At 70.9% G+C, this 57,671-nt stretch carries 51 protein-coding genes and 1 pseudogene (1 of these 52 running past the window's edge); 36 read left to right on the top strand and 16 right to left on the bottom strand.

Annotation, left to right across the window (positions count from 1 at the left end):
- Together allB and alc are read left to right on the top strand one after the other, a co-directional pair.
- Positions 1 to 423: the 3' end of an allantoinase AllB gene (gene allB, locus AB0J58_RS12305; protein ID WP_364213917.1), read on the top strand. The gene continues 891 nt to the left of window position 1, outside the view; only the last 423 of its 1,314 coding nucleotides appear in the window; the start codon falls outside the window, past its left edge; it ends in the stop codon at positions 421 to 423.
- A gap of 46 nt (positions 424 to 469) precedes the next feature.
- On the top strand, positions 470 to 1,423 hold the full coding sequence (alc, locus tag AB0J58_RS12300; protein ID WP_364213914.1) for an allantoicase: 954 nt from the start codon (positions 470 to 472) through the stop codon (positions 1,421 to 1,423).
- A gap of 46 nt (positions 1,424 to 1,469) precedes the next feature.
- On the opposite strand, the gene pknB is transcribed toward alc, so the two are convergent.
- The 4 genes from pknB to thiO all read right to left on the bottom strand — a co-directional run bounded on the left by pknB (position 1,470) and on the right by thiO (position 5,580).
- Positions 1,470 to 3,407 (bottom strand): Stk1 family PASTA domain-containing Ser/Thr kinase, encoded by a 1,938-nt coding sequence (pknB, locus tag AB0J58_RS12295; protein ID WP_364213911.1) that lies wholly within the window; start codon positions 3,405 to 3,407, stop codon positions 1,470 to 1,472.
- A gap of 75 nt (positions 3,408 to 3,482) precedes the next feature.
- Positions 3,483 to 4,241: a thiazole synthase gene (locus AB0J58_RS12290; RefSeq protein WP_343979663.1), complete on the bottom strand. Its 759-nt coding sequence runs from the start codon at positions 4,239 to 4,241 to the stop codon at positions 3,483 to 3,485.
- 5 nt (positions 4,242 to 4,246) lie between these two features.
- Complete coding sequence (gene thiS / locus AB0J58_RS12285; protein ID WP_030910039.1) at positions 4,247 to 4,447, bottom strand: sulfur carrier protein ThiS; 201 nt, start codon at positions 4,445 to 4,447, stop codon at positions 4,247 to 4,249.
- Positions 4,444 to 5,580, bottom strand: a complete 1,137-nt coding sequence (gene thiO / locus AB0J58_RS12280) for a glycine oxidase ThiO (RefSeq protein ID WP_364213908.1) — start codon at positions 5,578 to 5,580, stop codon at positions 4,444 to 4,446. The genes thiS and thiO overlap by 4 nt, the downstream gene beginning before the upstream one ends.
- A gap of 271 nt (positions 5,581 to 5,851) precedes the next feature.
- Between thiO and AB0J58_RS12275 the strand changes: the two genes are divergently transcribed.
- Genes AB0J58_RS12275 through thiE form a run of 3 tightly spaced genes read left to right on the top strand, consistent with a single transcriptional unit; the run spans position 5,852 to position 8,074 of the window.
- Positions 5,852 to 7,030: an FAD-dependent oxidoreductase gene (locus tag AB0J58_RS12275; RefSeq protein ID WP_343979655.1), complete on the top strand. Its 1,179-nt coding sequence runs from the start codon at positions 5,852 to 5,854 to the stop codon at positions 7,028 to 7,030.
- A gap of 50 nt (positions 7,031 to 7,080) precedes the next feature.
- Positions 7,081 to 7,455: an Rv2175c family DNA-binding protein gene (locus AB0J58_RS12270; RefSeq protein ID WP_343979651.1), complete on the top strand. Its 375-nt coding sequence runs from the start codon at positions 7,081 to 7,083 to the stop codon at positions 7,453 to 7,455.
- Entirely contained in the window at positions 7,433 to 8,074 is a 642-nt protein-coding gene (gene thiE / locus AB0J58_RS12265; RefSeq protein WP_364213905.1) for a thiamine phosphate synthase, read from the top strand. The genes AB0J58_RS12270 and thiE overlap by 23 nt, the downstream gene beginning before the upstream one ends.
- Before the next feature lie 113 nt (positions 8,075 to 8,187).
- Here the strand turns inward: thiE and AB0J58_RS12260 are convergent, their stop codons facing one another.
- Complete coding sequence (locus AB0J58_RS12260) at positions 8,188 to 9,255, bottom strand: polyprenyl synthetase family protein (RefSeq protein ID WP_364213902.1); 1,068 nt, start codon at positions 9,253 to 9,255, stop codon at positions 8,188 to 8,190.
- Positions 9,256 to 9,656: 401 nt separating this feature from the next.
- Here AB0J58_RS12260 and metF point away from each other — a divergent pair, with 401 nt between their 5' ends.
- The gene (gene metF / locus AB0J58_RS12255; RefSeq protein WP_343979644.1) at positions 9,657 to 10,589 is read left to right on the top strand and encodes a methylenetetrahydrofolate reductase [NAD(P)H]; all 933 of its coding nucleotides are present in this window, start codon (positions 9,657 to 9,659) and stop codon (positions 10,587 to 10,589) included.
- Positions 10,590 to 10,613: 24 nt separating this feature from the next.
- Here metF and AB0J58_RS12250 read toward each other — a convergent pair whose 3' ends face one another.
- Both AB0J58_RS12250 and AB0J58_RS12245 read right to left on the bottom strand, forming a co-directional pair.
- The gene (locus AB0J58_RS12250) at positions 10,614 to 11,162 is read right to left on the bottom strand and encodes a GNAT family N-acetyltransferase (RefSeq protein WP_364213899.1); all 549 of its coding nucleotides are present in this window, start codon (positions 11,160 to 11,162) and stop codon (positions 10,614 to 10,616) included.
- Positions 11,163 to 11,213: 51 nt separating this feature from the next.
- Positions 11,214 to 11,648, bottom strand: a complete 435-nt coding sequence (locus tag AB0J58_RS12245; protein ID WP_364214114.1) for a YbaK/EbsC family protein — start codon at positions 11,646 to 11,648, stop codon at positions 11,214 to 11,216.
- A 161-nt stretch (positions 11,649 to 11,809) separates the two neighbouring features.
- On the opposite strand from AB0J58_RS12245, the gene AB0J58_RS12240 reads away from it, so the two are divergent.
- Positions 11,810 to 12,613, top strand: a complete 804-nt coding sequence (locus tag AB0J58_RS12240; protein ID WP_364213896.1) for a L,D-transpeptidase family protein — start codon at positions 11,810 to 11,812, stop codon at positions 12,611 to 12,613.
- Between the two features lie 369 nt (positions 12,614 to 12,982).
- Positions 12,983 to 13,429 (top strand): SAV_6107 family HEPN domain-containing protein, encoded by a 447-nt coding sequence (locus AB0J58_RS12235; protein ID WP_364213893.1) that lies wholly within the window; start codon positions 12,983 to 12,985, stop codon positions 13,427 to 13,429.
- A gap of 106 nt (positions 13,430 to 13,535) precedes the next feature.
- Here AB0J58_RS12235 and AB0J58_RS12230 read toward each other — a convergent pair whose 3' ends face one another.
- The 3 genes from AB0J58_RS12230 to AB0J58_RS12220 form a co-directional block, all read right to left on the bottom strand.
- Complete coding sequence (locus tag AB0J58_RS12230) at positions 13,536 to 14,669, bottom strand: PP2C family protein-serine/threonine phosphatase (protein ID WP_343979633.1); 1,134 nt, start codon at positions 14,667 to 14,669, stop codon at positions 13,536 to 13,538.
- 217 nt (positions 14,670 to 14,886) lie between these two features.
- Positions 14,887 to 15,381, bottom strand: coding sequence for a transcriptional regulator (locus tag AB0J58_RS12225; protein ID WP_030910010.1), 495 nt, complete (start codon positions 15,379 to 15,381; stop codon positions 14,887 to 14,889).
- 600 nt (positions 15,382 to 15,981) lie between these two features.
- On the bottom strand, positions 15,982 to 17,226 hold the full coding sequence (locus AB0J58_RS12220) for an arginine deiminase (protein ID WP_364213890.1): 1,245 nt from the start codon (positions 17,224 to 17,226) through the stop codon (positions 15,982 to 15,984).
- 331 nt (positions 17,227 to 17,557) lie between these two features.
- Here AB0J58_RS12220 and pyrR point away from each other — a divergent pair, with 331 nt between their 5' ends.
- The 17 genes from pyrR (at position 17,558) to AB0J58_RS12135 (ending at position 35,053) form a co-directional block, all read left to right on the top strand.
- Positions 17,558 to 18,127 carry a bifunctional pyr operon transcriptional regulator/uracil phosphoribosyltransferase PyrR gene (gene pyrR, locus AB0J58_RS12215; protein ID WP_281178467.1) on the top strand — a complete coding sequence of 190 codons (570 nt, stop codon included), beginning with the start codon at positions 17,558 to 17,560 and terminating at the stop codon, positions 18,125 to 18,127.
- Complete coding sequence (locus tag AB0J58_RS12210) at positions 18,124 to 19,053, top strand: aspartate carbamoyltransferase catalytic subunit (protein WP_343979617.1); 930 nt, start codon at positions 18,124 to 18,126, stop codon at positions 19,051 to 19,053. Before pyrR ends, AB0J58_RS12210 begins: the two co-directional genes overlap by 4 nt.
- Complete coding sequence (locus AB0J58_RS12205) at positions 19,053 to 20,381, top strand: dihydroorotase (protein WP_364213887.1); 1,329 nt, start codon at positions 19,053 to 19,055, stop codon at positions 20,379 to 20,381. Before AB0J58_RS12210 ends, AB0J58_RS12205 begins: the two co-directional genes overlap by 1 nt.
- 121 nt (positions 20,382 to 20,502) lie before the next feature.
- The gene (carA, locus tag AB0J58_RS12200; RefSeq protein ID WP_364213884.1) at positions 20,503 to 21,786 is read left to right on the top strand and encodes a glutamine-hydrolyzing carbamoyl-phosphate synthase small subunit; all 1,284 of its coding nucleotides are present in this window, start codon (positions 20,503 to 20,505) and stop codon (positions 21,784 to 21,786) included.
- Positions 21,779 to 25,075, top strand: coding sequence for a carbamoyl-phosphate synthase large subunit (gene carB, locus AB0J58_RS12195; RefSeq protein ID WP_364213881.1), 3,297 nt, complete (start codon positions 21,779 to 21,781; stop codon positions 25,073 to 25,075). The genes carA and carB overlap by 8 nt, the downstream gene beginning before the upstream one ends.
- 50 nt (positions 25,076 to 25,125) lie before the next feature.
- Positions 25,126 to 25,977 carry a dihydroorotate dehydrogenase electron transfer subunit gene (locus AB0J58_RS12190; RefSeq protein WP_364214111.1) on the top strand — a complete coding sequence of 284 codons (852 nt, stop codon included), beginning with the start codon at positions 25,126 to 25,128 and terminating at the stop codon, positions 25,975 to 25,977.
- A complete protein-coding gene (locus AB0J58_RS12185) occupies positions 25,967 to 26,941 on the top strand; it encodes a dihydroorotate dehydrogenase (protein WP_364213878.1) in 975 nt (324 codons plus the stop codon). The genes AB0J58_RS12190 and AB0J58_RS12185 overlap by 11 nt, the downstream gene beginning before the upstream one ends.
- Positions 26,938 to 27,651, top strand: a complete 714-nt coding sequence (pyrF, locus tag AB0J58_RS12180; RefSeq protein WP_343979603.1) for an orotidine-5'-phosphate decarboxylase — start codon at positions 26,938 to 26,940, stop codon at positions 27,649 to 27,651. Before AB0J58_RS12185 ends, pyrF begins: the two co-directional genes overlap by 4 nt.
- A 185-nt stretch (positions 27,652 to 27,836) precedes the next feature.
- Positions 27,837 to 28,160: an integration host factor, actinobacterial type gene (gene mihF, locus AB0J58_RS12175; protein ID WP_030909986.1), complete on the top strand. Its 324-nt coding sequence runs from the start codon at positions 27,837 to 27,839 to the stop codon at positions 28,158 to 28,160.
- Positions 28,161 to 28,353: 193 nt separating this feature from the next.
- Complete coding sequence (gene gmk / locus AB0J58_RS12170) at positions 28,354 to 28,926, top strand: guanylate kinase (RefSeq protein ID WP_051752025.1); 573 nt, start codon at positions 28,354 to 28,356, stop codon at positions 28,924 to 28,926.
- A 12-nt stretch (positions 28,927 to 28,938) separates the two neighbouring features.
- Entirely contained in the window at positions 28,939 to 29,202 is a 264-nt protein-coding gene (gene rpoZ, locus AB0J58_RS12165; protein WP_030909981.1) for a DNA-directed RNA polymerase subunit omega, read from the top strand.
- 9 nt (positions 29,203 to 29,211) lie between these two features.
- Positions 29,212 to 30,435: a bifunctional phosphopantothenoylcysteine decarboxylase/phosphopantothenate--cysteine ligase CoaBC gene (coaBC, locus tag AB0J58_RS12160; protein WP_364213875.1), complete on the top strand. Its 1,224-nt coding sequence runs from the start codon at positions 29,212 to 29,214 to the stop codon at positions 30,433 to 30,435.
- Between the two features lie 78 nt (positions 30,436 to 30,513).
- Positions 30,514 to 30,882, top strand: coding sequence for a hypothetical protein (locus tag AB0J58_RS12155; RefSeq protein ID WP_030909976.1), 369 nt, complete (start codon positions 30,514 to 30,516; stop codon positions 30,880 to 30,882).
- Positions 30,883 to 31,203: 321 nt separating this feature from the next.
- Positions 31,204 to 32,391 carry a methionine adenosyltransferase gene (metK, locus tag AB0J58_RS12150; RefSeq protein ID WP_343979587.1) on the top strand — a complete coding sequence of 396 codons (1,188 nt, stop codon included), beginning with the start codon at positions 31,204 to 31,206 and terminating at the stop codon, positions 32,389 to 32,391.
- A gap of 279 nt (positions 32,392 to 32,670) precedes the next feature.
- Positions 32,671 to 33,117, top strand: a complete 447-nt coding sequence (locus tag AB0J58_RS12145; RefSeq protein WP_364213872.1) for a type II toxin-antitoxin system VapC family toxin — start codon at positions 32,671 to 32,673, stop codon at positions 33,115 to 33,117.
- A gap of 601 nt (positions 33,118 to 33,718) precedes the next feature.
- A complete protein-coding gene (locus AB0J58_RS12140) occupies positions 33,719 to 34,636 on the top strand; it encodes a TIGR03619 family F420-dependent LLM class oxidoreductase (RefSeq protein WP_364213869.1) in 918 nt (305 codons plus the stop codon).
- A 93-nt stretch (positions 34,637 to 34,729) separates the two neighbouring features.
- The gene (locus AB0J58_RS12135; protein WP_364213866.1) at positions 34,730 to 35,053 is read left to right on the top strand and encodes a hypothetical protein; all 324 of its coding nucleotides are present in this window, start codon (positions 34,730 to 34,732) and stop codon (positions 35,051 to 35,053) included.
- An 11-nt stretch (positions 35,054 to 35,064) separates the two neighbouring features.
- Here the strand turns inward: AB0J58_RS12135 and AB0J58_RS12130 are convergent, their stop codons facing one another.
- Positions 35,065 to 35,541: an ATP-binding protein gene (locus tag AB0J58_RS12130; protein ID WP_364213863.1), complete on the bottom strand. Its 477-nt coding sequence runs from the start codon at positions 35,539 to 35,541 to the stop codon at positions 35,065 to 35,067.
- 237 nt (positions 35,542 to 35,778) lie between these two features.
- Between AB0J58_RS12130 and AB0J58_RS12125 the strand changes: the two genes are divergently transcribed.
- A complete protein-coding gene (locus tag AB0J58_RS12125) occupies positions 35,779 to 37,377 on the top strand; it encodes a hypothetical protein (RefSeq protein ID WP_364213860.1) in 1,599 nt (532 codons plus the stop codon).
- Between the two features lie 89 nt (positions 37,378 to 37,466).
- A complete protein-coding gene (locus AB0J58_RS12120; protein ID WP_364213858.1) occupies positions 37,467 to 37,883 on the top strand; it encodes a hypothetical protein in 417 nt (138 codons plus the stop codon).
- Here AB0J58_RS12120 and AB0J58_RS12115 read toward each other — a convergent pair.
- Positions 37,866 to 39,374, bottom strand: a complete 1,509-nt coding sequence (locus tag AB0J58_RS12115) for a hypothetical protein (RefSeq protein ID WP_364213855.1) — start codon at positions 39,372 to 39,374, stop codon at positions 37,866 to 37,868. The genes AB0J58_RS12120 and AB0J58_RS12115 overlap by 18 nt on opposite strands.
- A 162-nt stretch (positions 39,375 to 39,536) precedes the next feature.
- Positions 39,537 to 40,886 carry a M14 family zinc carboxypeptidase gene (locus tag AB0J58_RS12110; protein ID WP_364213852.1) on the bottom strand — a complete coding sequence of 450 codons (1,350 nt, stop codon included), beginning with the start codon at positions 40,884 to 40,886 and terminating at the stop codon, positions 39,537 to 39,539.
- 110 nt (positions 40,887 to 40,996) lie between these two features.
- On the opposite strand from AB0J58_RS12110, the gene AB0J58_RS12105 reads away from it, so the two are divergent.
- The 8 genes from AB0J58_RS12105 to asnB all read left to right on the top strand — a co-directional run bounded on the left by AB0J58_RS12105 (position 40,997) and on the right by asnB (position 53,225).
- On the top strand, positions 40,997 to 42,454 hold the full coding sequence (locus AB0J58_RS12105) for an amidohydrolase family protein (RefSeq protein WP_364213850.1): 1,458 nt from the start codon (positions 40,997 to 40,999) through the stop codon (positions 42,452 to 42,454).
- Positions 42,455 to 42,730: 276 nt separating this feature from the next.
- The gene (locus AB0J58_RS12100; RefSeq protein ID WP_364213848.1) at positions 42,731 to 45,064 is read left to right on the top strand and encodes a primosomal protein N'; all 2,334 of its coding nucleotides are present in this window, start codon (positions 42,731 to 42,733) and stop codon (positions 45,062 to 45,064) included.
- Between the two features lie 49 nt (positions 45,065 to 45,113).
- Positions 45,114 to 46,772 carry a hypothetical protein gene (locus AB0J58_RS12095; RefSeq protein WP_364213845.1) on the top strand — a complete coding sequence of 553 codons (1,659 nt, stop codon included), beginning with the start codon at positions 45,114 to 45,116 and terminating at the stop codon, positions 46,770 to 46,772.
- Positions 46,773 to 46,812: 40 nt separating this feature from the next.
- Positions 46,813 to 48,189, top strand: coding sequence for a hypothetical protein (locus AB0J58_RS12090; RefSeq protein ID WP_364213842.1), 1,377 nt, complete (start codon positions 46,813 to 46,815; stop codon positions 48,187 to 48,189).
- Between the two features lie 76 nt (positions 48,190 to 48,265).
- Positions 48,266 to 48,814: a peptide deformylase gene (gene def / locus AB0J58_RS12085; protein ID WP_343979553.1), complete on the top strand. Its 549-nt coding sequence runs from the start codon at positions 48,266 to 48,268 to the stop codon at positions 48,812 to 48,814.
- Between the two features lie 5 nt (positions 48,815 to 48,819).
- Complete coding sequence (gene fmt / locus AB0J58_RS12080) at positions 48,820 to 49,749, top strand: methionyl-tRNA formyltransferase (protein WP_343979550.1); 930 nt, start codon at positions 48,820 to 48,822, stop codon at positions 49,747 to 49,749.
- Between the two features lie 5 nt (positions 49,750 to 49,754).
- Positions 49,755 to 51,272 (top strand): transcription antitermination factor NusB, encoded by a 1,518-nt coding sequence (locus AB0J58_RS12075; protein ID WP_364213839.1) that lies wholly within the window; start codon positions 49,755 to 49,757, stop codon positions 51,270 to 51,272.
- A gap of 99 nt (positions 51,273 to 51,371) precedes the next feature.
- Positions 51,372 to 53,225, top strand: a complete 1,854-nt coding sequence (asnB, locus tag AB0J58_RS12070) for an asparagine synthase (glutamine-hydrolyzing) (protein ID WP_364213836.1) — start codon at positions 51,372 to 51,374, stop codon at positions 53,223 to 53,225.
- Between the two features lie 8 nt (positions 53,226 to 53,233).
- Here asnB and AB0J58_RS12065 read toward each other — a convergent pair whose 3' ends face one another.
- From AB0J58_RS12065 to AB0J58_RS12055, 3 genes are read right to left on the bottom strand one after another with little or no spacing between them, the layout of a single operon-like run.
- On the bottom strand, positions 53,234 to 54,829 hold the full coding sequence (locus tag AB0J58_RS12065; protein WP_364213833.1) for a PQQ-binding-like beta-propeller repeat protein: 1,596 nt from the start codon (positions 54,827 to 54,829) through the stop codon (positions 53,234 to 53,236).
- Positions 54,823 to 55,629, bottom strand: coding sequence for a hypothetical protein (locus tag AB0J58_RS12060; RefSeq protein WP_364213830.1), 807 nt, complete (start codon positions 55,627 to 55,629; stop codon positions 54,823 to 54,825). Before AB0J58_RS12060 ends, AB0J58_RS12065 begins: the two co-directional genes overlap by 7 nt.
- Positions 55,626 to 57,179, bottom strand: coding sequence for a PQQ-binding-like beta-propeller repeat protein (locus tag AB0J58_RS12055; protein WP_364213827.1), 1,554 nt, complete (start codon positions 57,177 to 57,179; stop codon positions 55,626 to 55,628). Before AB0J58_RS12055 ends, AB0J58_RS12060 begins: the two co-directional genes overlap by 4 nt.
- Before the next feature lie 379 nt (positions 57,180 to 57,558).
- Here AB0J58_RS12055 and AB0J58_RS12050 point away from each other — a divergent pair.
- Positions 57,559 to 57,671 (top strand): annotated as a pseudogene (locus AB0J58_RS12050) (ribulose-phosphate 3-epimerase); the annotation flags it as partial.

Genomic DNA, 57,671 nt, shown 5'->3' with positions numbered 1-57,671 from the left:
TGGCGCGGGCTCGCCGACGGGGTGCTCGGCTGTGTCGTCTCCGACCACTCGCCCTCCACCCCCGACCTGAAGGTGCCCGACTTCGCCGCCGCCTGGGGCGGTATCTCCTCCCTGCAGCTCGGCCTGACCGCGGTCTGGACCGAGGCGGCGCGGCGCGGGCACGGTCTGGGCGACGTCGTGCGCTGGATGGCCACCCGCCCGGCCGAACTGGCCGGGCTGCGCGGCAAGGGCGCCATCGTCGAGGGCGCCGACGCGGACCTGGTCGCCTTCGACGCCGACGCCGTGCACACCGTGGACGTCGCCAGGCTGCACCACAGGAACCCGGTCACGCCCTATCACGGCAGGACGCTCACGGGCGTGGTCCGCACGACCTGGCTGCGCGGCCGGGCCGTGGGGAAGGACTTCGGCGGCGTCCTGCTTTAGCGCTCCCACGGCCGGGACTCCGCCCCTCGCGAGAAAGGTTCTCTTCTTGATCGAGTTCACCGCACTGCCCGACCTCGCCCTGCGTGCCCTCGGTGGCTCGGTGATCGCGGCCAACGACGAGTCCTTCGCGGAGAAGGAGAGCCTCATCAGGCCGGGGCGCCCCGGCTTCCGCCCGCACACCTTCGGCGCCAAGGGCCAGGTCTACGACGGCTGGGAGACCCGCAGGCGGCGCGAGCCCGGCCACGACTGGGCCCTGGTCAGACTCGGCATGCCCGGGGTGATTCGGGGTGTCGTGATCGACACCGCCTGGTTCAAGGGAAACTACCCGCCGCACGCCTCCGTCGAGGCGTGCGAGGCCGAGGGCCATCCGACGGTCGCCGAGCTGGAGGCGGCAGACTGGGTGGAGATCGTTCCCATGAGCGACCTCAAGGGGGACGCCGAGCACTTCTTCGAGGTGTCCGGAGAGCGCCGCCACACCCACGTGCGGCTGAACATGTTCCCCGACGGGGGCATCGCCAGGCTGCGGGTGCACGGCGAGGTCAGGCCCGACCTGTCGGTGTACGAGGGACTCGGCCTGGACCTGGCCGCACTGGAGAACGGCGCGCTCGTCACCGCCTGCTCCGACGAGTTCTACTCCTCGCCCAACAACGCCATCTCCCCGGGCCTCGCCCGCCACCAGGCCGAGGGTTGGGAGACCGCCCGCCGCCGCGACGGCGGCAACGACTGGCTGGTCATCCGCCTGGCGGGGCCCGGGATCGTCAGGCTCGCCGAGATCGACACCACCAACCTGGTGTTCAACGCTCCCGCCGAGGTCTCCGTCGCCGGCAGCGCGGACGGCGTCACCTGGTTCCCGCTGCTGCCCAGGACCCGCCTGCTGCCCGACACCCGGCACCGCTTCCGCGTCACCGACGCGCCCGAGGCCGCGTACGCCAGGGTGGACATCCACCCCGACGGCGGTCTCGCCAGGATCCGCCTGCACGGTTTCCTGACCGAAGGCTGAGCGCGCGGAGGTCCGCCCCGGCGCGGGTACCGGACCCGCCCGGCCGTCAGTACCAGATGGTGACCTCGGTGCCGACCGGGACGGTCTGGCCGCCCGGCGGGATCTGGGCCAGCACCCTGCCCTTGCCCAGGGTCCGCCTCAGCTTCACCGTGACCCCCGCGGCGCGCAGTTCGTCGCGCGCCGCCCTGAAGTCCTTGAACATGATGTTCGGGATCTGCACGACGTTGCCGCCGTCGCCGGGAGGCTGCTCGCCGTTGTTCTCCCAGGGCCAGTGCCACTCGCTGGCGCACTGCGAAAGGGTCAGCCGGACCACGGCGCCCTTGTCGGTCTCGGCCTTGGGCCGGGGATCCTGGGCGATGACCGTGCACGGCTGGGCGGCGTCGGTCTGCTCGACGAACTCGGGAACGAATCCCGCCCCGCGCAGCACCCCGTCCGCCTGGTCGCGGGGCATGCCCAGGACGTCCGGCATGAGCAGGCCCGCGCTGATGACCAGGTCGACCTTGCTGCCCTCCTTGACCGGGTTTCCCACGGCCGGCACGGTCCGCATCACCTGGCCGCGCGGCACGGTGTCGCTGGCCTGCTTCCTGACCTTGCCGGCGACGAGCGAGTCCTCCGCCAGTCTGCTCCTGGCCTGGGGCTCGGTCATGCCCACCACGTTGGGCACCGCGACCCGCTTGGGGCCGGCCGAGGCGATCAGGATCAGCTTGCTCCCCGGCTCGGCCTCGGTGCCCGCCACGGGGTCGGTGCGGAGCACGCTGCCCTTGGGCACCTTCTCGTCGTGCTCGGCCTCGCCCTCCTCGACGGTGAAGCCGCGCTGCCTGGCCTCGCTGGTGGCGACCGTGATGTTCTTGCCCACCAGGGTGGAGGGCACCACGATGGTGGTGCTCTGCGAGAACAGCCAGCCGGTCACCCCTACCGCGATCACCATGACCACGGCCAGCGCGAGCAGGAACCAGCGGGCGCCGGACATCCTGCGCGCCGTGGGCGCGGGCGCCGGCTGGTCGCCCACCGGGCCGGTGGGCAACTCGACGCGGGGCTGGATCAGCGTGTGGTTGGCCGGCGCGGGCGGTGCGGACACGACGGTCTCGTGGGCGTGCGGCGGCCCGACGGGGACGGACGGCACCGGACCGCTCTCCCTGGGCAGCATCCGGTGCGCGTCGACGGCGGCGACCAGCAGCGCGGTGGCGTCCGCGGGACGGTTCGCGGGATCGCGGGCCGTCGCCCTGGCCACCAGGGTGTCGAGCAGCGGGGGAGAGCCGGGGAGCAGCGCGGAGGGCACGGGCACCGTGTCGTGTACGTGCCGGTAGGCCACCGACATCGGGGTGTCGCCCTCGTACGGCTGGCGGCCGGTCAGGAGCTCGAACAGCATGATGCCGGCCGCGTAGACGTCGCTGCGGGCGTCGGCGGCCCCCGAGGTGACCTGCTCGGGGGACATGTAGCCGATGGTGCCGATCATGACACCGGTGCGCGTCTGGTTGGTCGCCTCGATCGCGCGGGCCAGGCCGAAGTCCACCACCTTGACCCGGCCGTCGTCGGCGAGCAGCACGTTCTCCGGCTTGACGTCCCGGTGGACCAGGCCCGACTGGTGGGCGGAGCCCAGCGCGGCGAGCACCGGGATCATGACTTCCAGTGCCTCGCGGGCGGGCAGCCTGCCACGGTCGCGGAGCACGTCGCGCAGGGTCCGGCCCGGCACGTACTCCATCGAGAGGTAGACGTTGTCGCCATCCGTGCCCTGGTCGAAGACGTGCACCACGTTGGGGTGCGACAGGCTCGCCACCGACTTGGCCTCGCCGATGAACCGCCGTACGAAGGCGGGGTCCTCGGCGAGCGAGCGGTGCATCACCTTCACGGCGACAGTGCGGTCGAGCCGGATGTCCAGGGCCAGATAGACGGTCGCCATTCCGCCCCGGGCGATCCGGGACTCGACGCGGTAACGCCCGTCGAGGAGTTTCCCGACCAGGGGGTCCGTAAGCGTCGTGTCCACGTGGCCGAGTTTACGGGCGATTTGACGCCGACAGGGTCCCTGAATCCCAAACCGATGCCGAGACGTGGTCGTTTTCTATCGATGAAGAGGGGAGGAGGCTTCCGCGTAGCGACGCCGGGGTATCCGTCCGGCCAGGCGGGCCGCCCGGCCCGCCGCGACGGCCGAGCGCATGGCCTGCGCCATCAGCTCCGGACGCTGTGCACGGGTGACCGCGGTGGCCAGCAGAACCGCGTCACAGCCCAGCTCCATGGCCAGTGCCGCGTCGCTGGCCGTGCCGATCCCCGCGTCCAGGATCACCGGCACGCTCGCGAACTCCACGATCAGCTCGATGTTGTGCGGGTTGCGGATGCCGAGGCCGGAACCGATGGGCGCCCCCAGCGGCATCACCGCCGCGCAGCCCGCCTGTTCCAGCCTGCGTGCCAGCACCGGGTCGTCGCCGATGTAGGGCAGCACCACGAACCCGTCGGCGACCAGCCGCTCGGCGGCGTCGAAGGTCTCGATGGGGTCGGGCAGCAGGGTGCGCTCGTCGGCGATGACCTCCAGCTTCACCCAGTTCGTCTCCAGCGCCTCCCTGGCCAGCCTGGCGGTCAGCACGGCCTCCCCGGCGGTGAAGCAACCCGCGGTGTTCGGCAGCACCCTGATGTCGCGCCGGCGCAGCACGTCGAGCACCGAGCCCCGCGCGGCCGGGTCGAGCCGCCGCATCGCGACGGTGGTCAGCTCGGTCCCCGAGGCGGCGAGCGCCGCATCGAGGATCTCCAGGGACGGGGCGCCCCCGGTGCCCATGATGAGACGGGAGGAGAACTTCTCGCCGCCGATGATCAGATCGTCCACCATGCCGCTCATCCTCCCTGAACCGCGGTGAGCACCTCGACCCTGTCGGCCTCCGCGAGCGCGGTGGCCTCCCAGGCGCCGCGCGAGACGACCTCGTCGTTCACCGCGACGGCCACCCCGCTCCGCATGCCGGTCAGCCGCTGCACGGCCTGCGCGACGGTCGCCCCGGCGGGCAGCTCGTGCGCGGCGCCGTTGATGGTCACGTTCATGACAGCTCCTGCGGTGGGTGCTCCTGGAAGCGGAGGGGTGAGCAGATCGAGGAGAGCTCCGGGTCGCTCTCGCCCGAGCAGAGGTCGGCGGTGAGCGGGGCGAGCAGTACCCCGCCCCGGTGGTGCCCGGTGGCCATGTGCAGACCGGGCACGATCGTGGGACCGACCAGCGGCAGGTTGTCCGGGGTGCCGGGGCGCAGTCCCGCGACGACCTCGGCCACCTCCAGCTCGGTCACGCCGGGGACGAGCTCCCGCGCGTCGCGCAGCAGCTCCCACAGCCCGCCGGCGGTGACGCGGGTGTCGAAGCCCATCTCCTCCTGCGTGGCGCCGAGGACGACCTCGCCGTCGCCGCGCGGCACCAGGTAGACGTTCGAGCCGTGCACGACCCCGCGCACGCATCGCCGCAGGATCGGCGCGGGGGAGCGCAGCCGCATGATCTGGCCCTTGACCGGCCGCACCGGGGGCAGCGCCTCGGGCGGCATCCCCGGCAGGGAACCCGACCAGGCGCCGGCGGCGAGGACCACCCGCTCGGCCCCGACGCTCTCGCCGGTCGCCAGCCGCACCCCGGTGACCGCTCCGGCGGCCGTGAGCAGCCCGGCCACCCGGGCGCGCACCAGGGTGCCGCCCGCCCGCTCCAGGGCGGTGAGGAGCGCGCCGGTGACCTTCCTGGGGTCCACCCAGGCGTCGCCGCCCGCCAGCATGCCGCCGCGGACCGCGGGGGCCAGCATGGGTTCCAGGCGGCGGCACTCGCGGCCGGTGAGCCGCTCGGCGGACAACCCCAGCTTGGCGACGAAGGCGGCGAGATCGTCCAGCGCGGCCAGATCGTCCGAGCCGAAGGCGACGTCGAGGGTGCCGTCGGCGCGGTGGTCGAGGTCGTGCCCGCTCGCGTCCGCCAGTTCGGCGGCGAAGGCGGGCCAGCGTTCCAGGGAGGCCAGGCCCAGTCGCAGCAGCGGCTCCTCGGTGTAGGTGACCTCGCTGACCGGGGCCAGCATGCCCGCCGCCGCGTGCGAGGCGCCGGAGGCGGGCGCGGGGTCGGCCACCGCCACCTTCAGTCCCCGGCCGGCGGCACGCCAGGCCACCGACAGTCCGATCACCCCCCCGCCGACGACGAGGAGGTGGAAATGGTCCGCCATGTGTACTCCGCTCCCTTCGCCGGCATGACCCGGATCAGGTTCGTGGCGGTCGAGGGCCCGCTCGCGGTCGTCTCCGGACCTGGCTCGCGCCGGGTCCTTCGTCGCTCCGCGGCCCTCCTCTCAGCCCGGTGCGTTCCGGGCTCCCGCGCGTCTTCCCCCCACCCTAAGGGGTCCGGCAACACGCTTAGAGCGTCAGATGTGAGGTAAATACCGTTTTCGTTATCAACGACCGTTGGTAGGAGTACGGTGCTGACGCTTATGGTCGGGAAGTGTGAATCATGTCGTGGTGGTAGGCGCCGGTCTGGCCGGCGTACGCAGCGTCGAGGCGTTACGGGCCCGCGGGTTCGGCGGCAGGATCACGCTGATCGGGGAGGAGCGGCACAGACCGTACGACCGTCCACCCCTGTCCAAGGGGGTGCTGCTCGGCGAGACCGACTCCACCGTCGTCGACTCCGACCTCGACGCGCTCGAGGTCGACTTCCGCGCGGGCGTCTCCGCCAAGGGGCTCCACCCCGGCGTGGTCGAGACCACCGAGGGCGAGCTGGCCTACGAGGGCCTGGTCATCGCCACCGGCGCGCGTCCGATCCGGCTGCGCGGGGACGGCCCGCAGCACGTGGTGCGCACCATCGACGACGCGCTCCGGCTGCGTTCCCTGCTCGGCAGGGGGACGAGGGTCGCCGTGATCGGCGCGGGCTGGATCGGCGCCGAGGTGGCCACCGCCGCCCGCAGGGCGGGATGCGCCGTGACCGTGATCGAGGCGGCCGACGTCCCGCTGTCCGCCGCGCTCGGCCAGGTCGGCGCGTACACCGCCGCCTGGTACGCGGAGGCCGGCGTCGACCTCCGTCTGGGCACCATGGTCGCCTCGGTCGACCAGGGGGGACTCACCCTGGCCGACGGCTCCGCGGTCGAGGCCGACGTGGTCGTCACGGGCGTCGGCGTGCGGCCCGCGACCGAGTGGCTGGCCGGCTCCGGCGTCCGGCTCGACAACGGCGTGGTCACCGACGAGCACCTGCGCACCTCGCTGCCCGGAGTGGTCGCCGTGGGCGACTGCGCGGCCTGGTGGTCGCGCCGCTACGGGGTGCGCCTCCGCGTCGAGCACTGGGACACCGCCCTGGGCGCCCCGGACGTGGCCGCGGCCACGCTCGTCGGCGACGTCGCCGTCTACGACCCGGTCCCCTACTTCTGGTCCGAGCAGTTCGGCCACATGGTCCAGTACGCCGGGTACCACGACGGCGCCCGCCTGATCCGGCGCGGCGACCCGGAGGCCGAGGGAAACACCAGGTGGGCGGTGTGCTGGGTGACCGAGGACGACCGGCTCGCCGCGGTCCTCTCGGTCAACCGCCCCCGCGACCTCGTCCAGGGGCGCCGCCTCATCGAGGGCGGACGGCGCCTCGACGTCAATCGCCTCGCCGACCCTGCGATAGCGTTGCGCGACTGTACGGTGGCGTAACCTCGCCGCCAGGTGTTTGGCGAAGGGCTCGATGTGGTAGTGGTGGATTCGTGACGCTTTCTGTTGCGCAGATCGACCGGGAGACCGACCAGTTGGTGGGCGAGTGGCTCACCCTGACCGAGGTTGCCAGAAGGCTCAACCTGAGCGCCGGTCGCGCCAAGCAACTTCTCAAGGACCGCAAGCTCATCGGAGTGCGCAGGGGCGGTGGCGAGCCACAGGTCCCCGCGGCCTTCCTCGCCGGCGGGGACGTCGTCAAGGGGCTGCCGGGCACTCTCACGGTGCTCCTCGACGCCGGATACGACGACGTCGAGTCGCTCCGCTGGCTTTTCACCCCCGACGACACGCTGCCGGGCTCGCCGGTCGACGCGATCGTGGCGGGCCGCCACACGGAAGTGAAGAGACGTGCCCAGGCCCTCGGTTTCTGACGCCCGTCTGTATCTGTGCACCGACGGACGGCGCGACCGGGGAGATCTCGCGGACTTCCTCGACGCCGCCCTGGCGGGCGGGGTCGACATCGTGCAGCTACGCGAGAAGGGTCTTGAGGCGCGCGAGGAGCTCGACCTCCTCGCCGTCTTCCGCGAGGCCTGCGACCGGCACGGCAAGCTCCTGGCCGTGAACGACAGGGCCGACATCGCCTACGCGATCCGCCCCGACGTGCTCCACCTCGGCCAGGGTGATCTGCCGGTGCCGATCGTGCGCGACATGCTCGGCGACGACATCCTCATCGGGCGTTCCACTCACGCCCCCGAGGAGGCGTCCGCCGCGGCGGTCGAGCCCGGCGTCGACTACTTCTGCTGTGGCCCGATCTGGCCGACGCCCACCAAGCCCGGCAGGCACGCTCCGGGCCCCGGCCTGCTCAGGCATGCCGCGGCCCTGGAGACCGAGCGGCCCTGGTTCGGCATCGGCGGCATCGACCTCACCAACCTGGACGAGGTCGTCTCCCACGGGGTGCGCCGGGTCGTGGTGGTGCGGGCGATCACCGAGGCCGACGATCCCAAGGCGGCGGCGGAGGAGTTCAGGCGGAGGCTGGCGGCCTCCGCCTGAGGTCCTTCCGCCCGGCGGGAGCGTGCCTCCGGCTGGGCGGACGGGACGCCGAGGGCACCGGCCCGGTGCACGGATCAGGCGCGCGGTTCGGGTGCGTGGCCCGGACGCGCGGTTCAGGTGCTCCGGGAGGTGGCGGCCACCGCGAGGTCGGCCAGGGCCTCCCGGGCGTCGGGCCGGATCGGGGCGCCCTCCAGCGAACCGAGGGCGTTCTCCAGGTACCCCTTGATCAGGTCCTCGCACGCCACGAGAGCCCCCGTCTCCTCGATGATCCGGCGCAGCCGGTCCACTCCGGCCTCGTCCAGGTCCGGGTCGCCGAGCGTGGCGCGTACCACCTGTGCCTGGGAGGCCGAGGCGGCGGCGAGCGTGCGGGCGATGAGCATCGTCCGCTTGCCCTCGCGGAGATCGTCGCCCGCCGGTTTGCCGGTCTCGCCCGGGTCGCCGAACACGCCGAGGATGTCGTCGCGAAGCTGGAAGGCGATGCCCACGGACCGTCCGTACTCCTCGCAGAGCCGGTCGATCCAGGGTTCCCTGCCCTGGGCGGCCAGTACCAGCCCGAGCCGGAGCGGCTGCTCCACGGAGTACTTGCCGCTCTTGAAGAGGGCGACCCGCAGCGCGCTGTCGAAGGTGCCCTCGCCGTGCGCCTGCTCCAGCAGGTCGAGATACTGGCCGCACATCAGCTCGGTGCGCATGTCGTCGTGCACCTTCTGCGCCGCCGCCAGCGAGGCGGCCGGCAGGCCGCTGTTGCGCCACATCTCACCGGACCAGATGAGCATCAGGTTGCCCAGCAGAATGGCCGCACCCTCGCCGAACTGCTCGGCGGAGCCGTGCCAGCCCGCCTTTCTGTGCAGTTCCTCGAACCTGCGGTGCGCCGAGGGCATGCCCCGGCGCAGGTCGCTGGCGTCCATCACGTCATCGTGCACCAGGGCGCTCGCCTGGAGCAGCTCAAGGGAGGCGGCCGCGGCGAAGAGCGCGGGGTCGTCGCCCCCGCCCGCACCGTGCCAGCCCCAGTAGCAGAAGGCGGGGCGCAGCCGCTTGCCGCCCGAGAGGAAGTCTTCGGCCGCGGAGACAAGAGGGGCCAGCTCTGGAGCGCTGACCTGCGGACGCTGCTGTTCGACGAACCGCCGGAGAGCATGGTCGACCTCGGACCGGATCATGTCCAGCGCGGTTGCAGAAGTGATCATCGAATACCTCCGGTATGGAAACCCTGGGCTTCAGCTCTGGGGAGGAAACGCGGTACGGTGCCGCACGCCCCGGCACCGTGTCCGGCGGTGATGACCCCCCGACCACCGTACGCATGGCCGGCACGAGCCTGCCCGCCGGGGCGGTGGAGAGGCGGAACGGTTGCGGGGCCGGTGCGAGACACGACACCTCCGGGTTTCGCGCGACTGGTCATGAGGCAGGAAACCCAATCTATGAAAGTTGGGATCCTCCGGCTTCGGCGCCGGGATGAGGTCAAGTAATGAGATTAACGGTCTAAGGGGATATTTCGATCTAGGAGAACGGTTGTTCCGCGTGAAGGTCACTCCGTGGGCGGCCGCGATCTGATCGGGCATCCGAGCGGCCGGGTCGGTATCCTTGCCCCATGGCTCTGGGTCGCCCGTCCGTTCTTCCAGATCGTGTCGCCACCGTCCGCGAACTCCTCGCCGCCGGTGCCCACTCGTTCTCCTTCGAGTTCTCCCCCCCGAAGACCGATGAGGGAGCGCGCCAGCTCTGGCGTGCCGTCCGCGAGCTGGAGGCGCTGCAACCCACCTTCGTCTCCGTCACCTACGGTGCCGGAGGCAGCACCCGCGACCGCACCGTCGACATCGTCGAGCGGATCGCCCACGAGACCACACTGACCCCGGTCGCCCACTTCACGGCCGTCAACCACTCCATCCGCGAGCTGCGCCACCTGGTCGGCCGGTTCGCCGGGGCGGGCGTTCGCAACATCCTCGCCGTGCGGGGCGACCCGCCGGGCGACGTGACGGGCGAGTGGGTGCGCCACCCCGAGGGCGTCCTGTACGCCGAGGAGCTGGTCAGGCTCATCCGCCAGTCCGGCGACTTCTGCGTGGGCGTGGCCGCCTTCCCCTACAAGCACCCCAGGTCGCGCTCGATCGAGTCCGACACCGAGTACTTCGTACGCAAGTGCCGGGCGGGCGCCGACTACGCGATCACCCAGATGTTCTTCCGCGCGGACGACTACCTGCGGCTCCGTGACCGGGTGGCGGCCAGCGGCTGTGACACACCGATCATCCCGGGCATCATGCCCGTCACGCAGATGAGCACCATAGCCAGGTCGGAGCAGCTCTCCGGCGCGCCGTTCCCGCCCGAGGTGGCCGAGAGGTTCGCGGCCGTCGCCGACGACCCGGCCGCCGTGCGCAGCCTGGGCATCGAGCTCGCCGCCGAGCTCTGCCAGACCCTGCTCGACGAGGGCGCGCCCGGCATCCACTTCATCACCTTCAACCGCTCCAGCGCGACCCGCGAGGTCTTCCAGGCGCTTGACCACACGCCGAAGGCCCCTTCGCTGGGGGGCTGAGCGGGAAGTCTCCCGCTGGGCGGCTCAGCCGTCCAGCGGGAGGACCGCCCCGAGGATCGCGTAGCGCTCGTGCCCGCCGGGGAAGACGAACTGCGTGAGCAGGTCCGCGAAGCCGAGGCTCCGGTAGAGGTGCCGGGCCGCGGTGGGCCGGTCACGGGTGGACAGCACGGCGGTGCGCTCCAGGCGGCCCGCGCATATTCCCATGATCATTGACCGTCCGATGCCCTTGCCCTGGTAGTCGGGGCGGACGTGGATCTCGGCGAGCTCCAGCGCGTCGCCCAGCCAGCCGCGGGCGCTGCCCTCGCCGTGCTTCTCTGCGAGGGCCCGCCGGACCACGTCGTGCCACCACTGGCCGGAGACTCCGTGGAAACCGTAGGCGATGCCTACCGGGGTGCCGTCGGAGAGCTCGGCGAACAGGCAGGTGAAGGCGGGGTTGGTGGCGTGGTTCCCCATGATCGCCTTGCGGCCGGCGATCTGGTCGGCGGGCGGGTTCATCGCCTCGGTGTAGACGTCAAGGACCGCGTCCAACCGGAGCGTGAACTCGTCGGGGCCGATCCGTCGCAGTCCGATCACGCGTCGCACCCTAGCAGGGAGGACATGACGCGGGTCATCGCCGGATCGCGGTCACTCGACCTCGACGGGGACTCCGCCGGTGATGCGGACGAGCTCGTCGAAGGAGGTCGGGAAGACGGTGTGCGGGTGGCCGGCGGCGGCCCAGACGACGTCGTACTTGCCCAGCCAGGTGTCGACCAGCGTCCTGACCGGGGCGGGGTGGCCGACCGGGGCGACGCCGCCGATGACCTGACCGGTGGCCGCCCGCACGAAGGCGGGGTCGGCGCGCTTCACCTTCGCCACACCGGCCGTCCTGGCGATCAGGTCGGTGTCGACCCGGTGGGCTCCGCTGGTCAGAACCAGGAGCGGCTCGCCGTCGGCGTCGAATATCAGGCTGTTGGCGATGGCGCCGACCTCGCAGCCGAGCTGCGCGGCGGCGCTGGCGGCGGTCGGGGTGGCCTCGGCGAAGGTGACGATCTCGCCGGGGACGGCGTGCTCACGGAGCACGGCGGCGACTTTCTCAACGTTCGGATGCAACTTTTCTGGCACCTGGCCACTCTAAACGGGTTGACCGTTGATTTCCGCTTCATAACCGGTCACTTGCACGGGGAACCCGTGCGCTATGGTCCCTTGACCTGATCCATAGTGATATGAGGAGTTGATGGAAAGTGGGGGTTGGACAGCGGCTGGGAGCGGCCGCGCTGATGACGGCGGGGGCCGTGCTCCTCTCTTCCGTGGGCGTCACCCTTTCCGCGGGCGTCGCCGAGGCCCAGGCCGCGGTCTCGGCCGCGCCGACCGTCGCGACGAGGACCGAGGCGTCCCGGTTCGTCGCACCGGGCAAGACGCTCAGGCTCGGCGCGAAGGGCGCCCCGGTGAAGGCGCTCCAGGAAAGGCTGGCCGAGCTCGGCTACGCCCCGGGCAGGATCGACGGCCGCTACGGCGGTGCGACCCTGACCGCGATCTGGGCCTTCCAGAAGGTCAACGGCATCTCGCCGACCAGCACGGTGGCGCGCAGGACCTGGCAGGCCCTGGAGAGTCCGTTGGCGCCGAAGGTGCTCGTCCCCGGGGGTAAGCCGACCCGGGTGGAGGTGAACCTCGCCACCCAGGTGATGGTCCTCTACGTCAACGGTGCGGTGCGGCTGATCAGCCACACCTCCTCGGGCAGTGGGATCGCCTACTGCGAGACGGCCACCTGGGAAGGGAAGACCCAGCGGTTCTGCGGCGACGCCCGCACGCCGACGGGCGACTACAAGACCACCTGGCGCAGGGACGGCTGGCACAAGTCCTACCTGGGCCAGCTCTACAACCCGATCTTCTTCAACGGCGGTATCGCCTTCCACGGCGCGCTGTCGGTGCCGCTGGCACCCGCCTCCCACGGCTGTGTCCGGTTGCCGATGCACGTGGCGGAGGTCCTTCCCGGTCTGCTCGGCACCGGGGTTCCGGTGCACGTCCGGGGCAGGTTCGCCCGGTAGCGCGGCGGATCGGGCGAACCGGCGGGCGGATCGGCGCTCGGCGAGCGGAGGCCCCGGGAGACGGAGATCTCCCGGGGCCTCCGTCATGTCTGTCATATCGGAAGATCGAACTTTTGTTCGCTGTTTTACTTGACAGTATTAGTGGTCGAATTTATGTTCGATGTAATGACGCGGGTCTCGTAACCCGTGTCCAGGGTGGTCGGCCGGATCCACGTCGTCGGAGGAGACGATCGGGCCCAGGCCGGGGCGGACGGGGAGAGGGGAAGCTCCTCGTCCGGCCACCCGGTGGATTTGTCGGTGGGGTCTGCGAATGTTGACACCGCCGGTGAAAACGCCGGGAGCCGCTTGCGACCAAGGAGGCTGACGCACATGACCCCTCGGCTCGGCGATTCCGGTGGGCCCCGACTCTCCCCCACGGTGCGGGCGCACCTCACAGACGCGCGCGACTGTCTCGAAGAGGCCGCCGCCGCCCGGACCTCCGCCGCTCGTTATGTCGCGGCCCACCTCGCGGCGCTCAGGGCGGCCGCCGCGGTCCTGGCCGCGCGCCCCCGTCCCATGCAGGGCCGCAGGCGCAGGCTGCGCAGCGCCTGGGAGCTGCTCCCCGAGGCCGAGCCCCGGCTGGCCGAGTGGGCGCCCTACTTCGAGACGAGCGCGGCCAAGCGGGCCGCCGCCGAGGCGGGGCTGACCCGCACGGTGTCGTCGCGAGACGCCGAGGAGCTCATCTCCGAGGCGGAGCGCTTCGTCGCCGAGGTCGAGAACCTGCTCGGGGTGCCGGCGCAACCCGTGCTCCCCGGCCACGTCCCCCTGGCGGGCTAGGGTCCCTCTCCGTCCTGGCGAGGGTCGGCCGGACGGTGTCGCGGTGACCGTCGACGACGCGGGGGGCGCCGTCCGGCGGGCCTCGGCGGGCAGGGCCCGCGGCGGTCTACGCCGCCGAGGAGTTCTCCTGGACGGCGCGGTGGCGCAGCAGGAGCATGGCGGCGTCGTCGCCCAGCGGTCTGCCCACGTGCTGGAGCAGGTCCGCGCGGAGCGCGTCCAGCGACCCCTGAGGGTCGTCCTCGCCGTCCAGCAGGTGCGCCCGCTCCGGCAGCGGGTAGAACTCGCCGAACCCGTTGCGCGCCTCGATGACCCCATCGGTGTAGAAGAGGACCTGGTCTCCCGGCTCGAAGGGGATGTGGTGCGGCTGCGGCTTGCTGGCCTGTAGTGCGCTCATGCCCAGCGGCAGGGCCTCATCCGGCGGGTCGGCGAACCAGATCGTGCCCTCGGCGTCCAGCACCATGGGCGGGGGGTGGCCGCAGTTGATGACGGCGATGGTGGAACCGCCACGGATCTCGGCCAGCACGGCGGTCACGAACTGCTCGCCGGACAACTCGCGGGTCAGTGCCTTCTCCAGCCGTGCCACGACGCCCTGTAGCTTCTTCTCGTCGTGGGCCGCCTCCCGGAAGGCGCCGAGCACCACGGCCGCGGTCTCCACCGCCTCCAGGCCCTTGCCCTGCACGTCTCCCACGATGATCCGGACCCCGTGCGGGGTGGTGACGACCTCGTACAGGTCACCGCCGATCCTGGCCTCGGCCGTGGCGGAGGTGTACGAGACGGCCACGCCTATGCCGGGACCGGCGCGGCGGGGCACAGGGCGCAGCAGCACCCGCTGGGCGGCCTCGGCCACCGAGCGCACGTCGGCGAGCTGGCGTTCGTGGCGCAGCCGCCCGGCGCTGGCCAGCACGCTGGCCACGGTGACGCCGAGGATGGCGAACATGGTGATGTTGGTACGCGGTGTCCAGAGGATGTCGTTGTAGAGGCCGAGCGCGACGCACAGCACCAGGGCGACGACGCCGATCACGGTGGTGCGGGCCAGGCCGCAGGCCACACTGGCGAAGGCCGGGCCCAGGGCGAGCAGCGGGAGGAGGCCGGACGTGGGACCCGAGCCGAAGTCGATCACGGCCACCACGGCCATGACGACGAACGGCAGCAGCTTCAGGGTGTCCTGGGTCCCGGTGGTGCCGATCGACGCCAGCAACCGCAGGAAGGTGCGCGTCTTGGTCGATCCCAGCGACACCATGACCGAGTCGAGACGGCTTTTTGAGCGCGGTCGAGAGTGATCGAGCCGATCATCTCCCGAAGTCATGTCCACCGTATCTCGCCAATCGAATGTTTGCCTTTTCCTACCACAGTGGCCGTGGGCCGGGGCGGAATGCAGCTAACGTTCTGCTGAGAGCAAGATTTTTCGGGGCGGGGTGGGCACGCCGGTTCCGGCGCACCCACGACCGGTCAGACGGTCAGAAGGACTCGACGGCGCGACGTGCCTCGGGGTCCAGGACTCCCCAGCCGATGAGCTCCTCGGTGAGCTCGCTGGGGGACTTGTCATAGATCACGGCAAGGGAGCGGAGGTCCTCCTGGCGGATGGACAGCACTTTGCCGTTGTAGTCGCCGCGCTGGCTCTGGATGGTGGCCGCGTAGCGGGCAAGCGCACCGGCCTTCTCCTTGGGGAGCTGGGCAAGGCGCTCAAGATCGATCACAAGTTTCGGTGTCGGGCCCAGCGGGCTGGGAGCAGCCCCTCCGGGCAGCAACTCCGAGACCGGCACCCCGTAGAAATCGGCCAGCTCGGCAAGCTTCTGCACGGTGACGGCACGGTCGCCACGCTCGTAGGAGCCCACGACGACCGCCTTCCAGCGTCCGCGGGACTTCTCTTCGACTCCATGCAGGGACAGGCCCTGCTGGGTGCGAATGGCGCGGAGTCGTGCACCCAGCGACTTGGCGTACTCAGACGGCATGGTGTGGCCCCCCGGCTCTGTATGTACTGCTCTCAACTTGATTGTGCTACCTCGCAACTTATGCCCCGGTCACCGGGTTGACGCCCGGGGAGGCGTCTTCGATGACCGGTGCGTCAGGGTTCACCCGATAACGCCACGAGGTGTGGTTACGGACAGTGACGGTAAAGCTGTGGGCGCCTAAGGTCAAGCTGATTGGAAAAAAGATGTCGAATCCGGTCCGATGTGGTCCGCCTCAAACGCGGTAGTTGTCCTACCGTGCATCGCGAAACCTCTAGTTTTTACGGGATTTTCGCTGGATTCTGGCTTCTTCTGGAGGATTCGGGCAACATCATCTTCGGGTGCGGCGACAAGAGTATGATCTTCGACGACGCGGCCGGGAGGAATACCCGGTGCGACGATCCCGTCCATCCGGACGGTGCGGATCGGCGGTGTGCCCGCATGCCGGTCGAGGCTCGCCGGGGCCGTCTCCGCGGCGCCCCGCCGACGGGAGCACCGCGGGCGCCTGCCTCGCCCGACGCCCCGATCGGGAGGCGGGCGAGCCGGGTTCCTCACCTCGGCGGTGCCTTTCGTGGTGGCGATCCGCCCGGTCGCCGGGAGGGCTCAGATGCCGTCGCGCTCCAGCGGGCAGCTCATGCAGCGCGGGCCGCCCCGGCCCCTGCCGAGCTCGCTGCCCCGGATCGTGATGACCTCTATCCCGTTGCGGCGCAGGTGGTTGTTGGTGGTGGTGTTGCGCTCGTAGGCCACGACCACGCCGGGTCGCAGGGCCAGCACGTTGCAGCCGTCGTCCCACTGCTCCCGCTCGGAGGCGTACACGTCCTGTGTCGCGCTGAGGACCTTGATGTCGTCCAGGCCGACGGCCCGCGCGATGGCTCTGTGCATGTCCTCGGGGGGATGGTCGGTGATCTTGAGCTCCTTCTCGTTGTCGCCGGGCTCGACGGTGTAGGAGGGCAGCATGCCCAGCCCCGCGAACTTGGTGAACACCCCGACGTCCACGTTGGTCATCACCGTGTCCAGGTGCATGAAGGCCCGCGCCTTCGGCATGTCCAGCGCGACGATCCTGGTCGCGGCGCCCTTCGCGAACAGGCTCCGCGCGAGCATCTCGACGGCCTGCGGCTGGGTGCGCTCGCTGATCCCCACCAGCACCGCGCCCCGGCCGATGACGAGCACGTCGCCGCCCTCGATGGTGGCCGGAGCCGCGGGGATGCCGGGCATCCAGACGTGGTAGCCGCCCTCCTCGGGCCGGTCGTAGCCGGAGGCGAAGGCGGGGTGGTAGCGGTAGATCGCCTCCATGTTGACCGTCTCGCGGCGGCGGGCCTTCTTCCTCATCGCGTTGATCGAGACGCCGTCGTAGATCCAGCAGGAGGTGTCGCGGGTGAACAGGTGGTTGGGCAGCGGGGGCAGGACGAAGTCGTCCGGCCTGAGCGTGTGGAAGGCGAGGCTTTTGGGATCGGTGCCCATGTCCACCAGTTCGCGCTTGGTGATGCCGCCGGTGAGATAGCGCTGGAGCATCGTGGAGTCCATCGAGTCCAGCGCGTTGCGGATGGCGTCGACGGCCATCGGGCCGAAGTAGCGTTCGTCGGCGATGCCGTCCAGGATGTGCTTGCGCGCCTGGGGGATCTCGACGGTCTCGTGGAGCAGGTCGGAGAGCATGTGGACGGTGACCCCCTGGTCGACCAGGAGCCTCTGCCACTCCTCGTGCTCCTCCACCGCGCGCTGCACCCACAGCACGTCGTCGAAGAGGAAGTCGTCCTTGTTCGAGGGCGTGAGCCGTTTCAGGGCGAGTTCGGGCCGATGAAGCAGGACCTGGTGGAGCCGGCCGACCTCGGAGTCGACGTGAAAGGCCATTTCTCTTCCTTCGCGGCTGGTGACGAGAGAGTCGGGAGGGCGGCGCCCCGGACGCCGTGGGTCTCTGTGGGTCTCTGTGGGCCGCTGTGGGCCTCCGTGGGCGCGCTCGCCATACCTCGCGTTGGTACGGATCTAAAGCGCATACCCGCCAGAACCATGGGAAGTCAGTGAAGATCAAGATATTTATTCACTTTTGGGAAGATCCCTGGGGCGGCGTCCGGCATCCGCCGAGGTGGGGCCGGTCAGGGCGAGCCTTCGAACGGCTGGTAACGTAAGAGCGCTGACTTCCTTTAAGACCCGTCCTGTGAGGCGGGAAAGGTGGTGTTACTCCTTGACCGATGCCATTTCGCATGCGCTGAGCGGTGCGCGCGCCGTTCTCGAGCAGCCCGATATCAACCGGGCCCTGGTCCGCATCTCCCACGAGATCCTTGAACGGACCAAGGGCGGCGAGAACGTCGTCCTGCTGGGCATCCCCACGCGCGGGGTCCACCTGGCCCGCCGCCTGGCCGCCCACATCAAGCAGTTCGAGGGCCGTTCCGTGCCCGTCGGCTCCCTCGACGTCACGATGTACCGGGACGACCTGCGCCTGCGTCCCGCCCGCGCGCTGGGCCGCACCGAACTGCCCGCCGACGGCATCGACGGCAGGACCGTCGTCCTCGTCGACGACGTCCTCTACTCGGGCCGCACGGTCCGTGCCGCGCTCGACGCGCTCAACGACCTGGGCCGCCCGCAGGCCGTGCAACTCGCCACCCTGGTCGACCGCGGCCACCGCGAGCTGCCCATCCGCCCCGACTACGTGGGCAAGAACCTGCCGACCTCCAAGTCCGAGAGCGTCAAGGTCTACCTGGAGGAGAACGACGGCCGCGACGCGGTCCTGCTGCTGAAGGAGGAGGGCCGGTGAAGCGGCACCTGATCTCGGCGGCCGATCTGACCCGTGACGACGCCCTGCTCATCCTGGACACCGCGGACGAGCTGGCGAAGATCTCGGAACGTTCCATCAAGAAGCTCCCCACCCTGCGGGGCCGCACCGTGGTGAACCTCTTCTTCGAGGACTCCACCCGGACCAGGATCTCCTTCGAGGCCGCGGCCAAGCGCCTGTCGGCGGACGTCATCAACTTCTCCGCCAAGGGCTCCAGCGTCTCCAAGGGCGAGTCGCTCAAGGACACCGCGCTCACCCTGGAGGCGATGGGCGCCGACGCCGTCGTCATCCGGCACGGCGCCTCGGGCGCCCCGTACCGGCTGGCCGGCTGGGTGCGCGGCAGTGTCGTCAACGCCGGTGACGGCACCCACGAGCACCCCACCCAGGCCCTGCTCGACGCCTTCACCATGCGCCGCCGCCTGGGCTCGCTGGACGGCAGGAAAGTGACCATCGTCGGCGACGTGCTGCACAGCAGGGTGGCCCGCTCCAACGTGCTGCTGCTGGCCACCCTCGGTGCCGAGGTGACCCTGGTCGCCCCGCCGACCCTGTTCCCGGTCAACGTCGACTCCTGGCCGTGCGAGGTCTCCTACGACCTCGACGCGATGCTGCCCAAGTCCGACGTGGTGATGATGCTGCGCGTGCAGCGCGAGCGGATGAACGCGGCGTTCTTCCCCACCGAGCGGGAGTACAGCCGCCGCTACGGGCTCGACCGCGAGCGCGTCGCCAGAATGCCCGACCACGCCATCGTGATGCACCCCGGCCCGATGAACCGGGGGATGGAGATCGCGGCCGAGGTGGCCGACTCGCCGCGCTCGACGATCGTCGAGCAGGTCGCCAACGGTGTGACCGCACGCATGGCCGTTCTGTACCTGCTGCTTGGCGGCGCCGACCTCGGGGGAGAGATCTGATGAACGACCGCATCGGGACCACGCGTGACGGCATCGTCATCAGGGGCGCCAGGATCCTCGGCGGGGAGCCCGCCGACATCCTGATCCGCGACGGTCTCCTGGTGGAGATCGGCCAGGGGCTGAGCGCCGGCGAGAGCGACGAGACCGTCGAGGCCGAGGGATTGATCGCCCTGCCCGGTCTGGTGGACCTGCACACCCACCTGCGCGAGCCGGGGCGTGAGGACGCGGAGACCGTCACCACGGGCACCCGCGCCGCCGCCCTCGGCGGCTACACCGCCGTGCACGCCATGGCCAACACCGACCCGGTCGCCGACACCGCCGGCGTCGTCGAGCAGGTCTGGCGCCTGGGCCAGGAGGCGGGCTACTGCGACGTGCAGCCCGTCGGAGCCGTCACGGTCGGCCTGGGCGGCGAGCACCTGGCCGAACTCGGCGCGATGGCCGACTCGGCGGCCCGGGTGCGGGTCTTCTCCGACGACGGCAGGTGCGTCTCCGACGCGGTGCTCATGCGCCGCGCGCTGGAGTACGTCAAGGCGTTCGACGGCGTCGTGGCCCAGCACGCCCAGGAGCCGCGGCTGACCGAGGGCGCGCAGATGAACGAGGGCGCGGTCTCCGGCAGGCTGGGCCTGACCGGATGGCCCGCGGTCGCCGAGGAGGCGATCATCTCCCGCGACTGCCTGCTGGCCGCGCATGTCGGCTCGCGCCTGCACATCTGCCACGTCTCCACGGCGGGCTCGGTGGAGCTCATCCGCTGGGCCAAGTCCAAGGGCTGGGACGTCACCGCCGAGGTGACCCCGCACCACCTGCTGCTGACCGACGACCTCGTCGAGGACTCCCCGGTCGGCTCCTACAACCCGATCTACAAGGTGAACCCGCCGCTGCGCACCCGCGCCGACGTCGAGGCGCTGCGCGCGGCCCTGGCCGACGGCACGATCGACTGCGTGGCCACCGACCACGCCCCGCACCCGGTCGAGGACAAGGAGGCCGAGTGGGCCGCCGCCGCCATGGGCATGATCGGCCTGGAGACGGCGCTCGCGGTGGTCCAGGAGGCGATGGTGGAGACGGGGCTGCTCGACTGGGCCGGTGTCGCCGAGCGGATGTCCTGCGCCCCGGCCAGGATCGGCAGGCTTCGGGGACACGGGCAGCCGATCGAGGTCGGCGCGCCGGCCAACCTCACCCTCTACGACCCGGCGGTGCGCGCCGCGGTCGACCCGGCGGGCTACGCTTCCAAGAGCCGCAACACCCCCTACCAGGGCCTTACCCTGCCCGGCCGGGTCGTGGCGACCTTCCTGCGCGGCAGGCCGACGGTCCTGGACGGGAAGCTCACGTGAGGACCTCCCGCCTTCCCGCACCGGGACGTGGGGGCGTTCCGCCCGGTGCGGCGACGGCGAACCGATGTGCCAGATATTTCATACTTTGCGGAGCTGTAGCCGAGATGATCGGGGTGTGTGAGTGACCGCAGTGCTAGTGCTGGAAGATGGACGTGTCTTCCACGGGACCCCCTACGGCGCCGAGGGCGAGACCTTCGGCGAGATGGTCTTCAACACGGGGATGACCGGCTACCAGGAGACGCTGACCGATCCGTCGTACCACCGCCAGATCGTCGCGATGACCGCGCCGCACATCGGGAACACCGGGATCAACGACGAGGATCCGGAGTCCTCGCGGGTGTGGGTGGCCGGTTACGTGGTCCGCGAGCCGGCCCGGGTGGCCTCCAACTGGCGCTCCAACCGTTCCCTGGACGACTACCTCAGGGAGCAGGGCGTCGTCGGCATCGCCATTCCCGGTACCCGCGCCCTGACCCGTCATCTGCGGGAGCGGGGGGCGATGCGGGCCGGGGTCTTCTCCGGCAAGGCCCTGGCGCCGGTCGAGGAACTGCTGGAGCGGGTGCTGGGCAGCCCCGTGATGGAGGGCGCCGACCTGGCGGGGGAGGTCTCCACCGCCGAACCGTACGTGGTGCCCGCGATCGGCGCGCGGCGGTTCACCGTGGCCGCGGTCGACCTCGGGATCAAGGCGATGACGCCGCACCGGATGGCCGAGCGCGGCTGCGAGGTGCACGTGCTGCCGGCCTCGGCCACCGCGGAGGAGATCCTCGCGCTCGGTCCGGACGGGGTGTTCTTCTCCAACGGCCCCGGTGACCCCGCCACCGCCGACGGACCGGTCAAGGCGCTTCGCGGGGTCCTCGACGCGGGTGTCCCGTTCTTCGGCATCTGCTTCGGAAACCAGCTCTTCGGGCGCGCCCTGGGGCTGGGCACCTACAAGTTGCGTTACGGCCACCGAGGTGTCAACCAGCCGGTACAGCACCGGGGCACCGGCAAGGTGGAGATCTCCGCGCACAACCACGGTTTCGCGGTGCGGGCCCCGCTGGAGGGCGTGTTCGACACGCCGTACGGCCCGGCGGAGGTCAGCCACGTCAACCTCAACGACGACTGCGTCGAGGGGCTGCGGCTGCTGGACCGTCCGGCCTTCAGCGTCCAGTACCACCCGGAGGCCGCGGCCGGCCCGCACGACTCCGCAAGCCTGTTCGACGACTTCTGCGCGTTGATGGAGCGAGCGGGCGGAGTGGCAGACGAGGGACGAGTCTTCCGCGGAGCCGGCGAGGAGCCGGGCGCGACCATGAGTACGGAGCGGTCCGGGGAGCGAGCGGGCGGAGTGGCAGACGAGGGACGAGTCTTCCGCGGAGCCGGCGAGGAGCCGGGCGCGACCATGAGTACGGGGGGAAGCAAGGGTGCCTAAGCGCACGGACATCCAGTCGATCATGGTGATCGGCTCAGGACCGATCGTGATCGGCCAGGCATGCGAGTTCGACTACTCGGGTACCCAGGCCTGCCGCGTGCTGCGTGCCGAGGGTTTCCGCGTGATCCTCGTCAACAGCAACCCGGCGACCATCATGACCGACCCCGAGTTCGCCGACGCCACCTACGTCGAGCCCATCACCCCGGAGATCGTCGAGAAGATCATCGCCAAGGAGCGGCCCGACGCGCTGCTGCCCACCCTGGGCGGGCAGACCGCGCTGAACACCGCGATCTCCCTGTACGAGGCCGGCGTTCTGGAGCGCTACGAGGTCGAGCTGATCGGCGCCGACGTCGACGCCATCCAGGCGGGCGAGAACCGCGAGCTGTTCAAGGGCATCGTGGCCAAGGTCGCCGAGGAGTACGGCCTCAACGCCGAGTCGGCCCGTTCGTTCGTCTGCCACACCATGGACGAGTGCCTGGCCGCCGCAGCAGAGCTGGGCTACCCGCTGGTGGTGCGGCCCTCCTTCACCATGGGCGGGGTCGGCTCCGGTTTCGCGCACGACGAGGAGGGGCTGCGCCGCATCGCCGGGGCGGGCCTCGACGCCTCGCCGACCACCGAGGTACTCCTCGAGGAGTCCATCCTCGGCTGGAAGGAGTACGAGCTGGAGGTCATGCGCGACCGGGCGGACAACGTGGTGATCGTCTGCTCGATCGAGAACATCGACCCGATGGGCGTGCACACCGGCGACAGCGTCACCGTGGCCCCCGCGCTGACCCTGACCGACCGCGAGTACCAGAACATGCGCGACGTGGCCATCGCGGTCATCCGCGAGGTCGGCGTCGACACCGGCGGCTGCAACATCCAGTTCGCCGTCGAGCCGCGCACCGGCCGCATGGTCGTCATCGAGATGAACCCGCGCGTCTCGCGCTCCTCGGCGCTCGCCTCCAAGGCCACCGGCTTCCCGATCGCGAAGATCGCCGCGAAGCTCGCCATCGGCTACACGCTGGACGAGATCCCCAACGACATCACGAAGGAGACCCCGGCGTCGTTCGAGCCCTCGCTGGACTACATCGTGGTCAAGGTGCCCCGGTTCGCGTTCGAGAAGTTCTCCGGGGCCGACGCGACCCTGACCACCCACATGAAGTCGGTCGGCGAGGCCATGGCGATCGGCCGGTCCTTCCCCGAGGCCCTGCAGAAGGCGCTGCGCTCGCTGGAGAAGAAGGGCGCCTCCTTCACCTGGGCGGGCGATCCGGGTGACAGGGACGAGCTCCTGGCCGCCTGCCGTATCCCGCACGACGGGCGGCTGTTCACCATGCAGCAGGCCATCCGCGCCGGGGCGGGCGCCGAGGAGCTGTTCGAGGCCACCCGTGTCGATCCGTGGTTCGTCGACCAGCTGATCGCGATCGACGAGATGGCCACCGAGCTGCGTGAGGTACCGCAGCTGACCGCGGAGGTGCTGACCAGGGTCAAGCGGTACGGCTTCAGCGACTCGCAGATCGCCGAGCTGCGCGACATGACCGAGTCGCGGGTGCGCGACCTGCGCCATGCGCTCGGCGTCCGCCCGGTCTACAACACCGTCGACACCTGCGCTGCCGAGTTCGCCGCCCAGACCCCCTACCTGTACTCCACCTACGACGAGGAGACCGAGGTCCCCTACGGGGAGCGCCCCAAGGTCCTCATCCTCGGTTCGGGGCCCAACAGGATCGGCCAGGGCATCGAGTTCGACTACGCGTGCGTGCACGCCTCCTTCGAGCTGTCGGCGGCCGGCTACGAGACCGTCATGGTCAACTGCAACCCCGAGACGGTCTCCACCGACTACGACACCTCCGACCGCCTCTACTTCGAGCCGCTCACCCTGGAGGACGTCCTGGAGGTCGTCCACGCCGAGCAGCAGACCGGCCCCGTCGCGGGCGTCATCGTCCAGCTCGGCGGCCAGACCCCGCTCGGCCTGGCCCAGGCGCTCAAGGACGCCGGTGTCCCGATCGTCGGCACCTCGCCCGAGTCGATCCACCTCGCCGAGGAGCGCGGCGCGTTCGGCCGGGTCCTCGCCGAGGCGGGCCTGCCCGCCCCCAAGCACGGCGTGGCGGTGACCTCCGACGAGGCGCTGGCCATCGCCGAGGAGATCGGCTACCCGGTGCTGGTGCGCCCCTCCTACGTGCTGGGCGGCGCGGGCATGGCCATCGTCTACGACGACGAGACCCTGATCGCCTACATGGCCAAGGCGGGCGCGGCCAGCGACCACCCGGTGCTGGTGGACAAGTTCCTCGACGAGGCCGTGGAGATCGACGTCGACGCGCTCTTCGACGGCGAGGAACTCTACCTCGGCGGCGTGATGGAGCACATCGAGGAGGCCGGCATCCACTCCGGCGACTCGGCGTGCTCGCTGCCGCCGATGACGCTGGGAAGCTACGACATCAAGCGCATCCGCTCCGCCACCGAGGCCATCGCCAGGGGCGTGGGCGTGCGCGGCCTGCTCAACGTGCAGTACGCCATGTCGGCCAACATCCTGTACGTGCTGGAGGCCAACCCCCGCGCCAGCCGTACCGTGCCGTTCGTCTCCAAGGCCACGGCGGTGCCGCTGGCCAAGGCGGCGGCCCGGGTGATGATGGGCGCCACGGTGGCCGAACTGCGCGCCGAGGGCCTGCTGCCGGAGAGCGGCGACGGCGGCACCATGCCGCTGGACGCGCCCATCGCGGTCAAGGAGGCCGTGCTGCCCTTCAACCGGTTCCGCGGCGTGGACATCGTGCTCAGCCCCGAGATGCGCTCCACCGGCGAGGTCATGGGCATCGACGAGTTCTTCGGCACCGCCTACGCCAAGTCGCAGGCCGCCGCGTACGGCTCGCTGCCCACCAAGGGGCGGGCGTTCGTCTCGGTCGCCAACCGCGACAAACGCGCCATGATCTTCCCGGTCAAGGCCCTCGCCGACCTCGGCTTCGAGATCCTCGCCACCGAGGGCACCGCCGAAGTCCTGCGCCGCAACGGTGTCCGTGCCAAGATCGTGCGCAAGCACAGCGAGGGAGCCGGTCCCGCGGGCGAGCAGACCATCGTCCGGCGCATCCTGGACGGGGAGGTGGATCTCATCGTCAACACCCCCTTCGGCAGCCCCGGCCAGTCGGGACCCCGCCTGGACGGCTACGAGATCCGCACCGCCGCGGTGCTGCGCGCCATCCCCTGCATCACCACGGTCCAGGGCCTGGCCGCGGCGGTACAGGGCATCCAGGCGATCGTCCGCGGCGACATCGGCGTACGGTCCCTCCAGGAGCACGCGAAGCGGTTGCGGAGCGGTTGAGGAGTGAGGCCGGCGCCCCAGCGGAGGTGAGGAAGACGCCTGTTACTCCGGTGCAGGTGACGGGCACGGTGCTGACGACGCGCCGCGTCGACGCCTACCATGCGCTCACCGTGGTGGCGCCCGGCATCGCCGAGCGCTTCCGGCCCGGCCACTTCGTCGGGGTGGCCGTGGGCGGGGCGCAGACGTCGATGCTGACGCGCCGTGCCTTCTTCGTCCACGACGTCAAGCCCGACTACGGCGGCACCGTCGAGTTCGTCTTCTCGGTGAGCGGGCCGGGCACGGCCTGGCTGGCCGACCGGCGCGCCCGTGACACCCTCGATCTGGTGGGCCCGCTCGGCCGCCCGTTCCCGCTGCCCAGGGACCCGGTGACCTGCGTCCTGGTCGGTGCCGAGCACGGCTCGGCGACGCTGTTCACCGTGGCCGACGCCCTCCAGCGGCGTGGCTGCCGCGTCGACTTCGTGCTCGGCGCGGCCTCGGCCGACCGGGTGTTCGGCGCCCTGCGGGCCAGGAGGATGGGGGAGACGACCACGCTGACCACCGAGGACGGCTCCCTGGGCATGCGCGGCCGGGTGACCGACGTGCTGCCCGGCGTGATCGCCGACGTACGGGCCGACGCGGTCTACGCCTGCGGTCCGATGCCGATGCTGCACGGCGTCACCGCGGTGGCCGTCGAGTTCGACATCCCCGTCCAGGTGGCGGTCGAGGAGCGGATGGCGTGCGGGATCGGCGTGTGCATGACGTGCGTGCTGCCGGTCATCGGGGACGACGGGGTGACCCGGATGGTGCGCTCGTGCGTCGAAGGACCGGTCTTCAGGGGCGAGCGCGTCCGCTTCGACGACGTGGGGACGATCCCGTTCGACGCGCTGGGAGCACCCGGTGGAGGAACACGGAATGCCGGTTGACATGCGGACGTACCTGGGGCACGTGGAGCTGGTCAACCCCGTCACCACGGCCGCCGGGTGCGCGGCGTCCGGCTCCGAGCTCGCCCAGTTCTTCGACCTCGCCCGGATCGGCGCGCTGACCACCCGGTCGATCACGATGGCCCCCAGGGCGGGCCGCCCGACCCCCAGGATGGCCGAGACGCCCTCGGGCATGCTCAACGCCGTCGGGCTCCAGGGGCCGGGCGTGGACGCCTTCCTGGAGCGTGAGCTGCCCTGGCTGGCCCAGCGGGGCGTGCGGACCGTGGTGTCCATCGGCGGCGGCACCGTGGCCGAGTACACCGCGCTGGCCCGCAGGCTCACCGACGCGCCCGGGGTCACCGCCGTGGAGGTCAACCTGTCGTGCCCCAACATCGAGGACCGGGGCCGGGTCTTCGCCCGCGACGGCGCGGCCTCCGCCGAGGTGATCGCCTCGGTGCGGTCGGTGATGCGCTACGACGTGCCCGTGGTGGCCAAGCTCTCCCCGGACGTCATGGACATCGTGAGCGTGGCCCGCGCGTGCGTGGACGGCGGCGCCGACGCCCTGTCGATGATCAACAATCCGCTCGGCATGAGCATCGACACCGAGGCCATGCGGCCCGTGCTCGCCGCGGTCACCGGCGGCCTGTCGGGCCCCGCGGTCAGGCCACTGGCCGTACGCTGCGTGTGGCAGGTCCACGCGGCCCTGCCCAGCGTGCCCATCATCGGCATGGGCGGCGTGCTGACCGGCAGGGACGCCTTCGAGTTCATCCTCGCCGGGGCCTGCGTCGTCGCGGTGGGGACCGCACTGTTCCACGACCCCTACGCCTGCCTGCGCATCCTCCGCGAGCTTGAGGAGATCCTGGCGGCCCGGGGGTTCCACCGGCTGGCCGACGCGGTCGGGCTGGCACACCGCCCGCCGGGGGCGTCCGCCCGGCACCGGATAGACCTTGAGGAGAGTTCCCTGTGACGCCCGCACCCATCGCCGTCGCCCTGGACGCGCCAGACCTCGAGACCGCGGCTCACTGGGCCAGCCTGGTCACCCCACACGTCACCACGGTCAAGGTCGGGCTGGAACTCTACCTCCGCTACGGCCCCGACGTGATCGCCTCGGTCCGGGGGGCGAGCGGGGTGCGGGTCTTCCTCGACCTCAAACTCCACGACATCCCCAACACCGTCGCCGGTGCCGCCAGGGCCGTGGCCAGGCTCAAGCCCGCCATCCTGACGGTCCATGCCACCGGCGGCCCCGCGATGATCCGGGCGGCGGTGGAGGCCGTGCCCAACACCCAGATCGCGGCGGTGACGTTGCTCACGTCGCTCTCGGAGGCCGATCTGGAGCAGATGGGCGTCAGGGGCCCCACCGAGGACGCCGTGCGCCGCCTGTCGGCCATGGCCGTCGCCGCGGGCGCCCAGGCCCTCGTCTGCTCGCCGCGCGAGGTGGCCGCGGTGCGTGCCGAGGTCGGGCCCGACATCACGCTCATCACCCCCGGCGTCCGCCCCGCCGGCGCCGAGAGTCAGGATCAGGCAAGAGTAGCGACTCCCGAGCGGGCTTTCGCCGACGGGGCGGATCTTCTCGTGATCGGCCGCCCGATCACCGGCTCCGCCGACCCCGGCGCGACGGCCGCGGGCATCGCCGCGGCCCTCCGGCGCACCTCTGCGGCCACCGGACACGGCGCATGACGCAGGCCCGGAAAACTCGGCGTTGAGCGTAGTTTTGTCCACACAGCGCGACGCCATGGGCACGGAAAGTCACGAAGTAGATTTTCTAGAGGGATAAAGTGGTCTTGACGTTGCTTGAAGCGCCATGACCAGCTAGTTTCCCTTCCCGTCCGAGTACATCGACAGGAAATTCGAGGTGACCCGGCGTGGCTCTTCCTCCCCTAACCCCTGAGCAGCGCGCCGCAGCCCTAGAGAAGGCTGCCAAGGCCCGCCGAGAGCGTGCCGAGGTGAAGAACCGCCTGAAGCACGGTGCGGTCTCTCTGGCTGAGGTGCTCAAAGACGGGCAGGCCGACGACGTCATCGGCAAGATGAAGGTTTCGGCCCTTCTTGAGTCGCTCCCCGGCGTGGGCAAGGTTCGCGCCAAGCAGCTCATGGAGCGGCTTGGCATCGCCGAGTCCCGCCGCGTGCGGGGCCTGGGTACGAACCAGCGGGCTTCGCTCGAGCGTGAGTTCGGCGGGGCCGAGAGCTAATCTCGGTTCATACGACCACGTTCACCCCATATGGGGACAGCATCACGGGGGGTTTGGAGTGACCGGAACGTCGCGGTCCGGCGAGAGCCGGGCTCCGGAGGCAACCGCCGAGGGCGGAGCCGGTCGCTCCACATCCTCGGCCGGAGGTCCGAAGGGGGCGCGAGCCCTCGCCGGACTCCCGGCCGGTAGGCGTCTGACGGTCCTGTCCGGGCCGTCGGGCGTCGGCAAGTCCACGGTCGTCGCCGAGCTTCGGCGGGCACACCCGGAGGTGTGGCTGTCGGTCTCGGTGACCACCAGGAAACCCCGTCCAGGGGAGACCCACGGGGTCGAGTACTTCTTCGCCGACGACGAGGAGTTCGACCGCCTCGCCGCCTCCGGCGAGCTGCTCGAGTGGGCCGAGTTCGCCGGGAACCGGTACGGAACACCGCGCGGCCCGGTGCTCGAGAAACTCGCCGCCGGGGTGCCCACGCTGCTGGAGATCGACCTCCAGGGCGCCAGGCAGGTCCGGGCGACCATGCCCGAGGCCCTGCTGGTCTTCCTGGCCCCCCCGACCTGGGAGGAGCTGGAGAAGCGGCTGCGCGGCAGGGGCACCGAGCCCGAGGACGTCATCGCCCGCCGCCTGGCGGCCGGCCGGATCGAGATGGCGGCCGAGCGGGAGTTCGACCTGACGCTCGTCAACACGTCAGTCCAGGATGTATGTCATCGGCTGATAGCCTTGTTGGCTGATGCTCCCGAGGGTTCACGCCTCGGACGTTCACCTAGCTAGGGGAAATCACACGTGGCAACCAGCGCCGCCTACTCCGAAGGCATCACCAACCCGTCGATCGACGCCCTGCTCGACATCGTCGACAGCAAGTACAGTCTCGTGATCTTCGGCTCCAAGCGGGCGCGTCAGATCAACGCCTACTACTCCCAGCTCGGCGAGGGCCTGCTCGAGTACGTCGGCCCGCTCGTCGAGACCCACGCGCAGGAGAAGCCGCTCTCCATCGCGCTGCGCGAGGTCAGCGAGGGCCTGCTCACCTCCGAGCCGATCGAGGGCTGACCCGCCTCGATGCCGACCTCCGTGGTTCCCCGCAGGCCGAGGGTCGTCCTCGGTGTGAGCGCGGGCATCGCCGCCTACAAGGCGTGCGAGCTGCTGCGCCTGTTCACCGAGTCCGGCCACGAGGTGCGCGTGGTCCCGACCAGGGAGGCGCTCCGCTTCGTCGGTGAGCCGACCTGGGCCGCGCTGTCCGGCAATCCGGTCACGACCGACGTCTGGGAGTCGGTGCACGAGGTGCCGCACGTCCGCATCGGGCAGGACGCCGACCTGGTGGTCGTCGCGCCGGCCACCGCCGACGTGCTCGCCAAGGCCGCCCACGGGCTGGCCGGCGACCTGCTGACCAACACCCTGCTCACCGCGCGCTGCCCGGTGGTGTTCGCCCCCGCGATGCACACCGAGATGTGGGAGCACCCCGCGACCCGTGCGAACGTGGCCACGCTCCGCGAGCGCGGTTCGATCGTCGTCGATCCCGCGGTGGGCCGCCTGACCGGGGCCGACACCGGTCCCGGCCGTCTGCCGGACCCGAAGGAGATCTTCGAGGTCTGCCGCGGCGTCCTCTCCGGGCGCCCCGCGGACCTGGCGGGCCGTCGCCTGGTGATCTCCGCGGGCGGCACCCGCGAGGCCATCGACCCGGTCCGTTTCATCGGCAACCGTTCCTCGGGGCTGCAGGGCTACGCCCTGGCCCGCACGGCCGTCGCCCGGGGGGCCGAGGTCACCCTGGTGGCCGCCAACGTCGCCCTGCCCGACCCCGCGGGGGTCAAGGTGCTCCGGGTCACCTCGGCCCTGGAGCTGCGCGACGCCGTACTGGAGGCGGTGCAGGACGCCGACGCCGTGGTCATGGCCGCCGCCGTCGCCGACTTCCGGCCCTCGGCGCGGAGCGGGTCGAAGATCAAGAAGACCGCCGATGAGCCTGACGCCATTCATCTGGTGAAAAATCCCGACATCCTTGCGGAGTTGGGGGAACGGCGCCGTGCGGGGCTCAAGCCGTACCCTCGGGTGATCGCGGGATTCGCGGCCGAGACCGACGACGTCCTCGCCAACGGGCGGGCCAAACTCACCCGCAAGGGCTGTGATCTGCTCGTCGTCAACCAGGTCGGCGACGATCTCGCCTTCGGCACCCCCGACAACGCGGCGGTGGTCCTCCTCGCCGAGGGGGAGCAGGTCGACATCCCGCGCGGCCCCAAGGAGGCCCTGGCCGACGTGGTCTGGGACCTCGTCGCCGCGCGCCTGGCCTGACCACTTGCCGTAGCCCGGATCCCGGCGGATACTGCCTCCCAGAGCCCTGCCACACCGCAGCCGGGAGGGGTTTGGATCATGCCTGTCGCCGCCGCGGTCAGGGCACGATGCCGAGCGCTGCTTCCTCCGGGGGAGGAGATCCACTACGTCCTGCCGGCCCTGTCGGTGGGCACCCCGGGCATGGCGACCTTCCTCATCGTGATCACTGACCGCACCATCTACCTGCTCTCCACCAAGTTCTTCGACCGCGACGCGCCGACCTCGGTGTACGCCACCCACACCCGGCGCACCCGGCTCGGTCCGCTGGAGTTCTCCGCGGGCGCGGCCATCGAGCTCGGTGGCATGGTGTTCGAGATCGAGGAGGAGTACGCCGCGGTGATCTCCGCCGCCGACGCGGAGGTCTTCGCCCCGGAGACGCTGCCGCCCGACCCGCTGCCCGATCTGTGAGTCCCTGGAGGTCCGGGGGCCGCGCATCCCGCCCGCGAGATGCGGATGAGCCCGGGAGCCGGGGATCTCGTGGGCTCGGGCCCCTTTGGGGGGCTTCCGGAACGCGTCCCGCCGCGTGTCGCGGCAGGTGGGTTTCCCCGCGACGGATTCCGGTGAACCCGCAGCTCTTCCACTACCTGATCTGAACATTTAGGGTGACACGATCTGAGATGGTTTCGCGGCCCCGCATCAGGTGGGGCTAGAATTCGCCGGAGCGCTACTGGTGTCCTGCCGATGCCAGAGCCCCAGACGCCAGCAGCCGCTGCATGAGGAGCCACTGACTTGTCCCGTCGCCTGTTCACCTCCGAGTCGGTCACAGAGGGCCACCCGGACAAGATCGCCGACCAGATCAGTGACGCGATTCTCGACGCCATGCTCAAGGGTGACCCCAAGAGCCGCGTCGCGGTCGAGACGCTGATCACCACCGGTCAGGTCCACGTCGCCGGAGAGGTGACGACGGAGACCTACGTCGACATTCCCGGTCTCATCCGGGAGAAGATCCTCGAGATCGGTTACGACGCCTCGCACAAGGGCTTCGACGGCGCCTCCTGTGGCGTGTCGGTGTCCATCGGCGCGCAGTCGCCCGACATCGCCCAGGGCGTCGACGACGCCTACGAGAACCGCGAGGGCGAGGCGGGCGACGAGCTCGACCGCCAGGGCGCCGGTGACCAGGGCCTGATGTTCGGTTACGCCTGCCGCGAGACCCCCGAGCTGATGCCGCTGCCGATCCAGCTGGCGCACCGCCTGGCCGAGCGCCTGTCGCAGGTCCGCAAGGACGGCACGGTGCCCTACCTGCGCCCCGACGGCAAGACCCAGGTCACCGTCGAGTACGACGGCGACAAGCCGGTCCGGCTCGACACCGTGGTCGTCTCCACCCAGCACGCGGCCGAGATCGACCTCAAGGAGATGCTCGCTCCCGACATCAAGGAGCACGTGATCGACCCGGTCCTGGCCGGCCTGGAGATCGAGACCGAGGGCTACCGCCTGCTGGTCAACCCGACCGGCCGCTTCGAGATCGGCGGCCCGATGGGCGACGCCGGCCTGACCGGTCGCAAGATCATCGTTGACACCTACGGCGGCATGTCCCGCCACGGTGGCGGCGCCTTCTCCGGCAAGGACCCGTCCAAGGTCGACCGCTCGGCCGCCTACGCGATGCGCTGGGTCGCGAAGAACATCGTGGCCGCGGGCCTGGCCGACCGCGCCGAGGTCCAGGTCGCCTACGCCATCGGCAAGGCGCACCCGGTCGGCGTGTTCGTCGAGACCTTCGGCACCGAGAAGATCGAGATCAGCAAGATCCAGGAAGCCGTGGTCAAGGTCTTCGACCTGCGCCCGGCCGCGATCATCCGCGACCTCGACCTGCTCCGCCCGATCTACTCGGGCACCTCCGCCTACGGTCACTTCGGTCGCGAGGGCTTCTCCTGGGAGTCCACCGACCGCGCCGACTCCCTGCGCGCCGCCGCCGGTCTCTGACGACCCGCACGTTTCAAGACGGCCCCCGTGAATTCTCATTCACGGGGGCCGTCGCATACCCATCAACGCCACCGCCGGGGAGATCCTCGCCCACGGCGTGTCCGACGAGGTGCTGGATGCCCGAGCAGAGCTTCGCGCACGCGCTCGTCGGCTCGGCGTGCTCGCCGAGCGTCCCCCCGCTCCTCCGGTGGCCGAAGCCGATCGTGAGCGTGCGCTTGACGCCACCAGGGGCATCGGCCCAGTCCTCGACGACCTTTGGGCCGAGGGCCGCTGACCATCGTGCTCACCTACGTCGATTCCTCGGTCCTGGCCTGCGCCTACCTCCACGACGAACCGGGTCACGACCGAGCCAGGGAACTCCTGGAAAGCCCCGAGCATCTGCTTGTCACCGGCACCTTGACGGTGCTGGAGGTGACCGGCGTGCTGGTGCGCGCCTCTCATGCCAGGCGGCTGCTGGAACTGGACACCAGGCTTGCCGTACTGGCGGCAGACCTTGGAGAGGACGGCCCCGTCACGTTGCTGACCGTTCCTCGCAATGCCGTTGAGCAACGGGCTACGGAGATCGTCTACACCCATGCCCTTCGCGCGCTCGACGCGATGCACCTCGCCGTCGCGGAGTTGGCGGCCGTCCCGCTACTGGAGGATCCGGGAGACAAACTCGGCTTCGCCAGTCGTGACAACGCCCAGAGCGAGGCGGCCGCGGCACTTGGTTTCACCTCCGTCTAGAAGACCACTGAAGATCTCGCGTTCTTGCTCCGCTCCGGGAGAGATCAAGCCAGACTTCTCGGCCGTGCAGGGTGAGTGGGCCGGAGAACCGATCGGACCGGATGTCCGGGCGGCCTGCCGGGAGCTGATCCCGGCAGGAGGCGTGTTCGCGTTCCTGGCCGAGCATCGCGAGGCGTTGTTTCCCGGAGCGATGTTCGCGGACACGTATCCATCCCGGAACGGACGCCCGAGCATGCCGCCGCAGGTACTGGCCGCCGCGGTGGTGCTGCAGACCCCGCACGGGCTGCCGGACTTCGACACCGTCCAGGAGCCGCGCTGTGACCTGCGGTGGAAACTTGGGGCCGTACGACACCGCCTTCGATCCGTCGCTGCCGACCTATACCCCATTGGAACGCCACGGCCGTGCGGCATCACAGCAAGATCTTAAGTGGGTTCTTAGGGCCTAAGGGGCACATCCCAACCCGATAGCAAATCATATCCAAGAGGTGTTGCCTAGCATCTCCCTGGACGCTGACCGGGAACGTCCAGGTATCGAGATGCGCACGCAATACGCACCTCAGTTCCTCCCGGCTTTCCATGGCGAAGTATCAAGGAATTTCTCATGCAGATCGGATATGCAGTCCCGCAGTACGGCGCCTTCGCCGACCCGGATTTCATCCGGCAGGCCAGCGCGGACCTGGAGGCCATGGGCTACAGCAGCCTGTGGGCGGGTGATCGAATCATGTTGCCGCTCGCACCCAGCGATCCCTACCCGGGAGGAGACGGCAAGGTCCCTCCGGCCTTCGCGACGTTCTTCGACCCGCTGACCGCATTGACGCTGGCCGCCGTCAGCACTCGGGAGGTCCGGCTGGGAACCAGCACGCTCAACGCGCTGTGGCAACCGCCGGTCTTGCTCGCCCGCATGCTGACCTCGCTCGACCTGCTCAGCCACGGACGGCTGGACGTCGGCATCGGTCTCGGCTGGCTGCGTGACGAATACACCGCGACCGGGGTGCCCTGGCAGGGGAGAGGAGACCGGCTCGAAGAGACGCTCGACCTGATGGAGGCCGTCTGGAGCAGTGAGGTGGTCGAGCACAAGGGCACGCTCTGGACCGTGCCGCCGTCGCACATCGACCTCAAGCCCTTCCAGCGGCCGCGCCCCCCGATCCTGCTTGCCGGTTACACGCCCTCGGCGCTGGAGAGGATCGGCAGGCGAGCCGACGGCTGGCTGAGCGCGGCGATACCCATGCCCTATCTGACCGCCCTGTGGGATGTGGCGCTGCAGACCGCGGCACGCGTCGACCGGGACCCGTCGACCCTGCGAATGGTGGTGCGCGTCAATCCGGAGATCACCGATTCCCCCGCGCCCGACGACCAGGTGCCGCACGCCGGAACCGTACAGCAGATCGGTGACTACCTGCTGACCCTCGCCCAGGCCGGTGCCCACGAGGCGTTCGTCGACCTGCAGACGACGACATCCTCGCGCGATCAGTTCCTGGACGTCGCGCATGAGCTCATCACCAGGCTGCACGCCGGCTGAGCTCGCGCGCCCAGCCCACGCTCGGCGCCGTGGCACCGCAGGCGCATCCGCCCACCGGCGCCGTCCCTCCCTCGTCAGGCCGTTACGCGCGCGGTGCGCGGCGTCGCGTGGCGCGTCCTTCTGCACCGGCGGCACGTCAAGGTGGTCATCCCGGAGAAGGCGGACCAGGCGGCCAACCGCAAGAAGAAAGGCTCACGCGGCGGTCGCCCGGTCACCCATGACGCGCTGTTGTACGAGGACCGCAACACTGTGGAGCGCTGCACCAGCAAGATCGAGGAGTGGTGCGGGCCGGCTTTCCGCTTCGGCAAGACGCCGGAGAGCCATCTGGCAGAACTCCGTCCGCGCGGTCCGTCCTGTGGATCCGGAGCCTCCGACCAGCTGAAGACCCGAACTCCGGGCAGGCCCGAGTGCTCATGACGGCCCGCTCGTCATGAGCGTTCGGGGGATGCGGGGTACTTCTCGCCGGTGAACTGGGCCCAGACGGCGTGGCCGTGGGATTGGCTGCCTCGGCAGCCGACCTGGGAGGCCAGGGCGGTGACCAGGGGGAGTCCTCGGCCGCCCTCGCCGAGGAGGGCGGGGTGGACGATGGCGGGGACGGAGCCCTGGCCGGAGTCGTAGACCGTCACCCGGGTGACCTCGGGTCTGCGGACGACCTCGACGACGAACGTGCCGTACGGTCGCCCGCTGGCGGTGTGGCGGACGGCGTTGGCGGCGAGTTCGGCGACGATCTGTTCCGCGTCCCGCTGAAAGGACGAGTCCGCCAGCAGGAACCTGACGAAACGCCGAGCCTCGGGCACCTGGGCGGGACGGCCGGGGAAGGTACGCCGCCAGGTCAGGCCGCCGGGGCGGAGCCGTACCATCGCGTCGATCAGTTCCGGGGCCACGCCGTCGTGGGTAGCGGTCATGCGCTCTCCTGGTCTCCTGGTCAGGGAAAAATCGTTGGCAGAACAGTGGTCCGGCCCTCCCGTGCGGTAGCCCTCCGGGACACCGTCGGCGAGATACTCCGCGCACAGTGCTGATGACCTGCGAGAACATCTCATTCCGCGGTCGAGGATCCCCACTTCCCCGCCGAACTGTCATTCTCCGTGACCGAAGCCCTACGATCCGTGTGTGTTCGGGGAATCTCGGGGAAGGGAGCGCGGATGCCCGGAGAGGGATACCGGATCCTGCTCGGGTGCAGGCGGCGTAGTGAGGCACTGCGAGCCTGTCGCCTCACGTTCGACCAGATCGCCGGCGTGTTCGCCCTCGATCACCAGGTCAGCCCGCTGCGGCTGTACCGCTATGCCCACGGCCGTACGGCGGGCGACGTGGTGGCGGCCTACAACGACCTCGATCCGGCGGGCACCGCCACCCTGCGGGCCGCGCGCTTCTACGACTACGAGGCCTGGCCGCAGGCCGGGCGGCGTCCGGGCGCCGCTGCGGTGGCCGTCTTCGCCCGGATCTACCAGACCACCGCCCGCCGCCTGGTCACCGACGAGGTCTACGCCTCCTACGGGGTCCGCGACCGGGACCTGATCGACCGGACCGACCACCGCCACCTCGATCCGCACTACCGCCGGGAGGTGTCCGCCCCGGCCGTCGCGGGCACCAAGGGAACGAAGGCACTTCCCCCACTCGTTCCCGCGCCCACCCTCTGCGCCGACCTGCTGCGCGCGGTCGGCGCAGAGGAGGCCGACGTGAAACGCCGTGAACTGCTCTTCGAGTTGGCCCTGGTCTTAGGTGGGACACCCGCTCTGGGCCTGCTCCGCCACCTCACCCCGCCGGAACGGGAACGCCTGGCCGCCGCCGCCCGCCACCAGGGCCCGATCGACGCGGCCACCATCGACGTGCTGGACAACCTCACAGCCCGTCTTTGGAGGATGGACGAGACGATGGGCCCTCGGCAGATCATTCCGGTGGCCGATGCCAAGCGCGCTATGGTCGACGACATCCTCAAACGGGGCTCTCTCACACCCGTCCTGCGTGATCGTCTTCTTCGGGTCTACTGGAGCCTCTCCCATCTCTCCGGATGGGCTCACTACGACCTGAAGGACTACCAGGGCGCTACCCAGCGATATGGGGAGGGGCTGGCGGTAGCCCACGAGCTGCGCGCTCCCGCGCTCCTCGCGCATCTTCACAGCCTGTCGGCCAACATGGCTCTCCATCAGGGCAAGCCCACCGTCGCGATGGACCACTCCTTCGCGGCTGAGGGATGGGCGAAGAACAGTGGCAACCGCCTGCAGCAGTCGGCCATCTCACTCATGATGGCCAGGGTTTCCGCTGGAGCGAGGCACAACGAGGGTGGCCTTCGCTTCCTCGACCGTGCCATCGACCTTGCTGGTGAGAAACGCAACGAGGCCGACCTTCGTCACCTCTTCTGGGTCAGTCCGGAGCGCATCGCCCGCCACGCCCTGTTCTGCCTGGTGGAGCTTAAGCAGCCCGACCGGGCGATAGCTGTGGCACAGCGGACTCTGGCCAAAGTAGATCCGGACTGGAATCGGGAAAGGGGCATCATACAACTCGAATACGCCGCCGCGCTGATCCAGAAGCGAGAGATTCCGGAGGCGGCGGCGATGATCGGTGCCGCTGTCCAGATCTCTGTGAAACACAGTTCTGTCCGGCTTCTGCACTCGATACAGCAGACTCGTGCTCGACTCGCGCCGTGGGAGGACAACAAGCACGTCCGGGACCTGGATGAACAACTGCGCTCGCTGTCCATCTATGTCCGACATGTTCAGGAACCTTTCCTGGAAAATGTTTGACCATCAGACATCATTAGGGCTGGGGATGTTGACCGGTATGAACGGAGAGCCCAGTGGCGCACCTTGCTTCCACCTGTACTGGGTCAGCCATGATCGTCGCCCTGGGGATGCTGGTTCTGGGGGCGTGCTCCTCCGACCCTCCGGCAGCACAGGCCGAGGCGACCTTGAAGGCGGACATCGACTTGCTGATGAAACTTCTTCATGCCAAGGACGTAAAAGTAACCGACGAAAGCGGCGTGGACATTCCTTGTGGTGATGGCAAGGTGAAACGGTCATATGCGGTTTCGGGTACGGATACTTCTGACGTTGACGGGTCGGTCATTGTATTTAATATGCTGACCGGAGGTCTGGGGCAACGGGGGTACAAGGTTGTCTCTGTTGACTGGGATACGCCCAGCAACGAGTTGGTAAAAGAGGAGTCTCGCATCAAAGTCACCGTTGACTCCTCACGTAAAAACTATTGCGAGATTTTCGGAGAGACTCGATGCCTACAGGCAGACCTGTGAGTTATTCCGAAGGGGGTTTGTTTGATTGTTATCCTTGGCTCCGCCGAAAGCGACTTTGAGGCGGGTGGCCGCTTCGCCGGCCGTGCTCACATCCCCGTTGCCCGAGCCGTTACGGATCAGCCAGTCGGTGAAGTTCTTCAATGCCTTAGGATCTTTGGCAAATTCCTTGAAGGGAAGCAGGTTGCCGTTTTTTCCGGTGATGGGAGGTTGACTGAAGGCCGGATCGTCCGGAGGAACAGGGTAGGAGAACCCGTAACGCTTGAGTTCATGGAAGATCCAGTATTCGCGGCCAAGGGTGGCCAGCCGGTTGCTCTCCTTGAGCCTGTCCAGGCGGGTCTCGTCAATATCCTTGTACGAGTCGATGGTCTCGCTGGTGGACTTGCTGATCATAAACCAGATGAAGTCATCGAACGAGGTTTCCACGAGTTTCAATCCCGAGGCGGCAAACCCTGCGGCGTCGACTCCCAAACCCAGGAGAAAGAAGAGCCGATCCTTCATTTCCTGGTCGTACTCGTCCATCTTCCCTTGGACCTCGTTCGCGGCGGCGAGCATCCGGCCGAACTCCGCCTCCAGGTCGAAGGCGATCGCGTCATGCTCGTTGGGATAGAGCGAGACCTCCCCGTTGAGTTCGGAGGACAGGTCCCGCAGATCCTCGCGCGGCAGGTCGTTGAACAGGGCCCTGGCCGCTTCCGGATTGTTGGCCAGCGCGGACAGGAAGTGGCTCAGGTCGGCGGTCCAGCGGGCGAGAACCCCGTCCCCGGGGGACTTCCGGACACGGGGGCGGACCACCTCGGTGAGCCATCCGGCGGGGAACCTGCCGTGCCCGAGCAGCAGGCCCAGGTCGGCCGCCGACGCCCTCCCCAGGCTCTCCGGTTCCCAGGCCGGGCCGAGCGTCTTCGGCCGTCTGGCCACCGCACCGGCGAGGGCCTCACCCATGGTCTTCCAGTGTTCCCGCGCGGACTCGCCCCGGTAGTGGTTCAGTTCCCGGAGAACGGCCGCCGCGCCCCTGGGGCCGAGGACGGCGAAGAATCCGGCGGTGAGGTCGGCGTCCCCGCGCCGGGCGGCGAGCTGCTCGAAGGCCCGGTCGTAGTCGTTCCCGGAGGAGTGCGGACCCGCCCCCGACAGCCGGGCGAGGGTCTCCGCGAGCCTTCCGCCCTCGTCGTCGGCGAGGGTGCGCGCCGCGAGGCCCTTCTCGTCGAACGCCATGAGCCCTCCGCCTCCCGGCGGCGGCGCGAGTCCCAGTGGGCCCGGACCAGTCAGGCCCAGGCCCGTCAGGCCCGGGGCCCAGCCCGTCAGGGAGCCGGGCTCCTGGATCATCTGGTTGCGCCTGCGCAGCCGCGGGATCTCCTGTTCCAGCCAGCCTTCGATCTCGCGGATCCGCAGCGCCGCGGACCGGTCGGCGCCCGCCGCGGAAAGCGCGTTCAGGATTCTCTCGGTCTCCTCACCGATCACTTTCCGCGCCTGCTCCAGCGACGCGATGAATTGCTCCATCAACTCCGGATTAATTCCTGAGTATTCATCCGGAGATGACCCGTTTCCCGATGACGCAGGCGGCGTCGGCCCCATATCGAAAGCCTCCCACCGAAGGCAATCCCCGGTTTTACCTTAGGCATCCGGATCGCGACCGGACAGGAATTCGATCGTCTGGGAGTCTCAGGCGTGGGCGGCTCCGGCGAGGATGCCGCCGTACTGGATGGCGACCAGGTGGCGGATCGGGATGGTCTCGTCGGGAGTGCCCGCCTCGGCCTCGGCGCACCATTTGGCGTAGGTGTCCGACAGCGCGCGGGTCCGCGCCCGGATGGTCGGGGTGCCGTTGCCGACGGCGAGTTCACCCTCCAGCGCGCGCAGCAGCATGCCCCCGAACCTGAGCCGGACGCTGTGCGCGGTGTCGCGGCAGGACTGCCGCTCGGCGACGGTGGCCGGCCGGTCGCTCTCCGGCGCCCGCGCGCGGTGCTCGGCGGTGGTGGCCATCCCCTCGATGAAAGGCACGAAGAACCTGCTGGCCCGGACGAACGGGGAGCGGGTCGCCAGGTCGCCGGCGACGGCGCCGAGCGTCTCGTCGAGGACGGCGAACGTCTCGCGCAGGTCCGCCGCGTGGGTCCGGATCAGATCGGCGTACCCGACCCCGGCCGGGGAGCGGTCGTCGGCCGTGGGATCCCGCCAGTAGGGCAGTTCGGCGGTCAGGCAGAGCGTGCCGTACCGGGCGGCGTAGGAGTCGCTGGACCCGCCGGTGAGCTGCGCCGCCGGATCCTCGCCGAGCGCCTCGACGTAGTCGTAGGTGTCCTCCATCCGCGGGGCGAGGAAGACCGACTCCTCCAGGGACCGCACCGAGGGGTGTTCGGGCTCGCCCGCGTGCAGCGGCACGCCGTACCGGCCCGGCAGGGACTTGAGCACGGCCTGCAGTTCGGGCACCGGGCGGTTGAGGTAGAAGAACGCCCCGCCCATCTCGCTGTTGTGCAGGGTGGTCATGAACGCCGGGCGGGTGTCGTCGATCAGCCGCATCAGCGCCAGCGTCTCGGGCATCACCCGGTCGAAGTAGGCGCGCTTGTAGGCGAAGGGGAAGGTCCACTCGACCTGCTCGTCGCCCGCCGGGCGGTAGAAGTGCCTGCCGTAGTGGGCCTTGGTGAACGGCCCGGCGAACCACCCCTCGTTGAGCCTGGTCCCGTCCGGGTCGAGGCAGCCCACGATGTGCCAGGTGTGGCCGGTGGCCTCGCGCAGCGCGGCGCTCTCGCACAGCCGGGTGGCGAGGTGGATCACGGTGAGCCCGCCGATGGGCTCGTTGGGGTGCGGCATGGCGCCGACCAGCGCGTGGCGCGGCCCGTCACCGACGCTCAGGCAGAGGATCGGCTCACCCAGGGCGGAGCTGCCCACCCGCCTCAGCGAGGCGACGCCGGGATGGTCGGCGGCCAGCCGGGTGAGGGCGGCCGCGATCTCGTCCACGGTGGCGAACCGGTCATGGTCGGGAACGGAGTCGAGTTCGTCGTTCAGCAGGGGGTCTGTCACCCCCGACAGTCTGCCGAGCGCGCCTCGGTACCGGGAGTCCGGGGATGAGTGATCGGCCGGGTTCGCCGGGCGGGGGGAAGGGAGGTCGGCCGTCCGCCTAGAGTCTCCTCATGTCCTCTCCCTCTGCTCGCCTGCTGCTGCGTGACGCGCGGATCGGTCTCGGCGGCCCGCTGCGCCATGTCCTGATCGTTGACGGACGGGTCGCGCAGGTGGCCTCGGAACCCTCCGCCTGCGACGAGTCGGTGGACGTCGGGGGCGCCACCCTGCTGCCAGGGCTGTGGGACGCGCACGTGCACTCCGTGCAGTGGGCGCAGGCCCGGCGCAGGATCGACCTGACCTCGGCACGGTCGGCGCGGGAGGCGGTCGACCTCGTCGCCCCGCGGGCGGGCACGGCCGGGTTCACGGTCGGCTACGGCTTCCGCGACGGCCTGTGGCCGGACACGCCGGACAAGTCGCTGCTGGAGGCGGCGGCGCCGGGCTGCCCGATCGTGCTGGTGAGCAACGACCTGCACACCGCCTGGTTCAGCCCGGCCGCGCTGGCGGCGATCGGCAGGGGCGATCACCCGACGGGGGCGCTGCGCGAGCGCGACTGCTACGACGCGATGGCCGAGATGCCCCCGCCGCCCGAGGACGAGCTGGACCGCTGGGTGGCCGAGGCCACCACCGCCGCCGCGGCCAGGGGCGTCGTCGGCGTGCTGGACTTCGAGTTCGCCGACAACGTCACCGACTGGACCCGGCGGATCTCGCGGGGGGCGGTCGACGTCCGGGTCGGCTGCTCGATCCCGGTGAACCGGCTGGAAGAGGCGATCGATCGCGGGTTGCGCACCGGTGAGCCGGTCGCGGGCTCGGGGGGCCTGCTGGAGGTCGGGCCGGTGAAGACGTTCGTGGACGGTTCGCTGAACACCAGGACCGCCTACTGCGCGGACCCCTATCCCGGTGGCGAGGCGCGCGGGCTGCTGGAGACACCGCCACAGGAGCTGTACGGGGTGATGGAGCTGGCCGCGAGGCACGGGATCGCCCCGGCGGTGCACGCCATCGGCGACCTGGCGGTGGGCATCGCGCTGGACGCCTTCGAGCGGGTCGGCTGCCCGGGGCGGATCGAGCACGCCCAGCTGGTCCGCCCGGAGGACTTCGGCAGGTTCGCCAGGCCCGGTCTGGTGGCGGGGGTGCAGCCCGCGCACGCGCCCGACGACCGGGAGGTGGCCGACCTGCACTGGCGGGGGCGGACCGGGCGGGCCTTCGCCTACGCCGACCTGCTGGCCGCGGGGGCGAGGTTGGAGCTGGGCTCCGACGCTCCGGTGGCGCCGCTCGACCCGTGGGACGGGATCGCCTCCGCGGTGGCCAGGACCGACGACGAGCGCCCGCCGTGGCACCCGGAACAGGCGATCTCGTTGCCGGCGGCGCTGGCGGCGGCGGCCAGGGGCCGCGCCGGGGTGCGTCCGGGCGACCCCGCGGACCTGATGATCACCGAGTACGACCCAGCGGGGCTGGACGGGGACGGCCTCCGCCGGATACCGATCCTCGGCACCCTGCTCGGTGGCCGCTGGACCCACCGCCGCGCCATCTGACCCGGCGGTCGGGCAGGAGAACGACCTGGCCCGGCTGGGCCTGTCGTGTCGCCTGGTTCGTTTGATCCACCGGACCTGTCGCAGCGCCGTTCGATTCGGTGGATCGGGTCCGGGAGGCCCACCCGGCTCGGTTCGCTGCCGGGCCGGCCTGTCCGGTTGGGCCCGCCGGCGAACGGTCCGATATGCCGTCCCGCGTCCGATGTCTCCGGCGACCGGCGCCGTACCGCCGACCGGCCGACTGTCTGAGCGGGCGCCGGCTTCTGGTAGGACAGGCGGGTGACCCACGCCAACCCCTCGCCGGACGATGACGCCCTCCTGCCGCTCGACGCCGTACGCGAGCGGCCCGGGCCCGGCAGGGCCGCCAGGGCCGTCAAGGCGCGGCCGGGGGCCGTCCGGGCGGCGGGAGTGGCCAGGTCGCAAGGGGTGGCCGAGCAGGTCAGAGGGGTGCCGGAGCCGGCCGCGGAGCTGCCGGTCGCCCGGGTGGTCGTCGACACCCCGCTGCCGCATCTCGACCGGTTGTTCGACTACCTCGTCCCCGCCCCCCTGGACGCCGCCGCGGTGCCGGGGTGCAGGGTCCGGATCAGGTTCGCGGGCAAGCTCGTCGACGGGTTCCTGCTGGAACGGGTGGAGACCACCGAGCACCAGGGCAGGCTGACCCGTCTGGAGCGGGTCGTCTCCGCCGAGCCCGTGCTCACCCCGGAGATCGCCGCGCTGGCCCGTGTGGTGGCCGACCACTACGCCGGGACCATGGCCGACGTGCTGCGCCTGGCCGTCCCGCCCCGCCACGCCAGGGTCGAGGCGGAGGCCGTCGCCGCCTCCGCCGATCTCGCCTCCGGGACCGGCACGGACCCGCGGGCGGAGAGCGAGGCGGCTGAGCCCTCCGGGGAGCCCGGATCCGAACGGACGGCAGGAGAGCCGGAGACAGGAGAAGCGGAGCCGAGGCAGCCGGAACCGGTAAGAGAACGAGGTGAACACGGACCGGGCGGGGAGCAGGGGATCGTGCCGGGGCCGGGACAGGGAGGCGACAGCGAGCCGGAGCGGGGACCGGGGCCGTGGGCGGACTACCGGGAGGGGGAGGCGTTCCTGGCGGCTCTGGCGAAGGGGGGCTCCCCCCGAGCCGTGTGGACCGCCCTGCCGGGCACCGACCAGGACGGGCCCGGGTGGCCGAGGGCGGTCGCGGTTGCCGTACGAGAGACCCTGCACGGTGGCAGGGGAGCCCTCGTGGTGCTTCCCGACGGCAAGGACGTGGCCCTGGCCGACGCGGCGCTGAGCGCCGTCCTGGGGCCCGGCGCGCACGTGGCGCTGACGGCGGACCTCGGGCCCGCGGAGCGCTACCGGCGGTGGCTGCGCCTGTCCAGGGGGCAGGTCCGGGTCGCCGTCGGAACCAGGGCGGCGGCGTTCGCCCCGGTCGCCGACCTCGGGCTGGCGGTGATCTGGGACGACGGCGACGACCTGCACTCCGAGCGGCTCGCCCCCTACCCGCACACCAGGGAGGTCCTCGCGCTGCGTGCCCACCGGGCCCGCGCGGGCCTGCTCATCGGCGGGTACGCCCGCACGGCGGAGGCCACCCAGCTCATCGCCACGGGCTGGGCGGGGCCCATCGTCGCGGCCCGCCAGGCGGTCAGGGCCAGAGCGCCGAGGGTCCGTCCGGCGGGGGAGGACTCGGAGCTGGCCAGGGACGAGGCGGCCAGGGCCGCCCGGCTGCCCAGCCTCGCCTGGCGGATCCTGCGCACGGGGTTGGAGAGCGGCCCGGTGCTGGTGCAGGTCCCCCGGCGGGGCTACCTGCCCGCGCTGGCCTGCCAGGGCTGCCGGGCACCGGCCCGTTGCGGGCACTGCGGCGGGCCCTTCGCGCTACGTGGTGGCCACGTGGCCCCGTACTGCCGCTGGTGCGGCCGGATCGCCGGTGAGTGGCGCTGCCCCTCCTGCGGCGGGGTGCGGGTGCGGGCCCAGGTGGTCGGTGCCCGCCGCACCGCCGAGGAACTGGGGCGGGCCTTCCCCTCCGTACGGGTCAAGACGTCGGGCAGGGACGGGGTGCTGGCCACGGTCGGCGCGGCCCGGGCACTGGTGGTGGCCACCCCGGGAGCCGAGCCGGTGCCCGAGGGCGGATACGCGGCGGCGGTGCTGCTGGACGGCTGGGCGCTGCTCGGCAGGCCGGACCTGCGCGCCGCCGAGGAGACGCTGCGCCGGTGGATGAACGCGGCGGCGCTGCTGCGGCCCTCCGCCGAGCTGGTCGTGCTGGCCGATTCCTCGCTGCCCGTCGTGCAGGCGTTGCTGCGCTGGGATCCGGTGACACATGCCGAGAGAGAACTGGCCGACAGGACAGAACTCGGTTTCCCCCCGGCGGTGAAAATGGCGACGCTCACCGGATCTCCGGCGGGGGTCAGGGAAATGCTCGGTGAGGTGGCGCTGCCCCCCGAGGCGCAGGTGCTCGGCCCGGTCCCGGTGGCCTCGCCCAGGGGGGATCAAGTGCGGGAACGCGCCATGGTGCGGATCGCGCGAGGCTCCGGTGCCACGCTGGCCGCGGCTCTGAAAGGAGCCGTGGGAGTGCGCTCCGCACGCAAGGCCGCGGAGGTGGTCAAGGTATGCATTGACCCCCTAGATGTGATTTGAGTTGTTTCCCCGATTCGCGGTGCTGGCAGTAAGCCGTTAATTTTCCCCTGTGTCGATCGAATGGGTGAATCGGGCCGTAGACGACCTGCGCGCGTGGGGGCGTGCGCGCGGCCTGGACGTTGACGTGGACGAGGTGCGGCTGCTCTGCGACTACGCGAGTGACTATCTGGACGTGAACGAGCTGGGTGATTTCACCCCCGTCGCCTTCGAGGAACTGCTGCTCAACATCTATCCACGCAAGGTCATCGCCCCGCCGGAGAGTGCCCCCGAGACCGTCGCCGCCGCCCGCACCCTGGTCGACTTCCTGCTCTCGACCGAGGAGATCGGCGGCAAGATGGCCGTCCGGATGAGGAGCGTCCTCGACCGGATCGAGCCCGAGATGCCCATCGCCCTCGCCGACACCTCCAGGTTCGGCATGGCCAAGAGCCTCTTCAGCGCGATGGGCGCGGACTCACTGGAGCAGCAGGCGGGGGATGCGATCCTCTCCGTCTCGGCGGTGCAGGAGGAGCCCGTCGTCGAGCACTGCGACTGCCCCGGCTGCTCGCCGCTTCCCCCGGTGCGCCTGGCGCCCCGTGAGACGCTCGTGCAGAGCGTCCTGCGGGTGCCGCTGCTGACCGACGCGCGCAGGCTGGTCCAGTGGATGCTCGCCGGAGGGCGCACCCCGACCGTCAAGGGCAGGCTCAGGGTCCGTGACGCCACCGAGGCGATCGCCCAGCTCTCGGTGACCGACCCCGGTCTGCTCTGGGGACTCGCGGTCCACACCGGCCTGGTCACCGTCGAGGGCACCGCCATCTTCGACGGCGAGGACTTCGACCCGCTCGACATCTGGGCCGCGACCGTCGAGTTCGTCGTCGAGAAGGAGACCGGCGGTGCCGTGACGGGCGAGGTCTCCCTGGACGAGGAGCTCTACGGCCTGTGCGACATGCTCTACCGGCTCCAGGCACCCGTGCCGATCCCGCTGGTCAGGGAGTACCTGGACGAGATCGGCCTGGTGGAGGAGGGGGAGATCGACGTCCCCGAGGTCGTGCGGCGGCTCGCCTACTGCGGGATGGCCGAGCCGGGCGACGAACTCCTGGAGCTCACCCCGCTGGCCCTGTGGGGGCTGCACAGGCTCTACACCGACCTGGGCATCGAGGCGCCCCAGGCGGCCGACCTGGCCCTCGCCGACGCGCCCGAGCTCATCGAGGGGCTGCTGTCGGGGATGCCCGCCGAGATGGCCGAGGCCGACATCGAGGGCTGGCTGCGGCACCGGAGCCCGGCGCAGGCGGTCGCCGAGCTGCTCGGCTCCGTCTCGGGGGCGCCCTCGGTCGCCAGGGGCATAGCGGTGACGATCGTCGACCGGCTCGGCCCCGACGCGGAGGAGGCGGTGCGCGCCTTCCTGGAGGAGCCGGAGCTGCGCCCGCACGCCATCCACTGGCTGACCGCGCGCGGCCTGGCGGCCCCCGCGCTCACCTCGGAGGAGGTGCTCTGGATGAGCGTGGACATGCTCGTCCTGGCCATGCCCTCGGCCGAGGAGGATCCGGAGACGTTCGCCGAGAACATGTCCGCCTCCGGGCCGCCGCAGAGCGTGATCGAGGAGATGTGGCGGGTCGACCACCCCGAGGTCGTCGAGGTTCTCGAGCTGCTCGGACGCTCCCTGAGGGACCACAACGCGGCCAAGGCGGCCCGCAAGGCGGCTTTCAAGGCACGTTCCCGCGCCATCGGCTGAGCCGTGTATGCGTGAGGCGCGAGTGCAGTAAGTTTCACGGGTGGCAAAGAGCGGGAACAGTGGGAACGTCTTCGACATCGGCGAGCTGCGCAGGCTTGTGGACGAGCTGGGAGCGGCACCCCGCGAGCTGCGAACAGCCGTTCTGGAGGAGTCGGTCACAGCCGCGGGCCGTGACTGCCCCCCGCGCGGCGACGCGCTGAGCTTCCCGCCGGTCGACCTCGCCCCGGACGCCGAGCTGGCCGCGTCCGTGCCGCTGGTGCCGCTGGTGCTCGACGCCCAGCGGCTGGCCGCCTGGACCGGCACCCGCGCGGTGACCTCCGAGGGACTGCTGCCCGACCCGTTCGGACCGTGCGCGGAACTCGGCCTGCCGGGCCCGGCGCGACTGCACCTGCTCTGGGTGGTCGCGGTCAACACCGGCATGCTGCGCATCTCCCGCGGCCGGGTGGACCCCGGCCCGCTGGCGCTCTCCGCCGACCTGCCGCACCGGGCCGTGCTGGGGTTCTGGGACGGCGTGGTCATGGACGTCCTCGACCGCGCGGACGACGACCTGACCGGGTCCCCCGTGATCGACGATCACCTGGCCGAGATGCTCGCCACGCTGTACGCCGTGCGCGAGGGACTGTCCACCGCGACCCTGGTCAAGGGCATCCTGCAGTCGCATCGGGTGGCCTGCGGGGCCGGTCCCGCCGAGATGAGGACGCTGACCGGCACGCTGCCCGCCCAGCTGGAGTCGGCACTGTCGCTCCTGGGCTACTGCGGGCTGGTCGAGACCTCGCGGGCGGGCAGGCCCCGGCTGACCCCGCTCGGCATGTGGGCCGTCCGCCAGGACCTCATCAGGGAGGGCCACGACGCGCCGACGGGCGCCGAGGTCGCCGTCTTCACCGACCTCGGCGCGCCCGAGCTGGTCGAGGCGATCATGAAGGGTTCCGCCGCGCCCAGCGCCGTCACCGTGTGGCTGGAGTCCCGCCACCCCGAGGCCGCCGCGCGCGAGCTGGTCAAGGTCGCGGCCTCGGGCACGGCGGGCCGGCGCGGGGTCGCGGGCGCGATCCTGGAAGAGCTCGGCCCCGAGGCCGAGGCCCCGCTCAGGGAGGCGCTCTCCGAGCCCGCCATGTGGCGCTACGCCGCCTCCTGGCTGCACATCCGCGACCTGCCCGCGCCCGCGCTCACCCCCGCGGACAACACCTGGCTCGCGGTCGACTCGCTCGCCTCGCTGCTGGAGCGGGGCGAGGCCTCCGAGGCGATCTGCGAGTTCGACGCGCTCGAACCCGGAGAGGACCTCATGCGCGTGGTCGAGGAGATGGCCCTGGTGGAGCACCCCGACACCTTCGCCGTCCTCGACCTGCTCGGCTCCAGGCACGGCACCGCCGCGGTGGCCAAGTCGGCCCGCAAGGCCGCCATGAAGGCCCGCTCCCGCTGAGGCGCGCGGGAAGGCCCGGGGAAGGCGGCCGGCGCCCTTAGACTGGGGCGATCCCCTGAAGCGTGAGGAGACCCCGTTGGCCATTCAGCCGATCCGCCTTTTCGGCGACCCGGTGTTGCGCACTCCGGCCGATCCGGTCAAGGACTTCGACAAGGAGCTGCGCAAGCTCGTCAAGGACCTCACCGACACGATGATGGACGCACCGGGGGCCGGGCTGGCGGCACCCCAGATCGGGGTCGGACTCCGGGTCTTCACCTACTACGTGGACGACCAGCTCGGACACCTGATCAACCCCAACCTCGACCTGTCGGACGAGGCGGACGAGGAGGGCGAGGAGGGCTGCCTGTCCTTCCCCGGCCTCTCGTTCCCCACGCCCAGGGCGCTGCGGGCCGTGGCGACCGGTTTCAACATGCACGGCGAGCCGGTGACGCTTGAGGGCACCGACCTGATGGCCCGCTGCTTCCAGCACGAGACCGACCACCTCGACGGCGTGCTGTTCATCGACCGGATGGACGCCAAACAGCGCAAACTCGCCATGAAGGCGATCCGCGAGGCCGACTGGAACGGTCTGTCGGCCCCCGCGTTCAAGTTCTCCCCGCACGCCACCCACGGGAAGGCTCTGTAGGAACCTTGCGCCTGGTCTTCGCCGGAACCCCGGACACAGCCCTGCCCGCGCTGCGGGCTCTGATCGACTCGCCCCGCCACGACGTCGTCGCCGTCGTCACCCGGCCGGACGCCCAGTCGGGCAGGGGCCGCAGGGTCCACCCGAGCCCTGTCGCCGAGCTCGCCGAGGAGGCGGGCATCGAGGTGCTCAGGCCGCAGAAGGCGGGTGACCCGGCCTTCCTCGACCGGCTCACCGAGCTCGCCCCCGACTGCTGCCCGGTGGTCGCCTACGGTGCGCTCCTGCCCCAGGCCGCCCTGGACATCCCCCGGCACGGCTGGGTCAACCTGCACTTCTCGCTGCTGCCGGCCTGGCGCGGCGCGGCGCCGGTGCAGCACGCCGTGCTGCACGGTGACGCGATCACCGGTGCGGCCACCTTCCGGATCGTCAGGGAGCTGGACGCGGGCCCGGTCTACGGCGTGGTCACCGAGGAGATCCGCCCCGCGGACACCAGCGGGGAACTGCTCGCCCGGCTCGCCGAGTCCGGTGCCGGGCTGCTGACGGCCACCCTCGACGGGATCGAGGACGGCAAGCTGGAGGCCGTGCCGCAGCCCGCGGAGGGGGTCAGCCTCGCCCCGAAGATCAGCGTCGACGACGCCAGGGTCGACTGGTCCGCGCCCGCCATGCGCGTCGACCGGCTGGTCCGCGCCTGCACCCCCGCCCCGGGCGCGTGGACCGAGTTCCGCGGTCAGCGGGTCAAGCTCGGCCCCCTGCGACCGGTTCCCGACGCCTCACCCCTGGCCCCCGGCCGGATCGCGGTGTCCAAGAACACCGTCCTGGTCGGCACCGCCACCTACCCGGTCGAGCTGGGCGAGGTGCAGCCGCAGGGCAAGCGTCTGATGGGGGCGGGAGAGTGGGCCCGCGGCGTGCGGCCCACGGACGAGGATCGGCTGGCCTAGAGATCATGAGCAGTGCTGGTGGTGACGGCCGTAACGCCGCACGGGGCGGGCGCGGTCAGGGGCCGGCTCCGCGCGGCCGCGGAGCGGGCGGGAACCGAGGCGGGGGCAGGGGTCCGGCCGGGGCCGGGCGTCCGCCCAAGCCGGTCCGCGACGAGGCGCGCAACACCGCGTACGACCTGATGCGTGCCGTCGACGAGCGGGACGCCTACGCCAACCTGCTGATGCCCACGCTGCTGCGCGAGCGCCGCCTGTCGGGGCGGGACGCGGGACTGGCCACCGAACTGGCCTACGGCACCCTGCGCGGTCTCGGCACCTACGACGAGATCATCGCGGCCTGCAGCGACCGGGCGCCGGAGGACGTCGACCCGCCGCTGCTCGACGCCATCCGGCTGGGCGTGCACCAGTTGCTCAAGACACGGGTGCCCCCGCACGCCGCCGTGGGCACCACGGTCGACCTGGTGCGGCTGCGGGTGGGCATCGGCGCCTCGAAGTACGCCAATGCCGTGCTGCGCAAGGTCTCCACCCGGTCGCTGGAGCAGTGGGTCCCGATCGTGGCGCCCGACCCCGCCGACGACCCCGTCGGCCATCTGGCGGTGGCACACAGCCACCCGAGGTGGATCGTCGAGGCACTGCGCGACGCCGTGGGCGGCGACTTCGACGAGACGGCCGCCCTGCTCGCCGCCGACAACGAGCGCCCCCGGGTGACCCTGGTCGCCCGTCCGGGCCGCTCGTCGGTCGCGGAGCTCCTCGACGCGGGCGCCGAGCCCGCCGGATACTCCCCGTACGCGGCCTACCTGCCCGAGGGCGACCCCGGGGCGATCCTCGCCGTGGCCGAGTCGCGGGCCGCCGTCCAGGACGAGGCCAGCCAGCTCGTCGCGCTGGCCCTGACCCGGGTCCCGGTGGAGGGCGCCGACTCGCGCTGGCTCGACCTGTGCGCGGGCCCCGGCGGCAAGGCCGGCCTGCTCGACGCCATCGCGACCCACGGTGACGAGGCGGGCCTGGCGGCGGGCGCCGGGCCGGCCGCCTTCCCCGGCGGGGCGCGCCTGCTCGCCGCCGAGCTGCAGTACCACCGGGCGCGGCTGGTGTGGCAGACGACCCGGCAGGCCAAGGTGATCACCGCGAACGGCACCGTGCCCGCCTGGCGGCCCGGAGTCTTCGACCGGGTCATGCTGGACGCCCCCTGCACCGGCCTGGGCGCGCTGCGCCGCCGACCCGAGGCCCGCTGGCGCCGTGATCCCCGGAGCCTTCCCGAGCTGGGCAGGCTCCAGCGCGACCTGCTCGCCTCGGCGATCGAGGCGGTCCGACCCGGTGGCGTCGTCGGGTACGTGACCTGCTCGCCGCACCTGGCCGAGACCGACGTCGTGGTCGGCGACGTGCTGCGCCGCCGCGACGACGTCGAGGCGCTGGACGCCCGCGCCTACCTCCCCGAGGTCGAGGGGCTGGGCGAGGGGCCGTACGCGCGGTTCTGGCCGCACCGGCACGGCACCGACGCCATGTTCCTGGCCCTGCTCCGCCGCCGCTGAGCGGACCTCGGGGTCATCGTCGCAGGTCAGGGCATATATGGATGCCGCACACCGTTCGACTGGGCATAACTGCTTCCAAGGGGACGTGGGGGTGGCGAAATGTGCGGAATCTGCGGATGGGTGGACTTCGAGGGTGATCTCCGGCAGTCACCGGACATCGCGAAGGCCATGACCGACACCATGGCCTGCCGGGGGCCCGACGACGAGGGGATCTGGCTCGCCCCGCACGTCGCGATAGGCCACCGGCGCCTGGCGGTCATCGACATCGAGGGCGGCCGCCAGCCGATGGTCGTCGCGGAGGAGGGGCTGCCGCTCGCCGTCCTCACCTACAGCGGCGAGATCTACAACTTCGTCGAGTTACGCGCCGAACTGGCCGCCCACGGCCACCGCTTCCAGACCCGGAGCGACACCGAGGTCGTGCTGCGGGCCTACCTCGAATGGGGTGAGGACCTCGCCGACCGGCTGAACGGCATGTTCGCCTTCGCGATCTGGGACACCCGCCGCGAGGAGTTGCTGCTCGTCCGCGACCGGATGGGGGTCAAGCCGCTGTACTACCACCCCACCGCGCACGGCGTGCTGTTCGGCTCCGAGCCCAAGGCGATCCTCGCCAACCCGCTCGCCGGGACGCCCACCGTCGACGCCGACGGGCTGCGCGAGCTGATCGCCTCCGTCAAGACCCCCGAACACGCCGTCTACCAGGGCATGTACGAGGTTCGCCCCGGCCAGGTCATCCGGGTGACCCGCGAGTTCCTGTGCCGGCGCCGCTACTGGCGGCTGAACTCCCACGAGCACGTCGACGACCTCGCCGGCACGGTCGCGGGCGTACGCGACCTGCTGGACGACATCGTCGGCCGCCAGCTCGTCGCCGACGTGCCACTCTGCGCCCTGCTCTCCGGCGGCCTCGACTCCAGCGCCGTCACGACACTCGCCGCGCTGGGGCTCCGGGAGCGGGGGGAGGGGAGGATCCGGTCGTTCTCCGTCGACTTCGCCGGATACACCGAGAACTTCCAGCCCGACGAGATGCGCGACACCCCCGACACGCCGTACGCGCACGAGGTCGTGCGGCACGTCGACGCCGACCACACCGACATCGTCCTGGACGCAGCCGACCTCATGGACCCGGCGGTGCGCGACGCGGTCCTGCGGGCGCGGGACCTGCCGATCGGCGTCGGCGACATGGACACCTCGCTCTACCTGCTGTTCCGCGCCATCCGGGGGCACTCCACCGTGGCGCTGTCCGGGGAGTCGGCCGACGAGGTCTTCGGCGGCTACCGGTGGTTCCACGACCCGGAGGCGGTCGCCGCCGACACCTTCCCGTGGCTGGTCTCCCCGGGGATGGAACGGTTCGGCGGGCTGGGGGCGCTCCTCGACGAGGACCTGATGCGCAAGCTGGACATCCCCACCTACCGGGCGGACAGTTACCGGCACGCGCTGGACGAGGTGCCCCGGCTGCCGGGTGAGGAGGGGCTGGAACGGCGGATGCGGGAGATCTCCTACCTGAACCTCACCCGGTTCGTACAGATCCTGCTGGACCGCAAGGACCGGATGAGCATGGCCGTCGGGCTGGAGGTCCGGGTGCCGTTCTGCGACCACCGGCTGGTGGAGTACGTCTTCAACGCCCCCTGGGCGATGAAGAGCTTCGACGGGCGGGAGAAGAGCCTGCTCCGCGCCGCCACGGCGGACATCCTGCCGCCCTCGGTCGTCCACCGCCGCAAGAGCCCCTACCCCTCGACACAGGACCCCTCCTACACCGGGGCCGTCCGCGCGGAGGCGGCCCGGCTGCTCGGCCGCGGGGACATCGCGGCCGCGCCGCTGATCGACAGGGAGAAGGTGCGGGCGGTGATCGACCGACCGGAGACGGACGGCGGCCCGGCGGGAGGCCGGGCGGCGCTGGAGGGGTTGCTGCAGTTCAACGCCTGGCTGGAGAGGTACCACGTCCGGATCGACATCTGACCCCGGGCCTACTCCACCGAGGGGGACCAGCTCGCCGGGACCGCCCATTTCAGTGAGCCGAGCCGTCCGGCCAGCTCGCGGGCGACCGGGACCAGCCTGTCGCGCACACCGGGGTGCGCGGATCGGATCCGGGCCAGGTCGCGGCCGGTCCGTACGATGACCGCCGGCCCGCCGCCGAGCACGCGGGCCTCGTCCCCCACCCCGGAGACGGCCCTGCTCTCACGGTCCGAGCCGAGTTCGGCCAGCACCCGGGCCGCCTCGGCCTCGGTGGGCAGGCGCCAGAACTCGGCGGTCATCGGCTCGCCGCCCGCTTCGGCGAACTCGCACGTGGTGAACGACGGGACCGCTCGCCCTCGGTGCCGTGCCTCGCCGCGCACGGTGAACCCGGCGGTACGGAGCGGGTCGCACAGATCGGCCCCGGGCACCGCGACGGGTTCGGCCGCGGGGGCGGTGCCGGTGAGCCGGTCGGGGGCGCGCAGCGCGGTGATCCGCAGGCGCGGGGGCTGGGCGGCGGGGCGCACCGCCTGGAGGAAGTAGAGCCGGTCGCCGTCCGCGCCGAACAGCCGGCCCGCCGTCGGGACGAACGCTCGACGCAGGTCTCCGGTCAGCGGATCGATCACGTCCAGGACCCGGCCCAGGTCGTCGCCGGACGGCGTCGCGTAGATCATCCCGTCGGCTTCGACGAGCCGGCCGTAACGCGGTCCGTTCCGCTGGACCCTCGTCCATTCGACCGAGCCGTCGACGGGGTCGAGCCCCTCGAAGGCCGAGGCGTCGTCCCGGTCGCCGGCCACCACGATCCGTCCAGCGGCGCGTACGGCGGCACACCTGCTCCGGCATCCCCGGCGCTCGGCGATCACCCGTCCCGTCATGGCGTCGCGGACCACCAGGCTCTCTGGGCGGGAGACGTCGACCAGCCCACCGTGGACGTACGGGGTGGGGAAGCCCGTGAACTCCCCGCTCCACCGTTCGGTGCCGTCGGCCGCGTCGAGCGCGATGACCCGGATCCCCTTCCGGCAGATCGTCGCGATCGCCACGGTCCGCGCGCCGGGGCTCGTCGTCCGGATCCGATGGCACGACGGGGGGAGCCGGAAGAGCCACCGGGTCCGCCCGGTGCCGGGAGCCAGCCCGACCAGGGTCCGGGAGGCCGTGTCCCAGGCGAGGCCGGTGGGCGGGTTCTCCTCCTGCCCGGCATGATCGGAGAACGGTCCGCCCAGGCCGAGTCGTTCCCGGTGCCAGAGCACCGCGCCGGTGGCGCGGGAGAGCCCGGTCAGGGCGGCGACGTCTCCGGACGGTGACGGGCGGAGGGTCTCGACGATCACCACGGATCCGGCCGGCGTCCAGTCCTTCACCGCGGCTCCGGCGGGGGCGTGGCGCCACCGCTCGGCGCCGGTGGCGGGGTCGTGGAGCCGCAGCGCGGTACGGGTGCGCACGAAGAGGTCCCCGCCGAGCAGTCGCACCGTGGAGTCGTACAGCGGGGTGGGCGTCTCCAGGCTCCACACCTCGGAGAACCCCGTACCGGCCGAGTCGCCGTCGGGGGCGGCCGAGGGGGGCGGGGCGACGAGCAGGACGAGGAGGACGAGGATCGCCGCCGGCCTTCTCAGCATCCCTTGACGTTCCTGCCCGTTTCGCGGAAATAGCTGATCATGGAGCTGTAGCCGACGGCGTACCTGCGGGCGGGGCCGGTGAGCCGGAAAGGCCGGTCGCCCTCGGCGGTGAAGTGAGCACGCTGGACCTCGGCCGAGTCGCCATAGGCGTAGGAGACCTCGATGTCCCATTCGTAGCGGCGTTTTCGCGCTGTCACGGTCAGCTCCACCGACGTCCTCTCCCCGTAGACGAGGTCGATGTTCTTCTCCAGAAGCCGTCCGGCGGACCTGCCCGAGGAGGCGAGCCGGTCGAGGTCGGCCTTCACCGGGAAGACGGGTGAGTCGCCGGCACTGGGCAGATGGAAGCAGGTGCCGGCCGCGACGGGTCCCGAGGACAGGATCCGGGGACGGACGTCCAGGACGCGGATCGGGTCGTTGCGCCGGCCCCGCAGCACGAGGAGGACCTTGATCTCACCGATCCGTGAGCCCCGGGACCTGACCAGCGGCTCGTAGTCACCGTTGAGCAGATGGCGGCGATCGGGGCCCGAGACGATGGCGTCGGGGAAGGCGAACGATATCCCCGCGGTCTCCGGAGAGTAGACGATCGCGCTGATCCGGGGCTCCCGATGGAAGTCGCGCCACTGGTCCTGGACCCACGACCAGCCGGTCACCACGATGCCCGCGATGACCGTCGCGAGTCCTCCGGCCACGGTGACCCCCAGCCACCTGAGCGGCCGGGTGGCCTTCTTCAGGGGGGTCTCCTCGGCGTTTTCGCGGGTGTTCTCCCCGGCGGGCTGCTCGGGAGACGTCTGCGCTGTCATTTCCGCAGCCGCTCGCCGGTGATCCGCAGGGCGTGCCGGAGCAGGGCGGGCTCGCCGAAGGCCTCCACCGTGACGACGACGCGGCCCTCCCTGACGGCGACCACCTCCTTCTCCTGGTAGAAGTAGCCGAGGTGTCGCGCCGCGTTCGGGGAGTCCTCATCGCCCGTCAGCTTCGTCATCCTCTCCGCGGCCTTCTCGATCGACGGGTACACCCAGACGACGGAGACGGTGACGGCCGTTCCCGCTCCTTCGGTGGCGAACTCGCAGGCGAGGGGCGTGGTCAGGCCCAGTTCGGGGGGTGCGGGGATCGGGGTGACCGTGTACCCGCCGGTGCCGGATCGGGCGGCGAGTTCGGCGGCGGGCAGCAGCGCGCAGGGGTCCGGCCAGTCGGCCGCGGGCACCCCTCCCCGCCTGCTCCAGTCGGGCGGGGCGGCGAGGGCGGCTCCGATGTCCTTCTCGGTCAGCGGCGCCGAGAGCGTTCTGAGCGTGTGCCCGTCGACCGGATCGAGGACGTTCAGCGTGCCTCCCTCCTCCGAGCTCAGGTAGATCTTCCCCGCGGCGGTGCCGACCTCCCCTGACAGGTCGGGCCGGGACCACATGATCCGTCCCGACGACCGGCTGATCGATCTGACTCCCGATCCGGGACCTCTCCAGTCGCCATCCGAGACGATCACGGCTCCGGCGGTGATCCTCCAGGAGGGGGAGTAGTGGTAGACGAGGTCGTCGGTGAGGATCAGGCCGTTCTCGTCGAAGATCGTGATCGCGTGGGGGGATGTCAGGACGGAGACGCCCCGCTCCAGGCTCAGCCGGGGGAGGTCGGACGGGGGGAGCCGCTGTTCCCAGCGAACGCGCCCGGTGGTGGGGTCGATGCCGGTGAGCGCGGTGCGGCGGCCCGCGCAGCGGGTCATGGCGACCACCAGGTTCCTGTCCGCCAGCGAGTAGGTCTGGATGGGATCGTCGTCATAGGTCCGTGGATCGGTGGACGGCAGGGCGGCGCTCACGCAGTCGCCGGGCAGCCTCCTCTCCCACATGATCGTTCCGTCCCGCGGGTCCAGCGCGCGGATCACGCGGAGCACGGGAACGTCGATGACGAATCTGCCCGCCGCCGCGCCCATCAGGTAGAAGAACGGCCGCGCCTGGTCGTCGGCGGGGCGGCCGGACAGGATGCTCCAGGTCGGCAGGCCGGTCAGGGCGTCGATCACGGTGATGCGCCGCCGGGTGCCCGGATCATCCGGGGTGTCCGACTCGACCTCGGTTTCGATCGCGACGTGGCGGCCGGTGAAGGTGGCGGCCTTTCGCTCCGCGTCCTCGAAATCCTCCCGTGTCCTCGCCGCGCTCTCCGGCTCGTCCGTCCACAGGTCGGTCCTGCCGAAGAACGGACTGGCCTGGGTGCTCTTCCAGAGCACCCGGCCGGTGGCGGAGACCCTCGCGGTGAGGGTCCTGCCGTCTCCGGAGATGTGGGTTCCGATGATCGGTGAGTTTTCGAGGACACGGGAGGGGAGTGCCGGGGTTCCGGCGGGTACGGTGAGGAGGGCGACGGCGACGATCATCGAAATGGGAGTCGGGCGTGGGAGGTAGTGACGAAAGGACATCGCTATCCGGTTCCGATAAAGGCTGAAAGTCGGTCAAAGTAGGGCTTTCGGCTTTCGCGTACCGTCTCATTCGATAATGCGGATGACTCCCAAAGGAAATTACTCGGGTGATCTCTCGCTCGCCGGGATAGTTACGAATTCGCGTCCCGTGGAATCCCCGGGCGGCTGCGAGTTCGGTGCCGGAGCGGCAATAGCGAGAAAGGATGAAATGCGACCATATGTCTGATATGTCATGTGGTGTGCGGCGGGTGTCGAGCCCGGATGGCGCGTGACGCGGGTCACCCGGCGGACGGCGGGTGACGGAGGGCAGGGCACCGCCTCATAGAATCGGCCAATTATGGCCGTACAGATCTCGCCCAGCATCCTGTCCGCTGACTTCGCCCGCCTCGCCGAGGCGGCCGAGGCGGTCCCCAACGCCGACTGGCTGCACGTGGTTGTCCATGACATCCA

Origin of the sequence: Streptosporangium sp. NPDC049644 (assembly GCF_040675205.1) — a bacterium.
Lineage (GTDB): Bacteria > Actinomycetota > Actinomycetes > Streptosporangiales > Streptosporangiaceae > Streptosporangium > Streptosporangium fukuiense.
This window is presented reverse-complemented; position numbering and strand designations above follow the sequence as displayed.

Excerpts from the sequence above, each read along its gene's own strand:
- AB0J58_RS12290 (WP_343979663.1), bottom strand. The coding sequence starts at position 4,241 with ATGGTGGACGATCTGATCATCGGCGGCGAGAAGTTCTCCTCCCGTCTC.
- thiS (WP_030910039.1), bottom strand. The coding sequence starts at position 4,447 with ATGAACGTGACCATCAACGGCGCCGCGCACGAGCTGCCCGCCGGGGCG.
- thiO (WP_364213908.1), bottom strand. The coding sequence starts at position 5,580 with ATGGCGGACCATTTCCACCTCCTCGTCGTCGGCGGGGGGGTGATCGGA.
- AB0J58_RS12260 (WP_364213902.1), bottom strand. The coding sequence starts at position 9,255 with ATGATCACTTCTGCAACCGCGCTGGACATGATCCGGTCCGAGGTCGAC.
- metF (WP_343979644.1), top strand. The coding sequence starts at position 9,657 with ATGGCTCTGGGTCGCCCGTCCGTTCTTCCAGATCGTGTCGCCACCGTC.
- AB0J58_RS12235 (WP_364213893.1), top strand. The coding sequence starts at position 12,983 with ATGACCCCTCGGCTCGGCGATTCCGGTGGGCCCCGACTCTCCCCCACG.
- AB0J58_RS12230 (WP_343979633.1), bottom strand. The coding sequence starts at position 14,669 with ATGGTGTCGCTGGGATCGACCAAGACGCGCACCTTCCTGCGGTTGCTG.
- AB0J58_RS12225 (WP_030910010.1), bottom strand. The coding sequence starts at position 15,381 with ATGCCGTCTGAGTACGCCAAGTCGCTGGGTGCACGACTCCGCGCCATT.
- AB0J58_RS12220 (WP_364213890.1), bottom strand. The coding sequence starts at position 17,226 with ATGGCCTTTCACGTCGACTCCGAGGTCGGCCGGCTCCACCAGGTCCTG.
- AB0J58_RS12205 (WP_364213887.1), top strand. The coding sequence starts at position 19,053 with ATGAACGACCGCATCGGGACCACGCGTGACGGCATCGTCATCAGGGGC.
- AB0J58_RS12185 (WP_364213878.1), top strand. The coding sequence starts at position 25,967 with ATGCCGGTTGACATGCGGACGTACCTGGGGCACGTGGAGCTGGTCAAC.
- coaBC (WP_364213875.1), top strand. The coding sequence starts at position 29,212 with ATGCCGACCTCCGTGGTTCCCCGCAGGCCGAGGGTCGTCCTCGGTGTG.
- AB0J58_RS12155 (WP_030909976.1), top strand. The coding sequence starts at position 30,514 with ATGCCTGTCGCCGCCGCGGTCAGGGCACGATGCCGAGCGCTGCTTCCT.
- AB0J58_RS12140 (WP_364213869.1), top strand. The coding sequence starts at position 33,719 with ATGCAGATCGGATATGCAGTCCCGCAGTACGGCGCCTTCGCCGACCCG.
- AB0J58_RS12130 (WP_364213863.1), bottom strand. The coding sequence starts at position 35,541 with ATGACCGCTACCCACGACGGCGTGGCCCCGGAACTGATCGACGCGATG.
- AB0J58_RS12125 (WP_364213860.1), top strand. The coding sequence starts at position 35,779 with ATGCCCGGAGAGGGATACCGGATCCTGCTCGGGTGCAGGCGGCGTAGT.
- AB0J58_RS12120 (WP_364213858.1), top strand. The coding sequence starts at position 37,467 with ATGATCGTCGCCCTGGGGATGCTGGTTCTGGGGGCGTGCTCCTCCGAC.
- AB0J58_RS12115 (WP_364213855.1), bottom strand. The coding sequence starts at position 39,374 with ATGGAGCAATTCATCGCGTCGCTGGAGCAGGCGCGGAAAGTGATCGGT.
- AB0J58_RS12105 (WP_364213850.1), top strand. The coding sequence starts at position 40,997 with ATGTCCTCTCCCTCTGCTCGCCTGCTGCTGCGTGACGCGCGGATCGGT.
- AB0J58_RS12075 (WP_364213839.1), top strand. The coding sequence starts at position 49,755 with ATGAGCAGTGCTGGTGGTGACGGCCGTAACGCCGCACGGGGCGGGCGC.
- asnB (WP_364213836.1), top strand. The coding sequence starts at position 51,372 with ATGTGCGGAATCTGCGGATGGGTGGACTTCGAGGGTGATCTCCGGCAG.
- AB0J58_RS12065 (WP_364213833.1), bottom strand. The coding sequence starts at position 54,829 with ATGCTGAGAAGGCCGGCGGCGATCCTCGTCCTCCTCGTCCTGCTCGTC.
- AB0J58_RS12060 (WP_364213830.1), bottom strand. The coding sequence starts at position 55,629 with ATGACAGCGCAGACGTCTCCCGAGCAGCCCGCCGGGGAGAACACCCGC.
- AB0J58_RS12055 (WP_364213827.1), bottom strand. The coding sequence starts at position 57,179 with ATGATCGTCGCCGTCGCCCTCCTCACCGTACCCGCCGGAACCCCGGCA.